At 64.3% G+C, this 57,671-nt stretch carries 50 protein-coding genes and 2 pseudogenes (2 of these 52 only partly in view); 20 read left to right on the top strand and 32 right to left on the bottom strand.

The window, feature by feature from the left end; translation table 11 throughout:
• Both gatA and gatC read right to left on the bottom strand, forming a co-directional pair.
• Positions 1 to 1,446, bottom strand: partial view of an Asp-tRNA(Asn)/Glu-tRNA(Gln) amidotransferase subunit GatA gene (gene gatA / locus D106_RS0105555; RefSeq protein WP_018877269.1) — the 5' portion only. 9 nt of this gene lie to the left of the window's left edge; only the first 1,446 of its 1,455 coding nucleotides appear in the window; its start codon is at positions 1,444 to 1,446; its stop codon lies beyond the left edge, outside the window.
• Between the two features lie 76 nt (positions 1,447 to 1,522).
• On the bottom strand, positions 1,523 to 1,810 hold the full coding sequence (gene gatC / locus D106_RS0105550) for an Asp-tRNA(Asn)/Glu-tRNA(Gln) amidotransferase subunit GatC (protein WP_018865860.1): 288 nt from the start codon (positions 1,808 to 1,810) through the stop codon (positions 1,523 to 1,525).
• 140 nt (positions 1,811 to 1,950) lie between these two features.
• Between gatC and D106_RS0105545 the strand changes: the two genes are divergently transcribed.
• The 5 genes from D106_RS0105545 (at position 1,951) to rnd (ending at position 6,100) form a co-directional block, all read left to right on the top strand.
• The gene (locus D106_RS0105545) at positions 1,951 to 2,997 is read left to right on the top strand and encodes a rod shape-determining protein (protein ID WP_018865861.1); all 1,047 of its coding nucleotides are present in this window, start codon (positions 1,951 to 1,953) and stop codon (positions 2,995 to 2,997) included.
• A 221-nt stretch (positions 2,998 to 3,218) separates the two neighbouring features.
• Positions 3,219 to 4,070: a rod shape-determining protein MreC gene (gene mreC, locus D106_RS0105540; protein ID WP_018865862.1), complete on the top strand. Its 852-nt coding sequence runs from the start codon at positions 3,219 to 3,221 to the stop codon at positions 4,068 to 4,070.
• Positions 4,067 to 4,558 carry a rod shape-determining protein MreD gene (mreD, locus tag D106_RS0105535; protein ID WP_018865863.1) on the top strand — a complete coding sequence of 164 codons (492 nt, stop codon included), beginning with the start codon at positions 4,067 to 4,069 and terminating at the stop codon, positions 4,556 to 4,558. The genes mreC and mreD overlap by 4 nt, the downstream gene beginning before the upstream one ends.
• A 98-nt stretch (positions 4,559 to 4,656) precedes the next feature.
• Positions 4,657 to 4,959 (top strand): DUF1244 domain-containing protein, encoded by a 303-nt coding sequence (locus D106_RS0105530; protein WP_018877268.1) that lies wholly within the window; start codon positions 4,657 to 4,659, stop codon positions 4,957 to 4,959.
• Positions 4,952 to 6,100: a ribonuclease D gene (gene rnd, locus D106_RS0105525; RefSeq protein WP_018865865.1), complete on the top strand. Its 1,149-nt coding sequence runs from the start codon at positions 4,952 to 4,954 to the stop codon at positions 6,098 to 6,100. Before D106_RS0105530 ends, rnd begins: the two co-directional genes overlap by 8 nt.
• Positions 6,101 to 6,128: 28 nt before the next feature.
• On the opposite strand, the gene D106_RS0105520 is transcribed toward rnd, so the two are convergent.
• The gene (locus tag D106_RS0105520; RefSeq protein WP_018876027.1) at positions 6,129 to 6,575 is read right to left on the bottom strand and encodes a hypothetical protein; all 447 of its coding nucleotides are present in this window, start codon (positions 6,573 to 6,575) and stop codon (positions 6,129 to 6,131) included.
• Between the two features lie 380 nt (positions 6,576 to 6,955).
• Here D106_RS0105520 and D106_RS0105515 point away from each other — a divergent pair, with 380 nt between their 5' ends.
• Positions 6,956 to 7,519: a SprT-like domain-containing protein gene (locus D106_RS0105515; protein ID WP_155986322.1), complete on the top strand. Its 564-nt coding sequence runs from the start codon at positions 6,956 to 6,958 to the stop codon at positions 7,517 to 7,519.
• A gap of 76 nt (positions 7,520 to 7,595) precedes the next feature.
• On the opposite strand, the gene D106_RS0105510 is transcribed toward D106_RS0105515, so the two are convergent.
• Positions 7,596 to 8,855: a 3-deoxy-D-manno-octulosonic acid transferase gene (locus D106_RS0105510; RefSeq protein ID WP_018879463.1), complete on the bottom strand. Its 1,260-nt coding sequence runs from the start codon at positions 8,853 to 8,855 to the stop codon at positions 7,596 to 7,598.
• Between the two features lie 20 nt (positions 8,856 to 8,875).
• On the opposite strand from D106_RS0105510, the gene lpxL reads away from it, so the two are divergent.
• Entirely contained in the window at positions 8,876 to 9,805 is a 930-nt protein-coding gene (gene lpxL, locus D106_RS0105505) for an LpxL/LpxP family Kdo(2)-lipid IV(A) lauroyl/palmitoleoyl acyltransferase (RefSeq protein WP_255349354.1), read from the top strand.
• A 13-nt stretch (positions 9,806 to 9,818) separates the two neighbouring features.
• On the opposite strand, the gene D106_RS0105500 is transcribed toward lpxL, so the two are convergent.
• From D106_RS0105500 to D106_RS0105485, 4 genes are all read right to left on the bottom strand, one after another.
• Positions 9,819 to 10,781, bottom strand: a complete 963-nt coding sequence (locus D106_RS0105500; RefSeq protein WP_026280586.1) for a mitochondrial fission ELM1 family protein — start codon at positions 10,779 to 10,781, stop codon at positions 9,819 to 9,821.
• A gap of 144 nt (positions 10,782 to 10,925) precedes the next feature.
• Entirely contained in the window at positions 10,926 to 12,008 is a 1,083-nt protein-coding gene (locus tag D106_RS0105495) for a glycosyltransferase (protein ID WP_231372858.1), read from the bottom strand.
• Positions 12,009 to 12,079: 71 nt separating this feature from the next.
• The gene (locus D106_RS0105490; protein ID WP_026280585.1) at positions 12,080 to 12,751 is read right to left on the bottom strand and encodes a 2OG-Fe(II) oxygenase; all 672 of its coding nucleotides are present in this window, start codon (positions 12,749 to 12,751) and stop codon (positions 12,080 to 12,082) included.
• 107 nt (positions 12,752 to 12,858) lie between these two features.
• Positions 12,859 to 13,596: a glycosyltransferase family 25 protein gene (locus D106_RS0105485; protein ID WP_231372857.1), complete on the bottom strand. Its 738-nt coding sequence runs from the start codon at positions 13,594 to 13,596 to the stop codon at positions 12,859 to 12,861.
• Positions 13,597 to 13,789: 193 nt separating this feature from the next.
• On the opposite strand from D106_RS0105485, the gene D106_RS0105480 reads away from it, so the two are divergent.
• The 3 genes from D106_RS0105480 to D106_RS0105475 all read left to right on the top strand — a co-directional run bounded on the left by D106_RS0105480 (position 13,790) and on the right by D106_RS0105475 (position 16,711).
• Complete coding sequence (locus tag D106_RS0105480; protein ID WP_231372856.1) at positions 13,790 to 14,971, top strand: O-antigen ligase; 1,182 nt, start codon at positions 13,790 to 13,792, stop codon at positions 14,969 to 14,971.
• A complete protein-coding gene (locus D106_RS14665; RefSeq protein ID WP_081618651.1) occupies positions 14,972 to 16,093 on the top strand; it encodes a glycosyltransferase in 1,122 nt (373 codons plus the stop codon).
• Positions 16,094 to 16,300: 207 nt separating this feature from the next.
• Positions 16,301 to 16,711, top strand: coding sequence for a DUF6165 family protein (locus D106_RS0105475; RefSeq protein WP_018879457.1), 411 nt, complete (start codon positions 16,301 to 16,303; stop codon positions 16,709 to 16,711).
• Here D106_RS0105475 and D106_RS0105470 read toward each other — a convergent pair.
• The 4 genes from D106_RS0105470 to glnE all read right to left on the bottom strand — a co-directional run bounded on the left by D106_RS0105470 (position 16,708) and on the right by glnE (position 21,811).
• Positions 16,708 to 17,619, bottom strand: a complete 912-nt coding sequence (locus tag D106_RS0105470) for a glycosyltransferase family 9 protein (RefSeq protein WP_018879456.1) — start codon at positions 17,617 to 17,619, stop codon at positions 16,708 to 16,710. The genes D106_RS0105475 and D106_RS0105470 overlap by 4 nt on opposite strands.
• A 67-nt stretch (positions 17,620 to 17,686) precedes the next feature.
• Complete coding sequence (locus D106_RS0105465) at positions 17,687 to 17,911, bottom strand: zinc-finger domain-containing protein (protein ID WP_018877255.1); 225 nt, start codon at positions 17,909 to 17,911, stop codon at positions 17,687 to 17,689.
• Positions 17,912 to 17,950: 39 nt separating this feature from the next.
• A complete protein-coding gene (locus D106_RS0105460; RefSeq protein WP_018865877.1) occupies positions 17,951 to 18,871 on the bottom strand; it encodes a branched-chain amino acid transaminase in 921 nt (306 codons plus the stop codon).
• Positions 18,872 to 18,883: 12 nt separating this feature from the next.
• Positions 18,884 to 21,811, bottom strand: coding sequence for a bifunctional [glutamate--ammonia ligase]-adenylyl-L-tyrosine phosphorylase/[glutamate--ammonia-ligase] adenylyltransferase (gene glnE / locus D106_RS0105455; RefSeq protein WP_018879455.1), 2,928 nt, complete (start codon positions 21,809 to 21,811; stop codon positions 18,884 to 18,886).
• 152 nt (positions 21,812 to 21,963) lie between these two features.
• Here glnE and D106_RS0105450 point away from each other — a divergent pair, with 152 nt between their 5' ends.
• The 5 genes from D106_RS0105450 to D106_RS0105425 all read left to right on the top strand — a co-directional run bounded on the left by D106_RS0105450 (position 21,964) and on the right by D106_RS0105425 (position 32,103).
• The gene (locus D106_RS0105450; protein ID WP_018879454.1) at positions 21,964 to 23,001 is read left to right on the top strand and encodes a Fe(3+) ABC transporter substrate-binding protein; all 1,038 of its coding nucleotides are present in this window, start codon (positions 21,964 to 21,966) and stop codon (positions 22,999 to 23,001) included.
• A 180-nt stretch (positions 23,002 to 23,181) separates the two neighbouring features.
• On the top strand, positions 23,182 to 24,948 hold the full coding sequence (locus tag D106_RS0105440) for an iron ABC transporter permease (protein ID WP_038036949.1): 1,767 nt from the start codon (positions 23,182 to 23,184) through the stop codon (positions 24,946 to 24,948).
• 11 nt (positions 24,949 to 24,959) lie between these two features.
• The gene (locus tag D106_RS0105435) at positions 24,960 to 26,069 is read left to right on the top strand and encodes an ABC transporter ATP-binding protein (protein ID WP_038045631.1); all 1,110 of its coding nucleotides are present in this window, start codon (positions 24,960 to 24,962) and stop codon (positions 26,067 to 26,069) included.
• A 62-nt stretch (positions 26,070 to 26,131) separates the two neighbouring features.
• The gene (locus D106_RS0105430) at positions 26,132 to 27,955 is read left to right on the top strand and encodes an autotransporter assembly complex family protein (RefSeq protein WP_038045628.1); all 1,824 of its coding nucleotides are present in this window, start codon (positions 26,132 to 26,134) and stop codon (positions 27,953 to 27,955) included.
• Between the two features lie 8 nt (positions 27,956 to 27,963).
• Positions 27,964 to 32,103 carry a translocation/assembly module TamB domain-containing protein gene (locus D106_RS0105425; protein ID WP_026280584.1) on the top strand — a complete coding sequence of 1,380 codons (4,140 nt, stop codon included), beginning with the start codon at positions 27,964 to 27,966 and terminating at the stop codon, positions 32,101 to 32,103.
• A 672-nt stretch (positions 32,104 to 32,775) separates the two neighbouring features.
• Here the strand turns inward: D106_RS0105425 and D106_RS0105420 are convergent.
• From D106_RS0105420 to D106_RS0105400, 5 genes are all read right to left on the bottom strand, one after another.
• Positions 32,776 to 33,639, bottom strand: coding sequence for an NAD(P)-dependent oxidoreductase (locus tag D106_RS0105420; RefSeq protein ID WP_018879449.1), 864 nt, complete (start codon positions 33,637 to 33,639; stop codon positions 32,776 to 32,778).
• Positions 33,640 to 33,828: 189 nt separating this feature from the next.
• Positions 33,829 to 35,196 (bottom strand): alkaline phosphatase family protein, encoded by a 1,368-nt coding sequence (locus D106_RS0105415; RefSeq protein ID WP_018879448.1) that lies wholly within the window; start codon positions 35,194 to 35,196, stop codon positions 33,829 to 33,831.
• 80 nt (positions 35,197 to 35,276) lie between these two features.
• Positions 35,277 to 36,269 (bottom strand): glycosyltransferase, encoded by a 993-nt coding sequence (locus tag D106_RS0105410; RefSeq protein ID WP_026280583.1) that lies wholly within the window; start codon positions 36,267 to 36,269, stop codon positions 35,277 to 35,279.
• Positions 36,269 to 36,967 (bottom strand): sulfotransferase, encoded by a 699-nt coding sequence (locus D106_RS0105405; protein WP_026280582.1) that lies wholly within the window; start codon positions 36,965 to 36,967, stop codon positions 36,269 to 36,271. Before D106_RS0105405 ends, D106_RS0105410 begins: the two co-directional genes overlap by 1 nt.
• Positions 36,960 to 37,166: an acyl carrier protein gene (locus D106_RS0105400; protein WP_018879445.1), complete on the bottom strand. Its 207-nt coding sequence runs from the start codon at positions 37,164 to 37,166 to the stop codon at positions 36,960 to 36,962. The genes D106_RS0105405 and D106_RS0105400 overlap by 8 nt, the downstream gene beginning before the upstream one ends.
• A 134-nt stretch (positions 37,167 to 37,300) precedes the next feature.
• Here D106_RS0105400 and D106_RS0105395 point away from each other — a divergent pair, with 134 nt between their 5' ends.
• Together D106_RS0105395 and D106_RS0105390 are read left to right on the top strand one after the other, a co-directional pair.
• Positions 37,301 to 38,275 (top strand): sulfotransferase, encoded by a 975-nt coding sequence (locus D106_RS0105395; RefSeq protein ID WP_018879444.1) that lies wholly within the window; start codon positions 37,301 to 37,303, stop codon positions 38,273 to 38,275.
• A 2-nt stretch (positions 38,276 to 38,277) separates the two neighbouring features.
• The gene (locus D106_RS0105390; protein ID WP_018879443.1) at positions 38,278 to 39,420 is read left to right on the top strand and encodes a hypothetical protein; all 1,143 of its coding nucleotides are present in this window, start codon (positions 38,278 to 38,280) and stop codon (positions 39,418 to 39,420) included.
• 9 nt (positions 39,421 to 39,429) lie between these two features.
• On the opposite strand, the gene D106_RS0105385 is transcribed toward D106_RS0105390, so the two are convergent.
• Together D106_RS0105385 and D106_RS14225 are read right to left on the bottom strand one after the other, a co-directional pair.
• Entirely contained in the window at positions 39,430 to 40,548 is a 1,119-nt protein-coding gene (locus D106_RS0105385; protein WP_018879442.1) for a DegT/DnrJ/EryC1/StrS aminotransferase family protein, read from the bottom strand.
• Between the two features lie 164 nt (positions 40,549 to 40,712).
• A pseudogene (locus tag D106_RS14225) lies at positions 40,713 to 41,153 on the bottom strand (transposase); the annotation flags it as partial.
• A 135-nt stretch (positions 41,154 to 41,288) separates the two neighbouring features.
• On the opposite strand from D106_RS14225, the gene D106_RS14655 reads away from it, so the two are divergent.
• The 3 genes from D106_RS14655 (at position 41,289) to D106_RS14220 (ending at position 44,715) form a co-directional block, all read left to right on the top strand.
• Positions 41,289 to 42,140 carry an alpha-1,2-fucosyltransferase gene (locus tag D106_RS14655; protein ID WP_196994410.1) on the top strand — a complete coding sequence of 284 codons (852 nt, stop codon included), beginning with the start codon at positions 41,289 to 41,291 and terminating at the stop codon, positions 42,138 to 42,140.
• 387 nt (positions 42,141 to 42,527) lie between these two features.
• Positions 42,528 to 43,490 carry a UDP-glucuronic acid decarboxylase family protein gene (locus D106_RS0105370; RefSeq protein ID WP_018879439.1) on the top strand — a complete coding sequence of 321 codons (963 nt, stop codon included), beginning with the start codon at positions 42,528 to 42,530 and terminating at the stop codon, positions 43,488 to 43,490.
• Between the two features lie 31 nt (positions 43,491 to 43,521).
• Positions 43,522 to 44,715, top strand: coding sequence for a DUF563 domain-containing protein (locus D106_RS14220; RefSeq protein ID WP_231372855.1), 1,194 nt, complete (start codon positions 43,522 to 43,524; stop codon positions 44,713 to 44,715).
• Positions 44,716 to 44,840: 125 nt separating this feature from the next.
• On the opposite strand, the gene D106_RS0105360 is transcribed toward D106_RS14220, so the two are convergent.
• From D106_RS0105360 to D106_RS0105300, 13 genes and pseudogenes are all read right to left on the bottom strand, one after another.
• Positions 44,841 to 45,977 (bottom strand): glycosyltransferase family 4 protein, encoded by a 1,137-nt coding sequence (locus tag D106_RS0105360; RefSeq protein WP_018879437.1) that lies wholly within the window; start codon positions 45,975 to 45,977, stop codon positions 44,841 to 44,843.
• Between the two features lie 17 nt (positions 45,978 to 45,994).
• Entirely contained in the window at positions 45,995 to 46,237 is a 243-nt protein-coding gene (locus D106_RS15370; RefSeq protein ID WP_369773049.1) for a transposase, read from the bottom strand.
• Between the two features lie 137 nt (positions 46,238 to 46,374).
• Positions 46,375 to 47,484 carry a hypothetical protein gene (locus tag D106_RS0105350; protein ID WP_018879435.1) on the bottom strand — a complete coding sequence of 370 codons (1,110 nt, stop codon included), beginning with the start codon at positions 47,482 to 47,484 and terminating at the stop codon, positions 46,375 to 46,377.
• The gene (locus D106_RS15260) at positions 47,471 to 48,421 is read right to left on the bottom strand and encodes a glycosyltransferase family 2 protein (RefSeq protein WP_018879434.1); all 951 of its coding nucleotides are present in this window, start codon (positions 48,419 to 48,421) and stop codon (positions 47,471 to 47,473) included. The genes D106_RS0105350 and D106_RS15260 overlap by 14 nt, the downstream gene beginning before the upstream one ends.
• Positions 48,411 to 49,922, bottom strand: coding sequence for a hypothetical protein (locus D106_RS15255; RefSeq protein ID WP_018879433.1), 1,512 nt, complete (start codon positions 49,920 to 49,922; stop codon positions 48,411 to 48,413). The genes D106_RS15260 and D106_RS15255 overlap by 11 nt, the downstream gene beginning before the upstream one ends.
• Complete coding sequence (locus D106_RS0105335) at positions 49,919 to 51,373, bottom strand: hypothetical protein (RefSeq protein WP_018879432.1); 1,455 nt, start codon at positions 51,371 to 51,373, stop codon at positions 49,919 to 49,921. The genes D106_RS15255 and D106_RS0105335 overlap by 4 nt, the downstream gene beginning before the upstream one ends.
• A gap of 164 nt (positions 51,374 to 51,537) precedes the next feature.
• The gene (locus D106_RS14210) at positions 51,538 to 52,197 is read right to left on the bottom strand and encodes an HAD family hydrolase (protein ID WP_038045581.1); all 660 of its coding nucleotides are present in this window, start codon (positions 52,195 to 52,197) and stop codon (positions 51,538 to 51,540) included.
• Position 52,198: 1 nt separating this feature from the next.
• Entirely contained in the window at positions 52,199 to 52,930 is a 732-nt protein-coding gene (locus D106_RS0105320) for a 3-deoxy-manno-octulosonate cytidylyltransferase (protein ID WP_018879430.1), read from the bottom strand.
• Between the two features lie 2 nt (positions 52,931 to 52,932).
• Positions 52,933 to 54,018, bottom strand: a complete 1,086-nt coding sequence (locus D106_RS15075; RefSeq protein WP_155986316.1) for a hypothetical protein — start codon at positions 54,016 to 54,018, stop codon at positions 52,933 to 52,935.
• A gap of 102 nt (positions 54,019 to 54,120) precedes the next feature.
• Entirely contained in the window at positions 54,121 to 55,806 is a 1,686-nt protein-coding gene (locus D106_RS0105310) for an aldolase catalytic domain-containing protein (protein ID WP_018879428.1), read from the bottom strand.
• A gap of 752 nt (positions 55,807 to 56,558) precedes the next feature.
• Positions 56,559 to 56,930: pseudogene (locus D106_RS14640) on the bottom strand (type II toxin-antitoxin system VapC family toxin); the annotation flags it as partial.
• Positions 56,927 to 57,133, bottom strand: coding sequence for an AbrB/MazE/SpoVT family DNA-binding domain-containing protein (locus tag D106_RS0105305; protein ID WP_018879427.1), 207 nt, complete (start codon positions 57,131 to 57,133; stop codon positions 56,927 to 56,929). The pseudogene D106_RS14640 and the gene D106_RS0105305, both read right to left, overlap by 4 nt.
• 161 nt (positions 57,134 to 57,294) lie before the next feature.
• Positions 57,295 to 57,671: the final stretch of a hypothetical protein gene (locus D106_RS0105300; RefSeq protein ID WP_018879426.1), read on the bottom strand. 1,351 nt of this gene lie beyond the right edge of the window; 377 of the gene's 1,728 nt are visible here — the last part of the coding sequence; the start codon falls outside the window, past its right edge — the gene reads right to left on this strand; its stop codon occupies positions 57,295 to 57,297.

Genomic DNA, 57,671 nt, shown 5'->3' with positions numbered 1-57,671 from the left:
GGCCGCCGGCACACGCGTGTGCCAGTCGGTCTCTTGCTGATACTGATGAGCGACGCCCAGCAGGCGCGCCTCGTCGAAGTAGTTGCCGATCAGCTGCAGCCCCACCGGCAGGCCGTCGATCTCGCCGGCCGGCAGCGACATCGCCGGCAGCCCGGCGAGGTTCGCGGCGATGGTGTAGATGTCGGACAGGTACATGCTGACCGGGTCGGCCTTGGCACCGAGTGCGAACGGCAGCTCCGGGGTGGTCGGGGCCAGCAGCACGTCCACGTCCGCAAACGCGCGGCGGAAGTCATCGGCGATGATACGGCGGACCTTCTGTGCCTTCAGGTAGTAGGCGTCGTAATAGCCGGCGGACAGCACGTAGGTGCCGACCATGATGCGCCGCTTCACCTCGTCGCCGAAGCCCTCCCCGCGCGAGCGGGTGTAGAGGTCCATCAGGTCCTCGGGGTTCTCGCAGCGATAGCCATAGCGCACGCCGTCGAAACGCGCGAGGTTGGAGGAACACTCCGCCGGGGCGACCACGTAGTAGGCCGGCACCGACAGGTGGCTGTTGGGCAGACCGACCTCGCGCACCTCGGCGCCGCGGCCCTTGAGCACCTCGATGGCCGCGTCGATCACGCCGCGCACGCGCTCGTCGAGGCCCGCCTCGCCGAAGAACTCGGTCGGCAGCCCGATGCGCAGGCCCTTGAGGTCCTGGTTCAGACCGGCGGTGAAGTCCTCGGCGGGGCGTTCGACGCTGGTGGAGTCGCGCTCGTCGAAGCCCGCCATCGCGTTCAGCATCCGGCCGCAGTCCTCGGCGGTCGCGGCCATCGGCCCGCCCTGGTCGAGACTGGAGGCGAAGGCGATCATCCCGTAGCGCGAGACGCGGCCGTAGGTCGGCTTGAGCCCGGTAATGCCGCAGAACGCGGCCGGCTGGCGGATCGAGCCGCCGGTGTCGGTGCCGGTGGCCCCCGGCACCAGGCGCGCGCCCACCGCGGCGGCGGAGCCCCCGGAGGAACCACCCGGGACACGCTCGGTATCCCAGGGATTGCGCACGGGCCCGTAGAAACTGGTCTCGTTGGAGGAGCCCATCGCGAACTCGTCCATGTTGGTCTTGCCCAGCATCACCGCCCCGGCGGCGTTCATGCGCTCGACCACGGTGGCGTTATAGGGCGAGACGAACGGATCCAGCATGCGCGAGCCGCAGGAGGTGCGCACGCCCTCGGTGCAGAAGATGTCCTTCTGCGCGATCGGCACACCCAGCAACGGCGCTTGCTCGCCCTGGGCCAGACGCGCATCGGCGGCGTCGGCCTGCGCCAGCGCCTGCTCGGCGGTCACGGTGATAAAGCTGTTCAGTTGCGGATCGAGGCGCTCGATCCGGTCCAGATACAGCTGGGTCAGTTCGCGCGAACTGATCTCGCGGGCCTGGAGCTTGCGCACCCAGCCGGACAGGGTTTCCTGGGCCATGGTTTCGGGGACTCTTGCTGGCTAGAAGCGTGACGGATTCAACAGAACGGCGACAACGTGGATCACGCGCGGGGGATCACTCGATCACGCGCGGGACAAGGTACAGCCCGCCCTCGACGGCCGGGGCGATCGCCTGGTAGGCCTCGCGCCGGTCCGGCTCGGTGACCGCGTCCGGGCGCAGGCGCTGCTCGGCGTCCAGCGGGTGGGCCATCGGCTCGACACCCTCGATGGCCGCCCCATCCAGTTGTTCGACAAAGGCAAAGATATCGCTCAGCCCTCCCGCGAAATCCCGGGCCTGATCGTCGTTCATGGCCAGACGGGAGAGATGGGCGATGCGCCGGACTTCGGAGGTATCGACGGACATGGCGGGAAGGGTCCTGTTGCGTTCAGTTCAACGGGCAAAACGGAGCGCAAACTTACCACAAAGCCGTTGTTGCCCAAACCCCGGGCGCTTGCTAGAGTCGACGGCTTTCCCGCCCGCCCACTCAAGCAGGTTTCTTCTTCATGTTCAAACGCCTTCTGGGGTTGTTCTCCAACGACATCTCCATCGATCTCGGCACCGCCAACACCCTTATCTATATGCGCGGCCAGGGCATCGTCCTGAACGAACCCTCCGTGGTCGCCATTCGTCAGGACCGCGGCCCGGGCGGCCCGCGCTCCATCGAGGCCGTGGGGATCGAGGCGAAGAAGATGCTCGGCCGCACGCCGGAGCACGTGGTCACGGTGCGCCCGATGAAGGACGGCGTGATCGCCGACTTCACCACCACCGAGAAGATGCTGCAGTACTTCATCAAGAAGGTGCACGAACGCCGGATCTTCCGGCCCAGCCCGCGCGTGCTGGTCTGCGTGCCCTGCGGGGCCACCCAGGTGGAACGCCGCGCGATCCGCGAATCGGCCTTCGGCGCCGGGGCGCGCAAGGTTTACCTGTTGCAGGAACCGGTGGCCGCGGCCATTGGCGCCGGCATCCCGCTGGACGAAGCGGTCGGTTCGATGGTGCTGGACATCGGCGGCGGCACCTCCGAAGTCGCGGTGCTGTCGATGAACGGCATCGTCTACTCCGAATCCGTGCGCATCGGCGGTGACACCTTCGACGAGGCCATCATGGCCTATGTGCGCCGCAACTACGGCGTGCTGATCGGCGAGGCCACGGCCGAACGCATCAAGCACGCGGTGGGCTCCGCCTACCCGGGCAAGGAACTGCTGGAGATCGAGGTCAAGGGCCGCAACCTGGCCGAGGGCGTGCCGCGTTCCTTCACGCTGAACTCCAACGAGATCCTCGAGGCCCTGCAGGACCCGCTGTACGGCATCGTCTCCGCCGTGCGTACCGCGCTGGAGCAGACCCCGCCGGAACTGGGCGCGGACGTTGCCGAGCGCGGCATCGTGCTGACCGGCGGCTCCGCCCTGCTGCAGCAGCTGGACCGCCTGCTGATGGAGGAAACCGGCATTCCGGTGGTCATCGCCGACGACCCGCTGACCTGCGTCGCCCGCGGCGGCGGCCGCGTGCTCGAGATGCTCGACGAAAAGCGGGTCGACTTCCTGGCAATGGAATAACCCCCACTCCGGCCACGGGGCCCCGGCTCTCCCGCGGCCGGTGACTCGGGTTACACTCCGGACCGCAACTGGTCGGCAGGATCGCGGGTACAACACTCCGCAACCCTGCCTCGTCGACGCGATCCGCAACCGGAGGTCACGCCATCAGCAAGCCGCTGTTCAGACTGGGTGTCTCGCCCACTCTGCGCCTGCTCGCGGTCATCCTGCTGGGCCTGGCGCTGATGGCGCTGGACCACCGCGTCAATGAACTGCAGTTTGTCCGCAGCACCCTGGCCACCGTGACCTACCCGCTGCAAGTCGCAGTGGACACACCGGTCCGTGCGGTCAGCCGGGTGTTCGAGTCGTTCACCCGCCGCGAGGACCTGATCACCGAGAACCGCATCCTGCGCAGCGAGAACGCGGAACTGCGCGCCCGCCAGCTGCGTTTCGAGGCCCTACAGCAGGAGAACGACCGCCTGCGGGCCCTGCTCAATACCGCGCAGCAGGCCGAGGAACGCGTCGAGATCGCCAAGCTGCTGGCCGTGGACCTGGACCCCTTCCGCCAGCAGATCGTGCTCAACAAGGGGCGCGCGGACGACGTCTACGCGGGCCAGCCGGTCATCAATGCCGACGGCGTGATCGGGCAGGTCCTGTCCACCCGCCTGACCAGTTCCGTGGCCCTGCTGATCTCCGATCCCAGCCATGCCCTGCCGGTGCTCAGCGCGCGCACGGGCCTGCGGGGGCTGGTGGTCGGGACCGGCAACCCGCAGCGCCTCGAGATGCGCCACGTCCCGCTGCAGGAAGACGTCGAACCCGGCGACCTGCTGCTGACCTCCGGGCTGGGCGGCCGTTTCCCGGCCGACTATCCAGTCGCCCGGGTCACCTCCGTCGAGCGCCCGCAGGGCCAGCCCTTTCTGAGCATCCAGGCCGAGCCGCTGGCGGCGCTGGACCGTTCCCGCGAGGTCCTGCTGCTGTGGACCGAGGGCATCATGCCGGGCATCGCCCCCCTTGAACTGGATGAGGATGCGGAGGCAAGGCCGGGCGCATTCACGCCGGAACCCGAGCCGGACGACAACGCGCCGGCAACGCCATGACCCGCGCCATCGGCATCCCCTGGCCGGTGGCGCTGACCCTGCTGGCGGCCCTGGCCCTGGCCATCGTGCCAATCCCCGAGACCCTGCGCCCCGCGCGGCCGGAGTGGCTGGCACTGGTCCTGATCTACTGGGCCATGGCGTTTCCGACCCGCGTGGGCATCCTGACCGCCTTTGTCGCCGGCTTGCTGCTGGATACCCTGATGGGGCAACTGCTGGGGCAGAATGCCATCGCCCTGGCGGTGATCATCTACATCGTGCTACAGATCCATCCGCGCCTGCGGGTGTACCCGGTCTGGCAGCAGATGATGGTGGTCGCGATCCTGATCGCCCTGTACAAGCTGCTGGCCCTGTGGCCCCAGGGGATTACCGGTTTTCCACCGGACCGGATTACGTACTGGGCCCCGGTGATCACCAGCGCCTTGCTCTGGCCGCTGATCTTTTTCCTGCTGCGCGACGTGCGCCGGCGCTGGCTCCTGCACCTGACCTGAGGGAGACGCCGATTCGTGCACATACCCGCGCCCGGCTCGAAGCAGCGTGAACGGTCACGCATACTGTGCCCCGCCAACCCGAAACAAGGAGCCCTGCCATGGACACGAACAAGCAAACCGAGATCGAGGCCGCCGTATTCCGCCGCCTGCTGCAGCATCTGGACGAGCGCAAGGACGTGCAGAACATCGACTTGATGAACCTGGCCGGCTTCTGCCGCAACTGCCTGTCCAAATGGTACGTGGCCGCCGCCGAGGAACGCGGCGAGTCGATCGACTACGAAGGGGCGCGCGAGATCGTCTACGGCATGCCCTACAGCGAATGGAAGGCGCGCTACCAGAAAGAAGCGACCCCCGAACAGAAGGCGGCATTCGAGGCCAGCCAGAAATCGCACGATGCATGATCATGGCCTGATCGAGACCCCGGAGGCCCTGCAGGGCTTTCTCGACACCATTGCCGGGACCGACTGGATCGCGCTGGACACCGAGTTCATGCGCGAGAAGACCTACTACCCGCGCCTGTGCCTGATCCAGCTGGCCACCCTCGACCAGATCGCCTGTGTCGACCCGCTGCGGCTGGATATGGGCCTGCTTGAGCCCCTGCTGTTCGATGCCGGCGTGACCAAGGTCTTCCATTCGGCATCACAGGATCTCGAGGTCCTGTATCGCGAGCTCGGGCGCGTCCCCGCCCCGGTATTCGATACCCAGATCGCCGCCAGCATGCTCGGCTACGGCGAGCAGATCGGCTATGCCAACCTGGTCAAGGCGATCCTCGACCGCGACCTCGACAAGAGCCAGACCCGCACGGACTGGTCACGCCGCCCGCTGAGCGAACAGCAGATCCACTACGCCGCGGACGACGTGCGCTTTCTGGCCACGGTGTTCATGCGCCTGCTGCATGAACTGGAGAGCCACGACCGCATGCACTGGCTGCGCCCGGAGATGGAGGCGCTGAGCAACCCCGCCCTGTACGAACCGGATCCCGACGGTGCCTGGCAGCGCGTCTCTGGCGTCAAGCGGCTCAAGCCGCGCGAGCGCGGCGTGCTGAAGGCCGTGGCGGCCTGGCGCGAACGCGCCGCACAGGCGAGTGATCGCCCGCGACGCTGGATCCTGGCCGACGATATCCTGATCGACATCGCCCGGCGCACCCCTCAGGACACCGCGGCCCTGCACCAGCTGCGGGGCTTTCCCGACGGCATGAAGCCGCCGCGTCAGGAAGAACTGCTGGAGGCGATCCGCGAGGGCCAGGCCCTGCCGCGTGAGGAATGGCCACAGCTCCCGGAGAAGGCGAAGCTCACCGAGGCCGAGGAGGTCCTGGCCGACATCGGCATGGCCCTGCTGCGCGAATGCGCGCGACGCAACCAGATCACCGCCGCCGCGATCGCCCAGCGCAAGGATGTCATCGAGTTGCTGAAGGGGGACGGCACAACCGGCCGCCTGGGCAGCGGCTGGCGCCACGAGATCGCCGGAAAGACCATCGCCCGCTGGTTTGCGGGCGATGGCGAACTGGCACGTACGGAGGAGGGCTTGCAGATCCGCCCGTGAGCATCGAACGGGCGGATCTGCGGGGCGGTCAGGCCGCCTTGTAGATCCCGCGACGCGGCGAGCTCAGCCGGCCCTGGCGCTTCAGGTAGGCCAGGGTCTGGCTGATGTTCTTGGTATCCAGGCCGATCTTCTCGGCCTCGGCCTTGATCTCCTTGATACCCATCTCCGGCTTTTTCGCGACAATCTCGCACAGCTTCTGGCTGATCGACTCGCCTCCGGCGCGCCGCCCGCGACGACCACCGCCGGTGCTGGCGGCTCGGCCCACACGGCCGCCCAGTTCGCGGATCTGGCGCTCCAGCTCGTTGAGCTCCTTGCGGTGGCGCGCCAGCATCTCCTTGCGCTTTTCCATCAGCTTCTCGCGCTTCTGGCGGCGCTCGGCCTCCTTGCGCTCGGCCTCTTCCTTTTCCCGCTGGCGCGCGAGGGCGTAGAGTTCTTCGGCTGAAAGATCGGAGGCCTTCTTGTTATCCATGCTCATGCAACACTCCCGGATTCTGAAAATCGATTCAATGACAGGTCTGGGCCACAGGGGGTTCATAACCCCGCCCCATTCTCTAAAACTAGGGAAACACTGGTTAATGTACACGCTCACGTTGGCTCCCCAGGTTTTCCGAGCCAAGGCGCGGTGTGCAGCCGGTAGTGGTTCTACCGGCAAGGGCGGCAACGCAGGATTGGGGAACCTGGGGTGCCAACCCCGAAGGGGCTCGGCCGCTTTTGTGCGTGAACGGCGTTGCGGCTCCCTTGTGCAGAATGACTGCACGGCAGTCACCGCGCCTTGTTCGCACACAAAAGCGACTCGAGCGTGAGCGTGTACATTAACCAGTGTTTCCCTTGGCCACGGCAGAATAATACGAACCCATGGAACGATGCCAGAAAGATTATAAGAATGCGCAGGAAATACAAGCGTCCGCTCGCACTCTTTCTCCTGAAAAGAGAAAGCAGATATGTGACGAGGTGGCACGGCTGTATCATTTGATCGAAGGCACACCGGACAAAGACCTCCCGGCCATTCGATTTGATCTGAAAGGCCGGGCAGCCGGGCAATGGCGCCTGAGAAAGAATGCGGAAACCCTGCGCTTCAATCCGGAAGCCTTCAGCCTGGAATGGGATCAGCATTTTCCCGAAACGGTGGCGCACGAGGTGGCCCACTCGCTGGTCTACCGCGCCCACGGCATGCGAAGGGTTCGACCCCATGGCCCGGAATGGAAGGGGCTGATGCGGGCGCTGGGCTTCTCCAACCCGAATGTCACGCATGCAACGGCGCTGACCACCCGCAAGATGCGCCAGTACGACTATGTATGCGGATGCGGCCCCCAGCCCCTGAGCGCCCGCCGACACTTTCTTATTAACAAGCGTGGCTATCGGTACCAGTGCCGCCAGTGCGGCCAGTGGCTGCGACGCTCCCGCAGCAGTTGCAGCTGATACCGCGCGCACCCCCGATCAAGCACACGCATCCGGGCGCGCCGGGATCATATGAAAACCCGGCACCCCGCCGTCATCATCCCGGGAAGGAATGTCGGTTCAGATAATCCAGCAAACGCGCCGTTGCGCCCTGATTCTCTGCAATAAAAGCGGTTGCGCGCTGCCGCATGATCTCGCGTCGGGACTCATCCTCCCCCAGCCACGCAGCCATCCGCGCGACCGCCTCCTCGGCATTCCTTGAACGCCATAGCAGATCCGCGGCCTCCATGCGTTCCACCAGAAGTTCAAAATTGTCGACATGCGGCCCCATGACGACCGGACAATTCCACAATGCGGCCTCCAGCGGGTTGTGGCCGCCAACGGAGACCAGTGAACCCCCAACAAAGGCGACATCGGCCAGGCCAAAGAAACGTTTCAACTCCCCCAGCGTGTCCAGCAGCCAGTAATGCGTGGCGGCGTCCGGCACCCCTTCGCTGCGGCGAACGAAGCTTTGCCCGGAACGTTCCAGCAGGTCCGCCACTTCGGGAAACCGCTGCGGATGGCGCGGCGCCACGATCACCAGAAGTCGTGGATACTCGTCGCGCAAGGCGTTCAGCCCCGGCAGCAATTGGGCCTCTTCGTCGGCATGGGTACTGGCGAGAATCACCACCGGGCGCCCGTCAACCACCGGACGCAGAGACCGGACCTCCTGGCGATCGTCCTCCTCGATGTGGATGTCGAACTTGATATCGCCATTGACCGTCACGCGATCGGGCACGGCCCCAAGGGCGACGAAGCGCTCCCGGTCCAGCGCATTGCGACAGGCAATCCAGTCAAATCCGCTCATGGCCGGCGCGATCAGCCGCGGGAGCCGGGCATAGCGTCGGGCCGAACGTCCGGACATCCGGGCGTTCGCCAGCACGACCGGCACCGCGGCACGCCGCGCCTCCGCCAGCATGTTCGGCCAGATCTCGGTCTCCATGACCACGATGGCGCGCGGGCGCACGGCACGCAGGAATCGGCGCTGCAGCCACGGCAGGTCCAGTGGCAGGAAACGATGCATGACCTGACCGCCGAGCCGCTCCGTCAGCATGGCGGCACCGGTCGGCGTCGTGGTCGTCACCAGAATGCGCCGCGGGCCGGCGTCCAGCAGCCGGCGAATCAGGGCTTCCGCCGCCAGCACCTCGCCGACCGATACCGCATGAATCCAGATCTCGGCCGGCTCCGGCGCGCGCGCCCAGCCCATGACCTCGCCCAGCCGGACACGCACCGAAGCCCGACGGCTGCGCAAGCCGTGGCGGATCAGCAACAAGGGGGTCAGCAACGCAAGCAGCGCCGTGTAGACTACGCGGGTCATTCGCAGGGAGACTCCGATCCGTGACGGCACGGCCCGAACCATCGAGCGCGACCGAACGCCCACCCCGCGGTCCCACCACCTGGCCCATGTGGGCGGTCATCGGCCTGGCACGGCTGGTCATCCAGCTGCCCATCCGCTGGCAGCAGGCGCTCGGCCGCGGCATCGGGCGACTGTTCTACCGTTTCGGCCGCGAGCGTCGTGCGATCGCCCGCACCAACCTCGAACTGTGCTTTCCCGACCAGTCCACCGAGCAGCGCGAACAGTGGCTGCACGAGCACTTCGAGGCGGCCGGAATGGGGGTCCTCGAGATGGCCATGGCCTGGTGGGGACGCGACACGCAACTCAAGGGACATTACACAATCCACGGGCTGGAACATCTGGACAGGGCACTGGAGCAGGGCAAAGGGGCCCTGCTGGTCAGCGCCCATTTCACCACACTCGAGCTCTGCGGGCGCCTGCTGGGCCTGCACCGGGACTTTGCCGCGATGTACCGGCCCAGCGAGCGCCCGCTGATCAATTACCTGTTCAAGGTCAACCGCGACCGGCACACGGCGGGCGTGATCGCCCGCGACGACGTGAAGGGCCTGCTGCGCACCCTGCGCAACAACATGCCCGTGTGGTACGCGCCCGACCAGGCCACCAGCGGGCGCCAGACCGAACTGGTCCCGTTCTTCGGCGAACCCGCGAACACGCAAACGGCCACCCATCGCATCGCCCGGGTCAGCGGCGCCCCGGTCCTGCCCTTCTTCGGCTACCGCCGGGACGACGGCCACTACGTCGTGACCATCCACCCCCCGGTGGAAGACTTCCCTACCGAGGACGCCTACGCCGACACCCTGCGCATCAACCACATCATCGAAGAAGCCGTGATGGACGCCCCGGGCCAGTACTTCTGGACCCACAAGCGCTTCAAGAAGCGCGCGGGCATGCCCGATCCTTACGCGGGCTGAGGCTCGCGCGCGATCAGTCTTCCAGACCCAATTCGCGGCGGATATGCGCAGCCACCTTCGGCGTATCGTTGACCGGCGCGTAGGACCACTGATCGAGCGCCCCGCTAAACGGTCGGGTCACGCCTTCCGCCTCCAGGGCAGAGTGAAAGGCCTGCAGGCGACGGCCGAGCGGCCCCAGGGCCACCGTGTATACGGGGACACCGGTCGCCGCCGCCTCCGAGACCATGGACACGGAATCGGCACTGACCACGATATGGTCGGCTGTTGCCAGCATCGCCATAAAGGGGTTCTCGCCCTGCCCGTCCCAGACAAACCCGGGAACATCCGCCAGCCCCTCGACCAGTCGTCGCGTGCTGGCCGCGCCCGTCCGCCGCGAGGGCGTGACCAGCACACTTCCCCAGGAGGCTTCTGCGGCCGAACGCAGGTCACGGATCAGGGCATCTAGTCGCTCCTGCCCCAGATCACCGCGCTGCGTAGCACCCCCGATCAGCACCGCGATCCAGGGACGGGGAAACGCCGCCCAGGCGTCACCCAGCCCCCTGCGCGCAGCCTCCAGCCGCTCGGCTGTCACCCGGTGCAGGGCGCCACGCGTCGCAATCACGTTGGGGCCGGCCAACCCGTCGTGACGCGGCGGCACCACCCAGTCGAAATGGCGCGGAGAGATCTGCGGGTCCTGCACATGCACGGTCATGATGGCGCCACCACTGGCGCGCTTGAGAGCGACCGCGACCATGGCGCTCCGCCGCCCGCAAGAGATCAGCAGGCGTGGCCAGGGTGGCGCCAGGGAATCGCTATCGGCAGTCAATCCTCGCAACACGCCGGGGGCAAAGGAGCCGCGCATCCAGCGCCAGGGCGCGCGCAGCCCCACCGTCTTGTGTTCATAGGGCAGCCCAACAGCCTCGGCCAGCCCACGGACCTGACTGGTCATCCCGGCCTCGCCGGTCGTCAGAGTCCAGCAATGCGGCACGTCAGTCATAGCGTAAGGCTCTGAAGCGAATCAGGCAGCATCGATCCCTCTTTTGGCACTCATCCCTTGATCCCGCCTTCGGCTTTCCCAAGTCAGCCTCCCAACGCGGGCAAGAACCGCTATCGCCGCGCGACCCCGCAAGCCGAATACGCTTCAAGGACTCGAGAGCTCTTCGCCACCATCCTGCCCAACACTCGCAGCCGCCAGCATATCGGCGTACAGATCGACAACTCGCGGCAGCACGGCCCCCTCGAAATAGCTCTCGCGGTACCGGACCAGTGCAGACTGGGCACGTTCCCTGGAGTCAGCCGGCGACCCAGCTGCACTACGCATTGCCCGCAACAGATCTTCCATGCTGTCGACTTCACACATAAAGGCATACGGTTCACCGAGAATCTCGAGCGGCCCCTTCGTTTTCGTCGAGACGATCGGGACACCGCATGCCATAGCCTCCAGGATGGCAATGCCGAATGGCTCATCACGAGATGGCAGTACGAAGACATCCGCCTGTTCAAGAAAGCCCCTGATGTCTGTCACCCACCCCGGGAACTCGACAGACCCTTCGATACCCAGATCCAGAGCCAGCGCTTTGAGCCGTTCTGCCTCTTCGCCGTCTCCAGCCAGCACTAATCGTGCGTCGGGATATTCGGTGAGCAAACAGGTAAAGGCCCGCAAAAGCAGGTCAAACCCCTTTTTGTGTACAAAACGCCCAAAACTTGCCCAAACCTTTAGCCGAGAATCCGTCTTACCTTCTACACAATCCTTTGGTGGAAACGACGAGAAGTTCGGAATCACCCGAATGCGGTCCGGTTCGATCCCATGGCTCAGGAGGTAGTCACGCTGGCTGCAGGTGGTCACGTTGAACCAGTCGATGTGTCGGTAATACTTGAGTTTTACATAGTTGTGAAGCTTCGTGACGACAGGAAGGCCCAGCTCCCGTGCCGCATTTCCGCCCAGCCAGGCACCCCGAGCCATATGGGTATGCACCAGATCCGGCCCAAAGCGGCCGACCGCACGCCGAATCACTCGCCGGGCCAGTGGGTCCCAGGCCCCCAGAACACGAACGGGTTCGAGGGCGATAGCCGCGTGCTTCGCCAGTTCGCCATGGGCGACCGATCCGTGCCTGCAGACAGCCAGCACGGAATAGCCGCGATCGGCGAGAGCTCGGCAAAGGTCCACGTAGTAGCGTTCCGCTCCACCGAACCCCTGACTCAGCATAATCTGGGCGATCTTCATCGGCGCCCCCAACAAGACAGGCGTCGACGTAGAAGAATCGCCGCCTTGAGCCATCCAGCCTTAAAAAGCGATCAAGCTGGTACACTCCGCTGAACGGGAGTATCCGGCGAAGCCAGTTCGTGGCGGTTGCGCCACTCTGCGGTCACGTAGTTGATGATCAGAGAGCGGCGCACGCCTTTCAGGGGACGAAGGTGGTAGCCGTGCCAGGTGTTGTCCGCCGGCACGAATACCAATGCACTGTTGTACGTGCCGGGCGCCGTCTCGTAGTGCGTGTCCGCGTCCACATAAACGTCCGTGCCCCAGGCCTCGTAACCGGGGTCGGTGGACAGGTACAGCAGCATGGTGAATTTCTTTACACCCAGGTCCGTGTGCGGTGCCAGCCAGAAACCCTCGGTATCCAGACAGTGCTCGATGCGCAGGTAATTGCCGCTCACGTCCACACCGCACACATCAAAGATCGCATCCAGCACTTGCGGACTCTCGAAGGCCGCCGCAACGCTCTCGCAGACCTCGAAGGCCTTCCGATTCTCGGCGTCGAAGAAGCGCCGAGAACTGTTGTGCGTCTCGCGCTTGCCCTCGGTATCGCCGATCGCCGGCGGCTTGAACGGCAGTGCCTCAACTGCACGCGCCGCCGCCTCGGGCAGCACCGCCTGCGGATACCACCGCCGATACGGATACACCTCGGACGGGGCCCCGCGCAACGAAGCCTCGACCTGTTGTGCCACTGCAACGGCTGTACCCATCAACGACCGCCTTGTTTAACGACAATCTCTAAACGAGCCACAATAACAGCCCCATCGTACTGAAAACCAATCGGCCACCTACCAAACAGTGCGTCGCGAACAAGGCCTCAAGGCCGGTAGGCCGGAAGCACGTGAACTTTCCATCGACTTACTAGCCAGGCGTGGATTCGTTTACCCAGGGAGTCGGTCAAGCGATCTACTCCACGCACCAACCCGGCAAGCCCCGGCGGCCCCGAAGAGCGCGGTACACGACCGGCCATCATCGACTCACCACCGTCCTCCCATACCAGAGCGGGGAACACCTGAAGGATGCACATACGCTGTCTCCAAGCCTTCGACAACAAGGTATCGTATGGTCTCGAAAAAGCAGCACCCCAGGAGTCCAGAACCTTTCTGGCGCCAAGCCGCGAGTAAACGAAGCCCGTCGCACCAAAGCCCGGGCGCAGGGACACGAAGACATCCATACCCTCAACGCGCGCGACCACCGGTCCCTTCACAGCACTTGGGCGGTTCTCCAGCTTGATCAGGTCCCAGCCACTGATGCTGCTTTCCAGCATTCGAACCTGATCGATGAAATTCGGCGATACCTCGGCATCATCTTCCAGAATCACGCACGACGCTTCGCCTGTTTCCAGAAACAACTTCAGAGCCTGAAAATGGCTGAGGGCGCAGCCGATTTCGGATGCCTGAAGCGGCTGATGGAATCGACTCGTCCGGTAACCCCGCTGGCGAGCCTCGGAGTCGGACAAGCATCGCCCGTCGACCGCACGAACAAACTCCGGCACGACGCCGCAGTTCCCGAGCCTTCGCTTGACCGCCGCACGACGCTCAACGGCGCGGTCCATGCTGATAACGAAAACCCTCACGTCATCCTGACCCTGCGGACTCAGACTCTATTTCGGCCTAGCGAATCGTCTAGAATACACAAGCTGCTATTGCCGAGGCCGCTTTGTGCCCCTTCCTCGCTTTTCCGAAACGCTCCGCCTCGGAGCCGATTCGCTGAGAAAACAGCCTCTTTGCTTCGCGAACTCTTTGCTCGTGTTCGCCATCCTGGCAGGGATCATCACCTACGAACATGGCCCATTTACGGGATCGCTTCTGCTCTTGGCACTAGCGACCCTATACCCCCTCGCCAAAGAGTTCCCCGAAGCCTTCAAGCTACACTGGCCCTGGATACTCGGCCTGATCGCATATGGAGGCTCCAGCATCGCCCTCGGGCTATTGCACGGCACACCGATTGACGAATTCGGCAAGCCTCTGCGTTTTATTCTCGGAATTCTCGTATTCCTCCACTTGGCCCGCACCGGGTTCAGCACCACCGCGTTCTGGTGGGGGGCCGGCTTAGGAGCAGCGATCGCGGGCGCCCTGGCCATTCACGAGGTCGCCATAGAAGGCGCGGAACGGGCCTCACTCGGATTCAACCCGGTGCCATTCGGCATACTACTAAGCACGCTTGGCACCCTCGCACTGTATCGCGCCTCTACGCACCCCCGGCTACCGGGAGTCATGGTCTTTTTCATGTTTTCCGGCCTCGCCTACGCCGGGACCATAGCCTCCGGTACTCGAGGAGCTTGGCTGATCTGGATTGTGGGGGCAACGCTGATCGTCCTATTCCGGCTGCGCCATTCGCCCATGCTCACTTCGCAAAAGTGGCTCCTACTAGCTGCCGTACTTGTCGGTGCTGCTGGGTTAACCTGGTCAACCGGTCATGACCGCATCGACCACTCGCTGAAAGAAACCCGGAACCTCCAGTCCGGAGAACTCGCATCCAGCCTGGGCACACGCTTACAGCAGTGGCATATCGGGGCCGAGCTGGGGATGCGCAACCCGCTAACAGGCCTTGGAACAGACCGAACCGAAATCCATCACGCCGCCAAGGAAACGCTCGACGCGCATGGCTACGAATCCCGGGTCATCACCGAGTTTACTCACTTCCACAACCAGTACATCGAAAATTTCGTGACATTCGGCTTACCTGGCCTGATCGCATGGCTGGCCTTGCTAGCCGCATTGGTCTACAAGACTTCTCCGTCTGCCCGAGAGCCAGCGACCCTATTGCTTAGCGCATTCGCAATCGGCTCCCTGTTCGAATCGACGATGGAGGCTGGCCGACTGATCTTCATGATCATACTGGTGGGCAGTATGGTGCGCTTGCTGCACGACCCGCTACGCGAGAAAGAGTCGACACGTACCAACGGTCAACTCAGGCCCAAGACATAGATGATACGCGTACTGCAAATGGTCCCCGCGCTGGAATCGGGCGGAGTTGAACGCGGAACCCTGGAGATCGGGCAATCCTTGGTCGCCGCCGGCCATCGCTCCCTGGTGATGTCTGCGGGCGGACGGATGGTGCCAGAGCTCGAGGCGCAAGGGAGCGAACACTTTGCCTGGCCCATCGGGAAGAAGTCGCCCTGGACATTTCGCCTGGTTCGACCACTACGCCAGTTCCTCCGCGAACAGCGGGTAGACGTAATCGACGTTCGATCGCGTATGCCGGCCTGGATAGCCTGGAAGGCTTGGTCAGGCCTGCTCCCCAGCGAACGACCGCGACTGGTCACTTCGGTACACGGTTTCAACTCGGTCAACCGTTACAGTGCGATCCTCACGCGTGGTGAGCGGGTAGTCACGGTATCCGAAAGCCTCCGCTCGTTTCTACTGAACCAATACGCGAATCTTGACCCCCGGCGCATCGAGGTAATCCATCGCGGAATTGATACCGGCGAATACTACCCCGGGTTTCGGCCCTCATCGGACTGGATGGCCCTGTGGGAGAAAACGTTCCCCCAGCTTCAGGGACGCTACACGATCGTACTGCCGGGACGCATCACTCGACTAAAAGGACACTTCGACGCGCTGGACATTCTGCAGGGCCTGCAAGATCGGTACATCCCTGCGCACCTACTGTTCGTCGGTGGTACCGACCCGCGCAAAGAAGGCTACCGCAGAGAACTGCAAACCAGAATTTCAGCGAAGAGGCTAACCCCCCATGTGACCTTCACGGGGCCACGAAGCGACCTCCGCGAAATCCTGGCCGTCTCAGATGCCGTTTTATCCATCTCCACACAACCGGAGTCCTTTGGCCGCACCACCCTTGAGGCCCTGAGTCTCGGGCGCCCCGTGCTCGGATACAATCATGGCGGCGTAGGCGAGCAGCTAGGCGAGCTATTCCCAGAAGGAAGAATACCGGCAGGAGGAATCCAACATGCTGCTGAAAGACTCGCCCAATGGGCGGCAGGGAATGCTCCAGCCCCGTATTGGCCTCATGCGTGGACTCTGGAGACAATGTGCCAGCGCACAATTGATGTGTACGAAAGACTATCTGGAGGGTTACTCCCTCGTTAAACCTTGGCGCCGCCCCGGAAGTGGGCCCTAATCGAACGTTGAACTGGTGAGAACCACCAGCCGGGTACCTCGTTCATGCTCACAAGCATGTTCGAGTGTATAGCCCGATGCGACTTATGGACTTGTAATAGTCGCACCACAGTATCCAGAACCCACCCCAACAACCACACCCTGCGGCAAACAAGCCAAGGGCGAGGAGTCCGATTCATGGAAACCAAGATCCCCGGCACCATCACTGTCGAGGTCGGTGCCGGCGAGCTGCTGGACAAGATCACGATCCTGAAGATCAAGAACGAGCGCATCAGCGACACTGAGAAGCTCCGGAACATTCGCCATGAGCTGAATGTACTTCAGGAAACGTGGATTCAGGCCGGTCTGGACAGCCCCGAGGTTGAAGGTCTGGAGCGGGACCTGCGCGAAGTGAACTCGAAGCTCTGGGAGATCGAGGACGAGATCCGCGAGTGCGAAGCGGAGAAGGAGTTCGGCGCGCGTTTCGTGGAATTGGCGCGTTCGGTCTATATCACCAATGACGAGCGCGCCCGCATCAAAAAGGCCGTCAACACACTGTGCAACTCGGCGATCGTCGAGGAAAAGTCGTATTCAGACTACAAGAACTAGCCAGGCCGAAGATCCGCAATCACCTCCCGCAACACAGTCTCCACCGGGAGATCCTTCAGATCGTCCGCCTCGATCGCCCGAAATTCGGCGCGGGACAGCCCGGTTCGAACGGGCGAGGCATGCGGCCCGAACAGGGCCAGTCCCGGCTTGCCGAGGCAGGCCGCAACATGCGTCGGCCCCGTGTCGTTTCCGACCACGTATGAGGCGCCCCGGATCGCCCCCGCTAACCCGAACCAGTCGAGCACCTCGTCATGGGCGCCAAACAGGGGCGTCGCAGGGATTGCCCGACAGAGCTCGATCTCGTCGGGCCCCGGGACGGTGACCACTTGATACTCCGTCTGGTTAGCGATTGCTGAAGTAAGGGCCGCGTAATGGGGCCAGCGCTTCTCGGGGTGACGGGCCGAGGACCCCGGAATCAAGACGATGTACTTTCCGGTCACACCGCGGGCCTGAAGGATGGGCGCGACATCCTCCGCCATCCATCCCACATCAGGATCCAGGGTGTGCGTGGTTTCCAGTCCGGCAGCCGCCAACTGCCTCTGGAATGCCGAAAGGGGGGACTCCTCGCCTCGCCTGCGCTCGCCACAGATCCAGGTCGGTTGCCTCAGGATACGGCGCCGATAGAACGATGTTCGGCTCGAATTCTGCAGATCGTAGACACGATCGAACCGTTCGGACCGAAGCACCCGCGCCAGACGCCACCAGAGTACTAGCTTCCAAGCCTTCGGACGTGTCTCCGTCAGGACGCGATCCACATGCGGGCAACGCTCGAAGATCGACCGGTATGGGGGCGTTGTAAGAATCACCAGTTCATCATCCGGGTGGTGCCGGCGGATATCGCGTAACGCACCATCCGTTTGCACGACATCGCCGAAAGCGCCGTGCTTGATTACCAGAATCTTGCCCATCCCGCTCCCTCGTGGAAGGCGGCGGCTTCTCGCTAGGCGGCCACCTTCGGCGTCGCCGAAGCCAGGTTCAGCCGTCGTCCTTCAGGATGAACTGGGTGCCGCAGTAGGGGCACTGGTAGCGGCCATCCGGGGTCTCGTCGATCGGGAGGAAGACGCGCGGGTGCGAGGCCCACAGGGCCATCTTGGGCGTAGGGCAGTGCAGCGGCAGGTCCTTGCGCGTGACCGTGATCTCGGTCTGGGCGTTCGGCGTCTGGTACTGGTCCTGATGGTGGGCGGTATCGGGATTCACCATGATTCTTCTCGCATCCGGTTGACGGAAAATTCGGGCACCTCAGACGAAGGTCAGCCAGCCCTCGTGGCGGCTGTCGCGCCCCTGCACCACGTCGAAGTAGCGTGACTGCAGGCGCTCGGTAATCGGGCCGCGGGTGCCGGTGCCGATCGGGCGATCGTCGACCTCGCGGATCGGGGTCACCTCGGCGGCGGTGCCGGTGAAGAAGGCCTCGTCGGCAATGTACACCTCGTCGCGGGTGATGCGCTTCTCAATGACCTCCAGCCCCTCCTCACGCGCCAGCTCGATCACCGTGCGGCGGGTGATGCCGTCCAGCGCGGAGGTCAGGTCCGGGGTAAACAGCACGCCGTCGTGCACGATGAAGATGTTCTCGCCACTGCCCTCGGCCACGAAGCCCTCGGTATCCAGCAGCATGGCCTCGTCGTAGCCGCAGCGGGTGGCCTCCTGCAGGGCCATCATGGAGTTCATGTAGTTGCCGTTGGCCTTGGCCTTGCACATGGTCACGTTCACGTGGTGGCGGCTGTAGGAAGAGGTGCGGATGCGGATTCCCTTCTCGATCCCCTCGTCGCCCAGGTAGCTGCCCCAGTGCCAGGCCGCGACCATCGCGTGCACCAGCAGGTTGTCGGCGCGCAGCCCCATGCCCTCGGAGCCGAGAAAACACATCGGCCGCAGGTAGGCGCTTTCCAGCCCGTTGTCGCGCACGGACGCGATCTGCGCCTCGTTCAGCGCCTCGGCGGTGTAGGGGATGGTCATCCCGACGATCTTGGCCGAGTTGAACAGCCGTCGGGTGTGATCCTGCAGCCGGAAGATCGCCGGGCCCCGCGCGGTCTTGTAGGCGCGCACGCCCTCGAACACCCCCATGCCGTAGTGCAGGGTGTGGGTCAGTACGTGGGTCTGCGCCTCGCGCCAGGGCACCATCTGCCCGTCCAGCCAGATCACCCCGTCGCGGTCGGCCATCGACATTATCTTGTTCCTCTATGCGTTCTGGTTCGCGGCCGCTTGCGGCTCGCCGAACAGGTCATTCCAGGCTTCGATCACGCGATCGCGCACCGCGCACAGCGCGTCGTCGGGCGCCTCGACTCGGGCATCCGACCCCGCCAGCGTGAGGCGGTGGATGCGATTGCGCAGATCCCGGTAGGCATCCGCCAGCGCCTCGCTCAGGCTCGCGTCGATCACACCCTCGCGCCCGAGCGCCTCCAGCGTGCGGATCTTGTCCGGCCAGTCGCAGACGGCGGGGTGCTCGTGCGCGGATACCAAAACCCAGTATTGAACCATGAATTCAATATCAGTGATACCGCCACGGTCGCGCTTGAGATGGAAGCCCTGGCCCTTCTTCGAGGCGTGTTCCGCCAGCATGCGATCGCGCATCTCGACGACCTCGGCCCGCAGCGCCCCGGCGTCGCGCTCGCGGGTCAGGACCTCGCGGCGCAGGGCGTGAAAGCGCTCGCCCAGCTCGGCATCCCCGGTCACGAAGCGGGCCCGCACCAGCGCCTGGTGTTCCCAGGTCCAGGCGGACTCGTCCTGGTAGCGCCGGAACGCCTGCAGGCCGCTGACCAGCAACCCCGCCGTGCCACTGGGCCGCAGCCGGGTATCCACCTCGTACAGGCGGCCCGCCGGGGTAAAGGCCCCCAGCAGGTGCACCACCCGCTGGGCCACCCGCGCGAAGAACTCGGTGTTGTCGATCACCTTCGGGCCCGCCGTCTGCGCTTCGTCCCCTTCACTGTCGTGCAGGAACACCACGTCCAGATCCGAACCATAGCCCAGCTCGAAGCCGCCCAGCTTGCCGTAGCCGATCACCGCGAAGCGCGCCACCCGCCGCGCGTCCGACGCCCCGCACTGCGGCTCGCCGTGGCGCTCGACCATCTTCTCCCACGCCAGTTGCAGCACCCGCTCCAGCAGGACCTCGGCAAGCCAGGTCAGGTGATCGGAGACCTTCATCAGCGGCAGGAAGCCCATGATATCGGCGGCCGCCACGCGCAGCGTCTGCACCTGCTTGAACTGCCGCAGGCGGTCCAGCATCTGTTCGTGGTCCTGCTCGGGAAACTGCGCCAGTTCAGCCTCCAGCTCCTGGCGCAGCCCGTCGCGATCCGGCGGTGCGTAGAGCGCACGCGGGTCCAGCAGCTCGTCCAGCAGCACCGGATGCCGGGTCAGCTGTTCGTTGATCCACGGGCTGGCGGCCACCAGCTTCACCAACTGGGACAGCGCCAGCGGGTTTTCCACCAGCAGCGACAGGTAGACCGAACGCCGGGCAATGGTGCGCACCATCTGCAGGGCCCGGGGCAGCACCGCATCCGGGGCCTCCATCTCCGCGATGGCCCCGATCAGCAGCGGCATCAGGCGGTCCAGCCGCTGGCGCCCGGTCACGCTCATCGCACGCACGCCCGGGCTCTCGCGTAGATCGGCGATGCCGCGCAGGGCCTCGTCCGCATGCTGGAAGTCCATCGCCTCCAGTACCGCGCGGGCGTCATCCTCCGGGAGCGCGCCCTGCCAGAGACGATTCAGCTGCTGCTCGCGATCCGCCTCCGGCGAGGCCTCCATGGCCGCCCCGTCCGCGCGCTGCGGGGCGCTGAAGACCTGCTCGAAGTGGGCATGCACCCGCCGCTGCTCGCGCAGCAGCGCCATCTCGAACGCGGCCTCGTCGTCGAAACCCAGCGACAGCGCCAGGCGGTGGCGGTCATCCCCGTTGGAGGGCAGGCGGTGCGTCTGCTGATCATTCAGCATCTGCAGGCGATTCTCCACGCGGCGCAGGAAGCGATAGGAACGCTCCAGCTGCTCGACCGCGTAGGCCGGCAGGAGCTCGCGCTCGCGCAGCACCCCCATCACGCCCAGCAGGTCGCGACGCTGCAGCGCCTGGTCGCGTCCGCCCCGGATCAGCTGGAACGACTGCGCGATGAACTCGACCTCACGGATCCCGCCCTCGCCGTGCTTCACGTCCTCGAACCGGCCGCGCCGCGCCGACTCGTCGTTGATCATCTGCTTCAGCTCGCGCAGGTTGGCGAGGGTGCCGTAGTCCAGGTAACGCCGATAGATGAACGGGCGCAGCCGCCGCATCAGCCGCGCGCCGGCCTCGGGGTCGCCCGCCAGCGGGCTGGCCTTGATCAGGGCGTAGCGCTCCCACTCGCGCCCGTGTGCCTGGTAGTAGTCCTCCATGGCGTCGAAGTGCATCACCAGCGGGCCGGAATCGCCGAAGGGACGCAGGCGCATGTCCACGCGATAGCAGAAGCCATCCGCGGTCACATCCGACAGCACCGCGATCAACTGCCGCCCCAGGCGCTGGAAAAACGCCTGGTTCTCGATCACCCGTTCGCCATCGGTCTCGCCCGCCTCCTCGAAGGCGAAGATCAGATCGATGTCGGAGGAGAAATTGAGCTCGCCGCCCCCCAGCTTGCCCAGCCCCAGGACCACCATGGACTGGGCCTCGCCCGCCGGTCCGCGGGGCTGGCCGTAACGCTCCTGCAAGTGCCGGTCCAGCCACTGCAGCCCGCCCTCGATCAGGGATCGGGCCAGCCGGCTCAGGTCGTGCATCACCTCGTCGAGGTCTGCCTGGCCCGACAGATCGCGCCAGGCCACGCGGATCATCTCGCGATGCCGGGTCTCGCGCAGCACATGCCGCAGCGCGGCCTCGTCGGCGGCACCCTCCAGTCGCGCCTGGAGGGTGCGTTCGAAAGCGGCATCGTCACAGGCCGCCACCCGGCCCTCCGGGTCCAGGGCCTCGAGCAGGTATTCCGGGTGCTGGCGCACCGTCTGCGCCAGGTAATGGCTGAAGGCCAGCGCCACGGGCGTCGCCGCGAGGAAGGTATCCGGCCAGGCGCATTTCTCATCCAGCTCGGCCAGCAGGTCGCGAACCTCCTGCTGCAACGACGCGGGCAGGGACGCGGGGGATTCGGGCAGAGGCTTGTCCATGTGCCAAGCCTATCAGCGTTGCACCCGATTGGGTGCCCGGCCCAGCGCGCCGCCGACCCAATGGGTATTGACACGGGATGAGAACACAAATAACAATCGTTCTCGTCTATCGAGTACCAACACCTGACCATTCTTCAATGAGGAACCGCACCATGATGCTTCGTCCACTTGCCTGGCTGATCGGCACCGCCGCGGCCATCGCCGTCAGCATGCCGCTGGTCGGCTGCAGCCCCGCCGATCAGGACGAGGTCAACCTCTATTCGGCGCGCCAGGAAAACCTGATCAAGCCGCTGCTCGACGACTTCACCGATCAGACCGGCATTCAGGTCAACCTGGTGACCGGCGGTGCGGACAGCCTGCTCCAGCGCCTGCGCCACGAGGGCCGCAACTCCCCGGCCGATGTCTTCATCACCGTGGATGCGGCGCGCCTGCATCAGGCCCGCGAGGCCGGCGTGCTGCAGGGAATCGAGTCCGAGGTGCTGCACGAGAACATCCCCGAACGTTATCGCGACCCCGACGGGCTGTGGTTCGGCCTGTCCTCGCGGGCCCGCCCGATCCTTTATCACAAGGATCGCGTCGACCCCTCCGAGCTGTCGACCTACGAGGCCCTGACCGATAGCCAATGGGAAGGCCGCATCTGCATCCGTTCCTCCAGCAACGTCTACAACCAGTCGCTGGTGGCCGCGATGATCGCGACCGAGGGCACCGACGCCGCCCAGGAGTGGGCCAACGGAATCGTCGCCAACATGGCGCGCCAGCCGCAGGGCGGGGATCGCGACCAGATCCGCGCGGTGGCCGACGGGGTCTGCGACATCGCGATCGCCAACACCTACTACCTGGGCCTGATGCTGGACGGCGAAGGGCGTGACCGCGAAGTCGCCGAACAGATCGGCGTCTTCTGGCCCAACCAGGACGGCCGCGGCACGCACGTCAACATCAGCGGCGCCGGTGTCACCGCGCACGCCCCGAACCAGGACAACGCGATCCGCCTGCTGGAGTTCCTCTCCGCCACCGAGGCCCAGGAGTGGTACGCCGAGGTCAACCAGGAGTACCCGATCCGCGACGACGTCCCGGCGAGCGAGATCCTTCAGGGATTCGGCGACTTCAAGGCCGACGACATCGAGCTCTACCGGCTGGGCAACCACAACGCCGAGGCCGTGCGCGTGATGGATCGGGCCCGCTGGCGCTGAGCCTGAACCATCACACCATGCACCCCACTCGCCCCCGGCCCTCCGGGGGCGTTTTGTTTGCACTCCGGAAGACATCGGAGATTCGGATGCAAAGAAGCCGCCATCGCGCCGGCGTCAATCCGCCAGTCCTGAAGCGGCCATAGTGGTATTCGAAACAAGAACCTTTACTATTCGCACTCCATGAGCGCACAGACGACCAGCACGGCCGCCCCAGCGGCACCCCACGCGACCCGCCGGCGCCTGCCGTCGAGTCCGTGGACGGCGATCGCCCTCGTCGTGGCGCTGACCCTCGCCCTGCCGATCCTGGTCATCTTCGGGCACGTATTCATCCCCGCCGGGGAGGTCTGGACCCATCTGCGCGAGACCGTCCTCGCGGATTACGTGTTCAATTCCCTGGCGCTGCTGATCGGGGTTGGTATCGGGGTCCTGCTGATCGGGGTGCCGGTGGCCTGGCTGGTCAGCGTCTGCGACTTCCCCGGGCGCGGCATCTTCCAGTGGGCGCTGATGCTGCCGCTGGCCATGCCGGCCTACATCATTGCCTATACCTACACCGGCATGCTGGATTTCAGCGGCCCGGTACAGGTGCTGATCCGCGACCTGACCGGCCTGGGCTACGGCGAATACTGGTTCCCCGAGATCCGCTCGCTCGGCGGCGCCATGGCCATGCTCACACTGGTGCTGTACCCCTATGTCTACCTGCTCAGCCGGGCCGCCTTCCTGGAACAGTCGGTGTGCGTTCTGGAGGTCTCCCGCACCCTGGGCGCCGGCCCGTTCGGCGGTTTTCGCCGGGTCGCCCTGCCGCTCGCGCGCCCGGCCATCATCGCCGGACTGACCCTCGCCCTGATGGAGGTCCTGGCCGACTACGGCACGGTCGCCTACTTCGGCGTCAGCACCTTCACCACCGGGATCTTCCGCACCTGGTACGGCCTGGGCGACCCGGCCGCCGCCGCCCAGCTGTCGGCCGTACTGCTGACCTTCGTCTTCGTGCTGATCGTGCTGGAACGCTGGTCCCGGGCCCGGGCGCGCTTCCATCACACCAGCCGCCGCTACTCCACCCTTCCGCGCTATCAACTGCGCGGCTGGAAGGGCGCCGCGGCCTTCGTCGGCTGCCTGCTGCCGGTGCTGCTGGGCTTCCTGCTGCCGGCCCTCCAGCTCGGCCTGTGGACCATGCAGACCACCGACCACTGGATGAACCCGGCCTTCGGGCGCCTGGTCTTCAACAGCTTCTGGCTGGCGATCGCGGCTGCCGTGATCGCCGTCGCCCTGGCCCTGCTCCTTGCCTATGCCCGGCGCATGGAAGGCGGGCGTTTCACGAACGCCGCCGTGCGCGTCGCCGGGATGGGCTATGCGGTGCCCGGCATCGTGATCGCGATCGGGGTGATGATCCCGTTCGCCGCGTTCGACAATGCCCTGGACGGCTTCATGCGCGACACCTTCGGGCTGTCCACCGGGTTGCTGCTGTCGGGTACCGTCTTCGCCCTGCTGTTCGCCTATACCGTGCGCTTTCTGGCGGTCTCGCTGCAGACGGTCGAGGCGGGGCTGGGCAAGATCCAGCCGAGCATGGATGACGCCGCCCGCTCGCTCGGGATGCGCCCCCTGCAGACCCTGACGCGGGTGCACCTGCCGATCATGCGCGGCACCCTGCTGACCGCGCTGCTGCTGGTGTTCGTCGACGTGCTCAAGGAGCTGCCCGCCACGCTGATCCTGCGCCCGTTCGACTTCAACACCCTCGCGGTGCGCGCCTTCGAGCTGGCCGGCGACGAACGCCTGGCCGAATCCTCCTCCGCCGCACTGGCGATCGTGCTGGTGGGCCTGGTTCCCGTTATCCTGCTGTCCGTGACCATCGGCCGCTCGCGCCCCGGCCAGCAGGGCCCGACCCGCGCGGCGGACGAAGAACCGCCGCAGAAACCCCTCGCCATGCCCGCAGGCACGACGAACTCCCCATGACCCAGCCCGCCATGACCCAGCCCATCGACACCAGCCTGCAGGTGCCTCACACGCCGCTGATCGCCCTCGATCAGGTCGACATCGGCTACGACGGCACCGCCGTGGTCCACCAGGTATCGCTGGCCCTGTCCAAGGGCCAGATCGGGTGCCTGCTGGGCCCCTCCGGCTGCGGCAAGACCACGCTCCTGCGCGCCATCGCCGGCTTCGAGCCGCTGATGGCCGGCAGCATCCAGCTGGACGGGCGCAGCGTCAGCGACGCCCGGGGCACGGTGCCGCCGGAGAAGCGCGGGGTCGGCATGGTGTTCCAGGACTTCGCCCTGTTCCCGCACTTGAGCGTGGCCGACAACATCGCCTTCGGCATTCGCCACTGGGGCCGCGAGGATCGCGACGAGCGCATCCGCTCGCTGCTCAAGCTGGTGGGCCTGTCGGGCTATGGCGAGTCCTTCCCGCATGCCCTGTCCGGCGGCCAGCAGCAGCGCATCGCGCTGGCCCGGGCGCTGGCCCCGCGGCCCAAACTGCTGTTGCTGGACGAGCCCTTCTCCAGCATGGACGTGGAGCTGCGCGGCGAGCTCGCACGCGAAGTGCGGCGGATCCTGCGCGCGGAGAACACCACCGCCATTCTGGTGACCCACGACCAGCACGAGGCCTTCGCCTTCGCCGACCGCATCGCGGTCATCCACCAGGGCCGCGTGGCCCAGTGGGATACCGCCTACAACCTCTACCACCGCCCGGCGGATCGCTTCGTCGCCGACTTCGTCGGCGAGGGCACGCTGATCCCCGGCATGGTCTGCGCCGAGCATGTGGTGGATACCGCCTTCGGCGAGATCGAGGGCACTCTGTCGGAGCAGCTGCTGCCCGGCACGGCCGTGGATGTCCTGGTCCGCCCGGACGACATCGCGATCGACAACGAGGCCGGCACCATCCGCACCGAGATCCTCGACAAGGCCTTCCGCGGAGCGGACTTCCTCTACACCCTGCGTCTGCCGGACGGGCTCAGCGTGCTGTGCATGGCCCCGTCCCACGACAACTTCGTGATCGGCGAACACGTACGCCTGCGTCTCGATTTCACCCACCTGGTGGTGTTCTCGCGGGGCAGCGGGGTGGACTGCCCGGCGACCTGATCCGCCGCCGGCGTAACGCAACGGCCGGTCGGGCGGGAACTCGCGTGAGTTGGCGCGTTCCGATCCTCACACGCGCCCCGCTTCGCAACCGCTATCATCGTTCCATGACCCGTCTCCGCGCCCTGTTCATTCGCCGGTTAGCCCTGTCGCGCGTCGGCGTGGTCGCACTGGTAATGCTGGCGCTCGCGGGCCTGGCAAGCCCGGCCGCCGCCGAGAATGGCGCCACCCCGGGTCTGCAGATCGAGGGCGGAACCGACGCCCAGCGCGAGAACATCCGCAACAGCATCAACCTGGCGCGGCACCCCTGCGACCTGCCGGGGTTTCGCGAACGCCGGGTCCTGCGCGACACCGAGGAACGCGCCCGCAACGCCCTGCGCGCCATCGGCTTCTACGACGCCGAGCTGGAGCTGGACTTCGAGCGCGGCGAGGACTGCTGGGACGTCCGTATCACCCTGGACCCCGGGCCACCCACCACGGTCGAGCGGATCGATATCCAGATCACTGGCGAGGGGGCCGACGACCTGGGCTTCGAGGCCGTGCGCAGCCAGACCGAGATCCGCGTGGGTGACACCCTGCGCCACGACCGCTACGAGGCCCTGCGTAACCGCATGACGCGGATCGCCGCCGATCGCGGCTACTTCGACGCCGATCTCCACACCCGGCGCCTCGAGGTAGACCGCGACGCGCGCGCCGCCACCATCCGCCTGCACATGGAGACCGGGGATCGCTACCGCATGGGCCAGGTCCGTATCGACCAGGACATCCTCGCCGACGACTTCGTCCAGCGCATGGTGCCCTTCGAGGCCGGCGACCCGTACAGCTCGGCGCAGATCATCGCACTGCAACGCAACCTGAACGACAGCGGCTACTTCGGCGGCGTCCGCGTGCGCCCGCAGCGCGATGCGGCGGACGGGCTGGAAGTCCCGATCCTCGCGGAGCTGGAACCACGCAAACGCCACAGCTACGAGGCCGGCATCGGCTACTCCACCGATATCGGACCGCGCATCCGCCTGCGCTACGAACATCGCTACGCCAACACCCGGGGCCACCGCTACCAGGCCGAGATCGAGGCGTCCCCGGTGCGATCCGGCATCGGCTACAACTACGAGATCCCGCTGCGCGATCCGCTGCGTGAACGCCTGAACCTGTTCACCACCTACCGCACGGAAAAGACGGACACCCAGGAATCCGACCGCTTCCAGATCGGGGCCAACCGTATCCTGCAGCGCCGCAGTGGCTGGCAGACCACCGAGGGGCTGCGCTACGAATACGAGGACTACACCGCCGGCGAGGACGACAGCGGCCGCAGCCAGCTGCTGATCCCGTCCTACCGCATCAGCCGCATGGATGCGGACGATCCGATGACCCCGCGGCGCGGCTACCGCTTCGAGGCCACCGTGCAGGGCGCGCGCGAGGAGATCCTGTCCAGTACCTCGTTTGCGCAGGTACTGGCCAGCGGCAAGATCGTGCGCGGCCTCGGCCCCGGACGGGTACTGGCGCGCGCGGACGCCGGTTTCACCGAGGTCGACGCGGTGCAGGAGCTCCCCAGCTCCCTGCGCTTCTACGCCGGCGGTGACGCCAGTATCCGCGGCTACGGCTATCAGCGGGTCGGCCCGCGCAACGAGGACGGCGATGTGATCGGCGGGCGCCACAAGGTGGTTGGAAGCCTGGAGTACGACTACCCGGTCGTCGGCAACTGGAGCGCCGCGGCCTTCGTGGACGCCGGCAACGTGGTCAACGAGTGGGACGAATTCGACCCGGTCTACGGGGTCGGGATCGGCGTGCGCTGGCGCTCCCCGGTCGGTCCCATCCGCGTGGACCTGGCCCACGGCCCGGATTCGGAAGACGACTTCCGCATCCACTTCTCCATGGGGCCGGACCTGTGAAGTCCGTTTTGCGCGCCAGCCTGTGGGGGCTGTCCACGCTCCTGACCCTGGTGATCGTCCTGCTGGGGACCCTCGGCGCCCTGCTCGCCACCGAGTCCGGTACCCGCTGGCTGGCCGCCCAGGGCGAGCGCCTGGCCCCGGTCGAGTTGCGCATCGACCGGGTCGAGGGAACGCTGTTTACCGAACTGCGGCTGCACGGCCTGTACCTGGCGCTCCCCGACGGGCCGGAGATCGATCTGCCCGCGGGCCGCATCGGCGTCAGTGCCCGCAGCCTGCTGCGCGGGGAACTGAACATCCGGCTGCTGGCCGCCACGGGCATGCGCGTCGATCTACCGTCGCCCGACCCGGAGGCGGCCTCCGACGATGAACCCTTCGCACTGCCCGAATCCATCCAGCTACCGCTGGCAGTGCGCCTGGGCCAGCTACTCGTCGAGGATCTGGAGATCCTTCAGACCGGCGAGCCACTGGCTACCATCACCCGCCTGACGGCCGGCGCCCGGGCGCGCGGTTCGCGGGTCGAGCTGCAGGCGCTGGAACTGGATATGCCGGAGATCCGCGCCCGACTGACCGGGGAGATCGAGACCGACGGGGACTATCCGCTCGAGCTGCGCGGCCAGTGGCAGGCCCCCCTGCCCGAGACGGCTGCCGAGGGCCTGGGAACCGACGAGGCAGACGGCGAGCTGCGGGTCACCGGGGCCCTGCGGGAACGCGTACAGGTGGACCATGACCTGCGCGCCGGCATCGAGCTGAGCCTGCATGCCAGCGCCCGCGAACTGTTCGCCACGCCAGAGCTGGAACTGACCGCGCAGTGGCAGCCCTTCGCCTACCACCTCGATCCGGAACAGCACGTCGACATAGAGGCCGGGCGCCTTGAGGTGCACGGCACACCGGAGGCCTGGGCCCTGGAGATCGACACGGCCGCCACCCTCGCACCCTGGCCGCGCATCGCCGTGAGCACCCGTGCACGGGGAGACCTCGAATCGCTGCAGCTTGAAGGCCTCGAGATCGCTTCCGAAGCCGGTCGGATCGCCCTGTCCGGCCCGGTCCGCTTCGACGACGCCCTGGACTGGGACCTGGCCCTGGAGGCCCATCAGCTGACGCCGACGCCGCTGGGTCTGGACGTGGATGCCGGGATCGAGCATCTCAAGGCGGAGCTGCAGGGTCACCTGCCGCTGGGGACCGACGCCCCGCCCCTGGCCGCCCTGGAGGCACGCGCGAGCGTCACCGAACTGGAAGGACATTTCGAGGATCAGCCGCTCAGCGGGAGCCTGAACGCATGGGTGGCCGATGGCGAGGCCGGCATCGAGGACACCCGCCTGGCCATCCGCGACCTCGCGCGGCTGAATCTGGCGGGTGCGGCCACGGGCCTGGCCGGCGACCTGACCGATCCCGATCACCGCATCGCCTTCGACCTCGGGCTGGACCTCGCGGCCCCGGAACTGGCACGCCTGCACCCGGAGCTGGACGGCCGCATCGAACAACTGCGCGTGGCACTGGACGGCGACTACGCACCCGCCAGCGGTGGCCTCGCCGCGCAGCTCGAGCTGGCCCCGCTGCAGGCCCGCCTGCGCGGGATCGACATCACGGGTGACGCCCGGGTCGCGCTGAGCGAGACCGGTGGCCAGATCGAACGGCTGCAGCTCGCTACCGACACGGGTGCCCGGCTGGCCCTGAGCGGCGACCTCGACTGGACCGAAGGCCTGGCGTGGGATCTCGCGCTGGACGGCGAGAGGCTGGACCCGTCACTGGTGGCCGCCGAGCTCCCCGGCCAGCTCACGCTGGCCCTGACCAGCGAGGGACACCTGGACGCCGACGGCCGCCCGCGCCTCCAGGCCCGACTACAGCGCTTGGAGGGCCGCCTGCGCGAACAGCCCGTTTCCGGTCAGGCGGAACTCGCGCTGGAGGGCGAACACCTGCGCGTGGACCGCCTGGACCTGGCGCTGGGTCGGAACACGCTGAGCGCCCGCGGCGAGTGGACCGACGCCCTCGACTTCGAACTGCAACTGGATGCACCGGAGCTGGACCGGGCCTGGCCCGACCTTGGCGGCCGGCTGGAACTGGATGCGCGTATCACGGGGGACCCCGAGCGTCCGCGCGTCGCGGCGCGCGGCAGCGGCGCCGGCCTGCGACTGGCGGACATCACCCTGGAACGGCTGGAATTGCAGGCCGATGCGGGCCTCGAAGTAGCCGCACCCGCCGAGATCGAGCTGCGCCTGGCCGGGCTCGAACCGGGCGACGGTACGCGGGTGGAGTCTTTGCGGCTGGACGCCTCTGGCCGCGTGGATGAACACCGCGCCACCCTCGGCGCAGATGCGACAGACCTGGGTTCACTGGAACTGGCGCTGCGCGGCGGCCTGGACCCCGAGACCCTGCACTGGCGCGGACAGCTCGCACGACTGGACCTGGACCAGCCCGCCGCCGGGGCCTGGCACCTGGCCGAGCCGGTCGCGCTGGAGGGCGGGCCCGAGCAGGCGCGGCTGGAGCGCCTGTGCCTGGCGCGGGACGACGCGCGCCTGTGTACCGAGGCCCGCTGGAGCGGCACCGCAGGGGCGGAATTCGATGCCGACATCCGGGCCCTGGACCTGGCGTGGCTGGAACCCTTCCTGCCGCCGGAACTGGCCATCGCCGGCGAGCTGAACGCCGACGCCAGCGGCCGCCTCGAGCCCGACGGCACCCTGGCGGCCGACCTGGCCGTGACGCCGACCGACGGCCACCTGATCGTGCGGGACGAGGACGGGGATCTCGAGGAAGTCCCCTACCGCGACGTACGCCTGAGCGCCCGGGTACGCGACCGCGACGTGGACGCCGCCCTGCGCCTCGACTTCCTGGAGGGCGGAACCGCCCGCAGCGACATCCGCCTGCGCCCAGACGGCGAGGACCTGCGCCTGGACGGTGACTTTGTCGCGCGCCTCGAGGACCTGGCGTGGCTGGCCGCCCTGAGCCCCGAGATCCAGCGCCTGAGAGGGTCGCTGGACGCCCGCCTGGACTTTGGTGGCCGCCTCGACGCACCGCTGGTGGAGGGTGAGGTGGCCTTCCGCGACGGGGGCGTGCTGATCCCGGAAGCGGGTATCGACGTGGTGATCCCCGAGATCACGGCCCGCGTGGTGTCGGCCGAGGAGCTGACGCTCGCCGGGCGGCTGGAGTCGGGCGATGGCGACATCGACCTCGACGGCCGGGTCGATCTCGGGAGCGACGGCCCGCGCGCCGAACTGAATCTGGCCGGCACGGACTTCCTGGTGGTCAACCGGGTGGACGCGGAGGCCCGCATCACACCGGACCTGCAGCTGGTCTTCACCCCCGCCGACGGCATTCGCGTGCGCGGCGAGGTATTCCTGCCCTGGGCGCGCATCCGCCCGCCGGACCTGCCGCCGGGCGCGATCCGGGTCTCCGGCGACGAGATCATCCTCGGCGAGGAGATCCAGGAGGCCCAGGGGCTGAAGACCGACATCCGGATGCGGATCCGGCTGGGCGACGACGTGCGCTTCGACGGCTTCGGCCTGACCGCGCGCTTCGCCGGCGAGGTGGATGTCGAGGAGATCACCGGGCAGCCCACCCAGCTCTTTGGCGAGATCACCATCCCCGAGGGGCAATACAGCGACTACGGCCAGGATCTGCGGGTGGAACGCGGCAGCCTTGTCTTCCAGGGGCCGGCGGAAACCCCGGAACTGGACCTGCGCGCGGTGCGCACCGTGCGCGAGTACAACGTGACGGTCGGCCTGGAGATCCGCGGCACGCCGGACAACCTGCGCTCGCGGGTGATCTCCGACCCGCCGATGGACGAGACCGAGGCGATGTCGTTCCTGCTGACCGGGCGGCCCCTGTCGGGCGCGTCACAATCGGACGGCAACATGATCGCCGCCGCCGCGGCGGCCTACGGCCTGGAACAGGGCGCGGTGATCACCGAGCGCATCGGCCGCGAACTGGGCCTGGACGAGGTGGAACTGGATACAGAGGGCGGGCTGGACGAGAGCGCGCTGACGCTGGGTCTGTACCTCTCGCCAAGGCTCCTGCTGCGCTACTCCATCGGGTTGTTCGACAACACCTCGAAGGTTTTGCTGCGCTATGAACTGACGCGCAACCTGAGCGTGGAAACCGCCTCCGGCACCACGGAACAGTCCGTCGACCTGATCTACCGCATCGAACGCTAGGGAGACGCTGCGGCCTGTAAACCCGTTTTTTCACCACGAAGCGCACGAAGGCACGAAGAAGACCGTTTTCCGGTTGTAACACGCGGCCAATGAGGGCTTCCGGGGGATGGACCTCGCGCGGGGATGATCGAGGCCAGAATATAACGCCACCCTGATGGATCGTCCCGAGCGACGGCACCATCTCAACCGCCGGTCATCGCGAGGAGCGCAGCGACGTGGCGATCGGTCCGGCTTTACCTGAGCGCGGCCAACGCGGCTATATCGATCGGTACGTTCGGTGGGCGACTTTCGTAGCGGGCATAACAGCCGCGCGCTGCTAGGGAGACGCTGATTCAATCGCGCGTCCGCGCTCGAGTCGCTTTTGCGTGCGAACAAGGCGCGGTGACTGCCCTACAGTCATTCTGCACAAGGGAACCGCAACGCCGTGCGCGCGCCCGTTTTTGATAACATCGGGCGGCCGAGCCCCCGCTTTCGATAGCTTGTGGGGTTTGTGCCCCCTGTTCCCCGATCCTGCGTTGCGCCGCTTGCCAGTAGAACCACTACCCGCTGCACGACGCGCCTTGTCTCGGAACGTTTTGTCTCGAACAACTGGGGGGCACCAACGCGGACGCGCGATTCAATCAGCGTCTCCCTAGGAAAGCGTGATGAATTCACGCTTTCGAAGTGACAGGTCTATTCGAGGGCGAGGTCTTCTCGTGAGGGAACGAAGGCGCGCGGCTCGTGCCCCAGGATCGCGCGCGCATGTAGCGAAGGGAACTGCATGTCCAGGTTCATGCGCGCCACCATGGCCGGCGTCCACCCGCGAAACCGGGGCAAGACCCTCGCCGCACTTACCGCCCACTGCAGCGCTGGACGCGGCAAAGTCACAATGCGAGGCGGGCGCCCCAGCGCCTCGAAGACCCGTTCCACCATCTCTCGGTAGGACAACACTTCGCCCCCGGCAAACTCGAATACCCCCGTTCCCCGGTCAGCGAATTCCAGCAAGGCCAGACATGCTGCAGCGAGATCATCGGCATGCACCGGCTGGCGCATCCCGGATGCAGCCCCTTCGACTGGAAAAAAACCGAAACGCTCGATAAAGCGCGCGATCGACGAGATGCTTTGATCGCGACCACCACCCCAGATCAGCGTGGGTCGCAGAATGGTGGCCCGCGCGAACAGCGCGCCCTGCATCACTCGGCCTTCGCTGTCTGCCAGACGACGCGCCAAAGCCCGTTCCGACGGCACCTGCGAATCACGCTTCGTTTGCACGCTGGTAGAACTGAACGCCACCAGGCGGCGCACTCCGCGCTCACGCAGGACCGGCAGCAGCCCCGGCAACAGCCAGATCGGCGCGACATGCACAAGGGCAGCGGCCTCGGGCAAGCGCGCCAACTGCGCTGGATCCGCCAGATCGATTTCGCACCGCTCGACCGTCCCGCCGAACCCCGGCGGATTCCGCCCGACCACAACCGGCTCGAACCCGCCAGCCTGCAAGCGCGGCACAAGGTAATACGCGACCGCCGAACTCGCGCCGGTTATCAGGACCCTGTTCACACCCCCCCTAAGGCCGCCAGTGGTTTGTCGGGTGTAGTCGTCCGTCGCGAACGTCCTGTGAGTGCGGGTCCATGCTTTCGGTCTCTCAAGAGGCATATTTGGAAACTGGGTACCGAGCGAGGGGGAGCGTTCGCCTTCCCGCGCTCGCAGCAGATCAAGCTCAGATCCGGTCGGCGGTCAGCGCGATGATCATACGCTTTCGGCGACATCGGGTGCAGATGCCCGCGTCCGGTCACTCCCGCGTAGTGAGTCACCCCCTGGCCCCTGAACCGCGCGCATCACTCGTTCGTGCAGCGAGGCCAGCGGCACCTTCCGTGCCTCCGCCGACTGTTCCGCCGTGTCGATCAAGTAGCCGGTGGTGTCGTGGTGACCGTTCTTGATCGCTACCAGAGCCACGTGAGCGGCGAGGTCGGAAATCACTCGGCCCGTTGCGCTCACGGCTCGCGTACCGGGGCGGACTTCGTGCGGATATGTCAGGCTCACGAACAGTTCCGCACCGCGGTTGTCGACCTCCTCGAACAATGCTCGCCCCTCTTCGTCACAAGCGCCCCGCAGCACGCGCTCGCCAGCCCACGCCGCCTCGGCATCCGCAAACCGCACCAGGAAATCGCGCGACATCCGCGGCTCCACCGCCACGACTCCGTCGATACCGAGCTGTCGCAGGAACTCGGCATGGTCCGTCAGTCGGTAATAGAAGGTCACCTCCGGATAAGGCACCTGCTGCAGCCCCGTAGCCAGAATCAGGCGCGCCTGCGGAAAACGGGCGCGCAAGTCACGCAGCATGCGGTCGTACAGGGCATACACCTCCAGCACCGGATCCGCTTCTGCCGCCACATACCAATCCGGGTTGCGACGCCCGGTCTCTCCCACCGAGGAATTGAAAAAGTAGTGATGCTGAATATGCGCGCCGGCATTCAGAAACAGAACCGAAAGATCCGGCTGATGCTTTCGGTATAGCACTGTATGGAGGTCATACAGCAGCAAATCCAGCAGCATCGCCCGCGGCCACTGCCGGCGGAGACCGCAGGCGATCAGGTGCGCATAAGCCGGATAATGACGTGGCCGCGCATAGCGCAACAGGCCAACGAGCACATCCAGCAGAGTCCGCGTCCCCGCTCCACCGGTTGCATTAGTGTTTACGGCCTTTGCCACTGCCCCCGCCAAGCGCCGCACCAGCGGCGCCCCGGATGCGGGCGTGCCCGTCCAGGGGTCGGGGACAAAATACGGAGAACTACGCAACCGGTTTTCCGCGTTCATGGGCGAGATCGCCCCCACCTGAAAACCTTGTTGCTCCAGGTCTTCGAAAAACTGCGGCACCGGTTGCCCGACGATATCGCCAAGGCGGAACACTCCGTGATCCTCGTACGGGCGGCCGGTATGCACCGTGACCCACTGAATCCAGGGCTCCAGCCGCTCGTAACGGTCCTCCGCCTGCGTTCGAATCAACCCATGCTCGCCCATCAGGTCGCGAAACCCGGGCAGATGCCCGCGCTCCACGTACCGCCGCACATAGTCAAAATTGATCTCGTTCAACCCCAGCAGAATCGTCCGGCCCATGCCTCGCCCCCGTCATCCGCAACCCGCACCTTAGCAGGCCGGCGCAAAGTCGGCAGGCCCCACGCCGCCACTCGCGGCACTCAGGGCCGCGGTGGCCGGAACGGTGCGAAGCCCCGCCACCACCGCCGCACCCATTCCCAATCCGCCAAGCGAAATACCAGTACACGAAGCAACCTGGAGAAAGGGATGGTCAGCGCGTAGTTGTCGCGGCAGCGATCGAGAAAATGCCGAGCCAGGTCCTCGCGCCCGATACGCCGGAAGTAACGATGAATCATGCAGCGTGTATGGGCATATTCGACGTGCTGCTGTCTACGTGAAAGGCCGGACCAGACCCCGCCCTGATGCAGCCGATACACGGCAGGCCGGACATCCAGGTGATGATGGCTGCCGCCATGCGCGCCGAGCAACACTAGCAGGAAACGATCGCCATTGCGGACCAGGCTGCGCTCGGGACACCAGGGCAGTGGTACGTTGCGATAGACCAGACTCAGCGTCAGCAAGGGCCCATCGCCGTGTTCCAGTTCGACCGCCGAGAAGTCACGCCGCGCGTACTTCGGCAACTTCAAGGGCGTCAGCACACGCCCCTGCGCATCCACTATCACCGCGTCGTGGCCGGAGACCACGACCTTCGGATGCCGCTCGAGGAAGTCCACCTGGATCTGAAGCTTGTCGGGATCGATCCAGTAGTCATCCCCCTCACACACAGCGATGTATCGACCCCGGGTTACGGGGTCCATCGCCTGCCAGGGCTTGCGCCCCAGGGCATACTGGTTCTCGGTCTGCAGGATCGGACGGATCAGATTCGGATAGCACGCCTGGTAGCGACGGATAACCTCCTGCGTGCCATCGGTGGATGCATCGTCGTGGACGATGATCTCGAACGGGAAATCGGTGCGCTGCATCAGGAACCCTTTCAGCGCATCCTCGATAAACGGCGCATGATTGTAGGTCAGGCACCGGATGCTGACCACGGGCTCGGTGGATCCGCCCCAGCGCGCCAGCAATGCCTGTTCCGACAACGGCTCCACCGCTCTTGCCGGGGCCCGGTTCCGATCCGTAAGCGGGGAGGTCATCAGCTGCGATTCTCCCAGGGGAAATCCCCCGCCGGATCATCGGGCAGGCCAAGGAAAGCCAAAAAACGCTGATAGGCCCCAGGCTCGGCGAGATTCAGGACCAGCAGGTCCTCGGGCCGCTCCCGGAAATACTCCGTCACATCGCGGTTATGCCGCCGATAATGGGCCATCATGATCTCCGGGTTATAGGGGTCATGATCCGGCGTGCCATGCAGCCGCACCGTGTTGTACACAAATCCCGTCCGGGAGTATCGCGCCCGGCGCAGATCATCGGCGGTAGGCACCTGGCCGGACCGGCCAAACTTGCGGGAATGAAAGTGTACCAGCGACTGGTGCCACTGCTCCGGGCTGTCGCGAACGGTCAGAATAAAGAGGCTACCCGGAAAGGCCACGTCGAGATGCCGGAACGTGCCGGGACAACTGAAGGGGACATCCTGAAACACCTGCGCCGAATGGCAATAGTCCACGATGGCCTCGAACCGCCCCTCGAAATAATCCCGATCATAGAGCCGCTCGGCCATACGCTGATCGCCCACCGGAAAACCGAGACCTTCGAAGGTCCGGCGCACTGACGTAGTTCCGGTCTTGTTGCGGCCAATCACGAATATCTTGCGCCGATCACGTGCGCGCCACCGGTTACGCAGCATCTTCGGCCCGACCCGCAGCCGATGCGCCAGAAATCTCAGTTCGTCACGCAACGCCTTCCCCACAATGCCCCTGCTCCTTCCGACAACGCTGAATCTCGACCGGCGCCTCCTCCAGCCGCAATCGGTCGGTCCGATGCTCGATCGCCAGTTTCGCCCGGAAATCCGCTTCCAGACCCATCATCAAGTCCACTCGCTTCAGCGAGTCGAGATCCAGGTCCTCGATCCGCATGGTTCGGCGCACGGCCTCCACGCCATCACACCTTCCACTGTTCGCGCCCCCCGACCGCCCCCCGCCTCCGGGGCCCGCGCATTCGCGGTGGCCATTGGCTATGCTGTGTACGGACCGTTGCAACCGCCCGAGCACAGGAAACGCTTACCCCAGCCATGCCCGTCCCACTGCTGATACACATCGGTATGCACAAGACCGGCTCGAGCTATCTGCAGAGACTCATCTTCGATGACGTCGACGCCGGGTTCCGGAGCCCAATACCGCGCCCCTTGCTGAGGCGGACGTTCCTCGCACCCGACGCATTCGCATTTTGCCCCCGCTCTGCCCGCAACCACCTGACCCGTTTCCTGGCGCGCGATCACCGCGGCGACACCGTCGCCGTACTGAGCCACGAGCAGTTTTCGGGCCAGCCGGCCGGGGGCGGCTACGGGTTGCGGCGCCGCGAGCGCGAAGTCGGTCGCGGGGAGCTCGCCGAGCGCCTGCACACCACCTTCCCCGAGGCTCGCATCCTCCTCGTCATCCGCGAACAGCGCGACATGCTGCGCTCGATCTACAAATGGATGGTCTGTGGCTGGCAAGGTCGGCTTTCGGCCAGCCCGCGCCAGTTCCTGGATCAATCTTCCCTGCTCGATGACTACAGCCCGCTGTTCCATTGCGGGTATCTCGAATACCACTCGCTCGTGGCGCATTATCAGCAAAGCTTCGGGGCATCGAACGTGCTGGTGCTCCCTTACGAATGGCTGAAAACCGACCCGCTGGCCTTCGTCAATCATATCCGGTCCTTCGTCGACCTGAATCCCGCCGTGCGCGTGCGCGAATCACGGGTCAATCCGGGGCAACACGCCACCCTCTGCCTGCTCCAGCGTCCCTTGAACCGGCTGCTGGCATCGCCAAACCGTCCCGGGCGGCGCTCCGAGCCGGAACGCTACGGAGCCGCCCTCGCCCGGCGCATCAGCGGCCTGCTGCCCGAGCGCCTGCACGCCGCGACCGAACGCAGGCTCGCACGCCAGATCGACACATGGGTCCACGATCGCTATACACACAGTAACCAGAAGACCGCCCGCCTGACCGGGCTGGACCTGCGTGCACTCGGATACACCCTTCCCGACGAACCTGTGGAGACACCCTGACCTTGGCAGATCTTCACGACATCCGCCTGCTCATCGTCAGCGTTGGCAGCCTGGTGGGCCAGAACGTTCTGGACAGCCTGGAGTACAACCAGTGCTACCGGCGCGACCGGGTACACGTTGCGGGCACCAACAGCATTGCAGCCAGCGCAAACAACTTCCGCTGCGACGAATGCCACCTGGTCCCGCCGACCGCCGCCCCGGACTATCCCGACGCCATGGCCCGCATCCTGCGCCAGACCAGACCCGACCTGATCCTGAGCGCCCGTGACGCGGATACCGCCGCGTTATGGAAGCTGCTCGACGCCCATCCCGATCTGCCCGGAAAAATACCCTACGGCAACCTCGAGACCGTCCTGTGTGCGCTGGACAAGGGCAGGAGCGCCACCTTCTGCGCGACCCACGGACTGCCATTCGCCGACACGCTGGTCCTGCAGTCACCCGACGACCTTGACGCGCTGTACGCCTTTGCGGAGCGGGTCGGATATCCGATGGTCGCCAAGCCCATCGAGGGTTTCGCATCGCAAGGCGTCTATTTCGTACGGGACGCCCGCGAGGCCGCGTACTTTGCGCACCACACCGGGTATCTGTTTCAGGAATTCCTCGGCCCCGGCGATGCCCTGGAGCCGTACTTCGAGCTGCTGGACGGCCCCAAACCCCTGTTTGCGGAGGTGCCGGGCGTCAACCACTACACCTGCCACATCCCCATTGCCCCGGATGGCCGGATCGGAGAGATCTTCGTGCTGCACAACCACCACCACTTCGGCGCCGTCACGCGCATGCAGCGGGTTTCCCATCCCGAACTGGAAGCCCTCGCCCGACGCTTTGCCCTGGCCTTCGTGGCCGATGGCGGGGCCGGCCCCCTCTCGGTGCAGTTTCGCGCGGACCGGAACGGACAGTTCAAGGCCCAGGAAATGAACCTGCGCACCACCGGCAGCACCTTCGCTCGGCTGATGATGGGGCAGGACGAGCTTGGATTTTTGCTGAACGAATGGCTGCCCGAACACGACTTCCCGCAGTTTTCGCGGCCCGAGCCCGCCTACGACCTGGTGGTCAGCAAATCCCTGTACAGCTATGCCACCTGGATGAACCCGGTCGAAACCCTCGAGCGGACCGGCGTCTGGCGGCAAGCGGCGCCACCGCAATAACCCGGAACGTCACCCGTCACCGGCGGCCTTCCCCAGCCCCGGAAGCACCGCGCGCAGAGTCTTCAGCACCCGCTCAGTCGCGTCCCGCCCCGAGCCCAGCGGCAGACACAGCAGCCGCGCCGCCAGATCCCCGGCCGTGCGGCTCGCCGGCCGCTCGGGGTTCAGCTCCGGAATCCGATCCAGCGCCGGGAAGAAATACCGCCGCGCCCCCACCCCTGCTGCCAGCAAGGCATCCTTGACCCGCTGCATCTGGGCCTCGTCCGCGAACGCCACCGGAAAATACACGTAACTGTGGTGCTCCAGGCCACCGTTCATGCGCTGCAGGCATGCCCGCGTCTGCAATTCCTCCACGTAGGCATGCCATGCCTCGCGGCGGGGCTCCAGGCAGGCCTCGATCTCGTCCAGCACACATAGCCCCATCGCGGCCTGCAGCTCGCTCATCTTGGCGTTGATGCCGACCCCCTCGATCTGGTCGGGCCCGGCCTGCCCAAAATTGATCAGCGTGCGCGCCCGCGCCAGGTCCGCTTCACGCCGGAACACGATCGCACCGCCCTCCACGGTATGAAAGGCCTTGGTCGCATGAAAACTGACCGTAGTCGCGTCCCCGCGCGCCAACAGACTCGCCCCCCGGTAGCGCGCCCCGAATGCGTGCGCACCATCGTAGATCACCGGCAGCCCGTGTGCCGCGGCCACCGCCTCGATCGCCTCCGTATCACAGGCATTACCGAACAGATGCACCGGCACCACAGCCCGAGTGCGCCCCCCCACCAGAGGCGGAATACTGTCCGGATCCAGGCACCAGGTCTCGGTATCGATATCGGCAAAAACCGGCTCTACCCCCTCCCACTTCAGCGAACTGGCCGTAGCCACGAAACTCAGCGGGGTCGTGATCGCCTGCGGGCGATCATCCCTCCCCGAAACCCCCAGCGCGCGATACGCCACCTGCAGCGCTAACGTACCGCTGCCCACCAGCAACAAGTGCTCGACATCCAGATAGTCGCGCAGCCGACGTGTCAATTCCTGCACCAGTGGCCCGTTGTTCGTGAGCACATTGCACTCGTAGATGCCATCCAGATAGGCATCAAGCTTCTCGCGACGAGGAAGATAAGGACGTGCAACCGGGATCATTTTCGAACCGCACTCCGGCCAGAGACAGGGATGCAGATTACCACTGCACTCCAGCCCGGAGGCATGCGCCTACGGGATCCCTGAACCCGCCGGAACAGGACATAGTCGGTCCGCTTACACAGCAATGCCGCCAGAGTCCCGGCGACAACCTATTGACAGCTCACGCCCAGGCGCTGGCAATGGCTGGACCACGGGTATTCCTCAGCGGACGACAACATGCGCGCCCGCACCGGGTTCAGCTCGATATACCGCGCACAGGCCAGCAGATAGGCCTCCGTCTGAGCCAGACTCGACTTGTCGCGCCCCTCCCACAACGTTCCGGAACGACTCTCCAGGCGATTGCGGTACCGAGTCGCCCGCGACGCCAGCACCGTCCTCCACCGACCCATTGCCGCGACCTCCTCGCCTGGCCCCAGCAACAGATGCCCATGGTTTATCATCAGGCTGTACGCATACACCCGAACACCCCCCGCACTGCTCAGTCAGACCGCCCCTCCCAATACCGCACGCAATCCTTCCCCCAGCAAACAGGACCTGACGTTTGCGCCCGCGCTGACCACATGGTGCGGAATAGGCCGCAACACCACTCGCGCCATCCTTGGCATACCCCCCTCCGATCCCTGCGGCGGAAGTGCATCTGTCCCCGTTTCTCCACCCGACACCTCTATTTGCCCCGCGGCTCAAGAGCCCAATACACTACCCACCGAAGTTCCCAATTCCTAAAGATCTGGGGGGGTCCCGTGATCTTATTTTTTGAAAATGGACGCCTCGGGAATCAGCTTTTCCAGTATTGCGGATTCAAGAAATACTTTCCTGATGATCGATTGATCCTGTTTGGCTTCGATGATATCCACAACTATTTCGATCATGTTGAGGCACATTGTATACCCAAGAGCAAGATGCCGCGCTGGATGGGCTTTCGGCGCCTAAAGCGAATCGCAAGATTCCTCGCCGAAATCCGCATCCTTGGGCTACTCACAGAAGACCCAAATCCAGAACATTTCAATATCACCTCCCGAAAAGGCCTGCTCTGGATGGTTTTTGTTTCACGCGATGCATACTTCCAACATCGTGATGTCGTAAACAATCTAGAATATGCGCCCAATCTAAAACCTGATCTGCGAGAACGTGCAACTCGTTGGCTGCACGCTAGAGACATCAGGATTGACCGCGATCTCATTGTCTTTATCCATGTCCGAAGGGGCGACTACCTGCATTGGCCATCGAAAGACTATCCCGCTGTGATGGACCTGGCTTGGTACAGGCGCGCCATGGGAATGATAAAAGACAAAGTACGCAACCCCGTCTTTATCTTGATGAGCGATGACCAGAACTACCTGCACGATGTCTTTGAAGAATCGGAAACGCTATTCATTTCTAACAACACTGCAGAACTGGACCTTGCGATCATGGCAGAATGCAAAGGTGGAATCTTGTCTGCAAGTTCGTTTGCATGGTGGGGTGCGTTTTATGCGCAACCCACTAGGAAAAGAGATGCTTACTTCATTGCCCCAAAGTATTGGTGTGGCTATCGAGCCAAGGAGTGGTACCCTGCGGGTTTCCGAACAGACTGGATCACTTATATTGAGTAGAGTGCCACTTGCCAGCTCTCGACGGGGTTCGGGTTATCGTGCTTGGGTTCCATTAGATCGCACTGACCATTCGGCCATCCAGCGCGAGCCTGGCGAACGCCACACCCTGCCACTCCAGACGTCAGTGATCGGGTTCGCCCGCGCGCGCTGTCACGCCTACTCGGGCGCTAGCGGAGCCAAAAGAGCGCTCTAGCAACCCCCGGAAACGGCTTTCCTGGAAGCCATCGCCGTGCTGTCCAGCCGTAATGAAGTCGTCATGATGGCCCACCCTCGGATGGAGCAAACCCGCTAGAACTGTCGCACAAAAAGCGCAGTCATTTGAATCACGTTCCGGGGCGGAGGTAGCGCCCCCTTTGACGAGGGGCTCACAAGAAAAGGATTACCGCTATGCACTACAGTCTCCGAAAGAAAGTACTGGTAACGGGGGGCGCCGGGTTCCTGGGATCGCGATTGTGTGAGCGCCTCTTGCAGGAAGGCCACGAAGTATTGTGCGTGGATAATTTTTTCACAGGGTCCCGCGACAACATCCGAGACCTTGTGCAAAACCCATTCTTCGAAGTGATGCGGCATGACATTACCCAGCCACTTTATGTGGAAACGGACGAGATCTACAACCTGGCGTGTCCGGCCTCACCGGTGCACTACCAGTTTGACCCCGTGCAGACCACCAAGGTTTGCGTGCATGGCGCGATCAATATGCTGGGTCTGGCCCGGAGAACGGGAGCCCGAATCCTCCAGGCATCGACCAGCGAGGTGTACGGCGACCCGGAGGTTCATCCCCAGAAGGAAGACTACTGGGGCCGCGTGAACCCCATTGGTCCGCGTGGATGCTACGACGAAGCCAAGCGCTGCGCCGAAACGCTTTTCTTCGACTATCGGCGTCAGCACGCGATGCCGATCAAGGTCGCTCGCATCTTCAACACCTATGGGCCAAGGATGCAACCACGCGATGGTCGTGTCATTTCGAACTTTGTAGTGCAGGCTTTGCAGGAACGGCCAATCACGATATACGGAAACGGCGAACAGACTCGCTCATTCTGTTACGTCGACGACATGGTCAAAGGCTTAATAGATTTGATGCAAACGGACGACGACTTCACCGGCCCCGTCAACTTGGGGAACCCGCGAGAAATATCCATGCTGGAATTGGCCCACCAGGTCCTCAAGCAGACAGGGTCAAAATCCCCCTTGGTGCACCACGCTTCACCTGAGAACGACCCACGGCAACGCCAACCGGACATCACTCTGGCGAGAAATCAACTCGGGTGGCAGCCCACCGTTCCACTAGAGACAGGCCTCGAGCAGACCATTGCGTGGTTCCGGAAGCTGCGCGCTTCAGGGCTCGCTTGATCAAAAAAATGATCGCCAAGGAAAGCGCCCGATGACAAAGATACTCAACCCCGCTCGGTTGGCAAAACTTTCAGCGCGCAAAGTGCTGGATACGCTTGAGGACATCACGTCAGTTGGGCCCGGAAAGACGGGCGCAGTACGCTGGATCAATGTGGAAACAAGCAGTTGGGTATCAGGCAGGGACTCGTGTGCCGCAACCCGTGGCGGGGACGCTCTTCGATGGTATGAGGAGGATTCGATTGGGCTCGCGGGTGTCTGCCACGTCGAAAAAGCACATGTCTGCATGCTCAAGCTGAACACCGCGAGCCAGCGTCCATTGACTCGGCGCGCTGCCGTGCGCGTACACTCATTTCGCCGTGTAGAGTACCCGGGTTCGCCTTATCTGTTTTCCCGGCGCATAAGGGCGATCTTCCACAAGGGCGGCCAACTTCAGAAAAATGGCGTTCACGTCAAGGGCCGGGTGGCCTTGCTGGGCAACGAAGTGAGCGATGCTTACAACTACTACCATTTCTGGATGGATACGGTAGGAGACTTGCTGATGCTTCGCGATACACTTCCTTCGCACCTCCAGCCTGATCGCTTTCTGATATCCCATGCGGGACAGACTTGGCAGGACGAGATACTGGAGCAGGTCGGCATCGCCCCGGCGCAAGTCATTCGATACGCCGACCATGAACGTTTAACGGCGGATGAACTCATTGTGCCGGTCCGCGACAAGGGGGAGGCACGTGTTAGCCCCGGGCTTGTTGACAGGATCCGACGCTCAGTCAATTTGCCTCCTGTCGCGCAAGGCGCAGGCCGCTTGCTGTATATCTCCAGGGGCGACAGCGCTCGTCGCACGGTCAGAAACGAGGCTGATGTTCGCGATTTGGTCCAGCATTATGGAATAGAGGTGCTCGAGCTGTCCGGGATGAGCGTATCCGAACAGATCGACCTGTTCGCCTCGGCAAGGCTGGTGGTTGGCACGCACGGCGCAGGGCTAACCAACCTGATGTGGTGCCAACCCGGCACTACCGTTGTCGAACTCCTCCCGGACCGACACCGGGTTCCCTGCTTCTACAGGATTTGCGAGCAACGCAACCTGAACCATCACGTTATTCCCTGCTCTCAGCCGGGAACGGAAAAAGGCCTCACTGCCCCCATGTTGGTACCGCTGGAACCACTGGCCGCGGCCCTTGAGCGCGAGCTCTTGGCGCGCAAGGCGCCCCCCCACCACGGCACCTGAGCTCACCACACCAGAGACACAGCCCCCCGAGGGAGCTATCCCCACGACCGAACCAGCCTGGTCCTTGGCGGAGCCGGCAAGCGCCCGACAGTGGCACAACGGCACGTCCGCCTCAGGATCGCGCCCTACAATGAACACGTGTATAACGCAAAATACCTGCGGCAGCAGTTTTCGAGTGAATAATAGGCCCGTACCCGCGCCTGATTACGCGCTGCCACTTCCAGAAGCCCGACCGGGTCCGAAAGGAAATGGACCAGCGCAGCGGCAAACCCGGAAGCGTCATGGTGGATAAATCGGTCATCGCCGATCACCTCCCGGGGACCCCCACTGTCGGTGCTCAACACGGCACATCCCGCACTCATCGCTTCGACCAAAACCCGCCCGAACGACTCGCAACCCGGCTTGGTCGTCAACACAAAAACATCCAGTTCCTCGTAAAAGCCAACCATGGTCGCGGGCGACCGGTTAACTTCTCCGGAAAAGCGTCTGCCCAGCTCCTCCTCCAGTTCCCGGAACATCCCGTCCACCGCCCGCAACTCCGAAGCCTCCGAACACCCCACGGCCATGCGCCACTCGACCACGCCGGGAACGCGCTGCTCGACCCGCCGAACAATCTCGACCGCCAGCGGCCAGTCCTTCCAGTCCGCATACCGTCCGGAAAACCCGACCACGAGCCTACCTCCTGCCGCATGCCGTCGTGCCCCCCGGGGCTCGAGCCCCTCATAGGCCGGTCCGGCCGAGTTCCCGATCACCTCCATACGCAGGCCGCTGGCGGCCTGCCGCACAACCGGCTCCCAATAACGCCGATTCAGCTCTGTCGTACATACCATCGCATTCAGGTCGCGCAGGGCCCATCGCAACAGCCCACGCACCACAGGGCCGTACTTGGTAAAAATGCCCCGCTCGGTATGCACCAGGGCAGCCCCCCCAGGCAGAAACCCGGACCGCCGCAGCAGGACGACCGCCAGCAAACTCGCCTGCCCCTGGGTATGGATCAGATCCGGGCGCTCCTCGTAAATCAGCCGTCGCAGGCGCAACACAAACGCCAGGGCCGCGAAGGGATTTCGAAACACCTTCTTCAGGCGATCACGAGGCGCCACCGACCGATACTCGACTCGATTGCGACCGTCAGGCGCCCTCCCCGGCTGCACCACCACCATCCGAAACCGATGCTGCAGACACTCGGCGATGATCCGGGTGGACTCCTGCTCCCCGCCCACCGTCTCCAGTCCGTTGTCAGTGCACAGCATCACGGTCTTCATATGTGTCGTCCCCCGGGTTAGGTCCACGTATAACTGGAGGTTTCCGGGAGGTGTCGCTCTCGGCCTTCAACCAGCGTGAGACCCTCCAGTGACCCATGCGGTATGGCTTCGTTGTAGTCCCGCAGCCACTGCTCGGTGTGTTCTCGGACGTCGGCCAGCATTCGAAAGGCGTAGAGGTCCCGCACCCTGCGGCGAGAGCTGCCATAGAACCGTTCGATTAAGCCGTTCTGCATCTGTTTCCCCGGCTGGGTGAAGCTCAGCCCCAGGCCCCGCGATGCGAGGCCCAGTCAGTGATCACGGCCAAGAGGAACTGGGGGCGATTGCCGAGCCGCCGCCAGCCTCAGCTTCCCCTCTTGTGAACCGCGAGCACCATAAGCCAAGCGTTACACGATCTTGCTCAAGTCAGATCCTTGACGAGAATGCGAGACTCGGAACTGGTGTTCCGCTCATAAAACCCCTGCGCTGCAAGACGAAGTGTCGAACTCGACAGAGCCCCATCAGGGATCCGGTACGCCCACAGTTCACTATCGATTTCCAGCATCTGCAGGTTCTCCAGCGCACTGCTGAACCAGCTCGCGATCACCGCGGGCGGCCAAGCCTCCTCAAACAGGCTCAACTCGTAAGGGCCATTCATACGCTTGCATTCCACACCCGTTTCTCGACTGACTTGTTCAAGCCAGCTCCCGCTTTCTGCGGGGTGCGGAATGTAGATCCAGTTCAACTCGGGATGATGTGCCATGGCCTCACGCAACCATCGGAGATACTCCTGACTGGAAACCTCTCCGCGCTCAACGAACGGCGCACCCAGAAAATGGCCGGACGAATCCGCCCCCTTCCGCACCACCCCGAACATCGAACGAACCCAGCGGTACTCGTTGGCCACCACGGGGAATCCAGCCTCTTCCGCTAGCGCCGAGTAGCACGTGAACATCAGATCCGGCCGACTCCGCAACATGAACCTGCCATACATCAGCCGATACAGAAGGGCCGCCGCCAGATTCACCAACCTGCCTCGACTTGCAAAACCAAGCCACCAATCCGCACCTGCCCCCCATTCAGCACAGGCCTTGAGATACGACGCGGTGCTCGTGCCATCGTCGGCGAAAACGACCTCCGCCCGCGCTTTCGCCGCCAGGTAACGCATGTCGCGATTCCACTGGTTCGTTACCACGACCCTGTCAATCAGGAACTCGGAAAGGCGTGCCAGTACCCCCAGGACTGATCGCCGGTTGCGCGACAATGCGGCAACGGCTGTCCAAGGATTTCCATCCGATGCCGGGAGATCGAGGTGCAAAGGGAGCACCTCGTCAAACGCTGCAATTAATGGGTCGGGAAGCGTCGCGGCGGCGGTGTAGTGCTCCCACCGCCGCTGGAACAGGATCAGGACCGCCCTGGTGCCGGCATCGCCAAGCGCATACCTCGCTTCCACCGCGTTCAGGATCTGGAGCGGCGTGGAGGCGAGATACAGCTCGACGCTCGGGGACGTGTTGGATTCAGCTCGCCCCATGGGCCCCCTTCTCATGCTGATGCACGGCATCAAGCAGTGAATCTCTAGCTCGCGCCGAGACAAATGTCATGGCCAGATTCTTCGCACCGTCCGATGCATCAACTCGACCGGGCTGTTCCCTGAACAACTTGTCCAGCCAACGTTGGCTCCGGCGTGCCAGTTCCTTCTCTACAATCCGGAGCTCCGGTCGCTCCAGAAGCTGCGCGGCATCTGCGTGACACTTCATCAGGGAGCGCCACCAGCCATCTACTTTAGCTCCACCTTTCTCGCCAGTCGTAATCGAACCCGGCGTGCGCCGCCATCGATATACGCATCCACGAAAATGGCTCGTCCCGCGTGAGCGCAGATGGGCTTGCAACACGACCGGCATGTCCTCGTAGCAACCCCACTCGGGAAACCGCAACCGGGCATTCATCCAGAACGCACGGCGGTACACCTTGGCCGTCACCACGGTATCCACCAGCAGGGCCGGTTCCTCTCTCCAGTCCACAGGGCCCGGAGGAAGCGAGCTGAAACCGGGAAACACCCGACGCACGGGCTGATCCCCGCCGCACCGCAGCATCCGCCCCAGCACGACGTCGGCTCTGTCCCGGTCGGCCACCGCCAGCAAGCGCCCGAAAGCACCGCGGGGAATCACATCGTCCGCATCCACAAACGCGAGGAAATGACCCCGGGCCTGGTCCACGCCCGCATTCCGCGCGCACCCCGGGCCCTCGTGGCCCGTCTGAATCAGCTGGACACGGCCATGCGACCGCTGCCACGCCCGGGCTACTGCCGCCGTCCCATCAGTGCTGCCATCATCGACCACGATGATCTCCGGGCCCCGGACACCACACCGGTATAGTGAATCCAGGCACTCCGGCAGCCATCGTTCGGCCTGAAAGGCGGGAACGATTACCGATAGCAACGGCCGCTCGCCGTTGGCATCAACGGGCATCGGCGCTCACGGTACGACTCGGTGGTGGCACCGCTTCCTGCCCGGTCTCGGCGACAAGCGCTTGGTGCAACACGGGAACGGGCCGGACATCGATCCCGCTACCGCTCTCGTGCCGACGATAGAACGCGTCGGCTGCCCCGAAAATGGCCGCCTGGTTCGCCTTGCGCTTTTTCGACAACGTACTTTTGAAAGCGGGGATGCGATAGGCCACCAACTGGAGGTCCGGCAACCCCACCACCTCAAGATGCTCCAGTGCCGAACAGAACCAACTGGCCACGACAGCCGGCCGCCGTTGCATGATGGCCAGCGCGATCTTGTACGGGAGCCCCAGGCTGCGGATCTCGATATCGAGCTCTTTCGCGAGCCTGCCCAGGAATTCTTCGCTCTCGCGGGGATGCGGCACATACACCATCTCCCGGCCGTCGCTCGAATCCTGCTGCACGCGCCGCAGCCAATCGATGTAGTCCGCAAACGGCACGCCGTCTCGCTCGACCAGCGGTGCCCCCAGGAAGTGTAGCTCGCTGGCATCCGGGGATGACTCTTCAAGCCGATCCCGCAGCCAGCCCAACCGATTGGGCTCCCAGCGCCCCGGCGGTAAAGGCCAGGTCTCCGCAACGGTAAAGTAGGTCTGGGCTCGCGGATACGCCCGTTTGAGTGCGCCGGTATCGATCTCCATCAACGGTTCCGGTAGGTGAGACAGCCCCCTGTAATGCTGAAACCGCGCATCCACTGCCTGAATCAGGCCAGCCCCGCGCGGGCCAATGCGATCCCACAGCCTTGCTGCCCCCGGAATGGTTTTGATGAGCCGCCGAACCGGGCGCGGAATCAAGGGGCGTCTCCCGGCGCGCTTCCCGCCTGTTTTTCGCCGAGCCCGCTTACGCTTGGAAGATGCAGCCGATCCTCGACCCTGATCCTCGCGCGGAGTGGATTGGCGACTTGTGCCACCCTTCCCGACTTTATTGCTGCCCGCCTTGCGCTTCCCCGGCATCCCTGCCCCACGCACCGCATCCTTGCGCACCAGCGTCGGTGTCATGGTGCCATCGTCGAGCCAGATCAGTTCCTCGCCCCCAAGCCACGCTGCGACCTGACGATTGACCGGCAACCGGTTCAATGCCGCCATGACGAACCTTGGACCCCGAGCGCCGGCCAGATGGCGTTGCCAGTCCGCGCGATGCCGCTCGCGCCGAAGCACCGAGGCAAGGCCTGGGAACCCGGTCCGCAACGCCGGCGGCGTCGCCAGCCAGAACACGCGGCCCCAGTCGCCAATCTCGTCCAGCGTGCGCTCCAGCGTCTCTCCGTTCACACTTGACTGTTTGAATACGACGACCCAGACGTCCTGCGGTGACACACCCCAGTGGGCACAAGCCTCCCGTATCTGCCACACATGCATGGGGGAGTTGATCACCGCCACCGCGAGGGGCCCGACCTCCGCTGAACCCGCATCGCCGCGAGCCTGGCCCGGTGCAAAAGCGTCTTCTCGCGCAAAGCTGAACCCCTTCATGCCGTTTGCTCCGTGTGTTCGACACCTTCCGCGAATACCGAGGAACCACCCGCCTGATACTCCAGCGCTCGGGCAAGCCGTCGGCCGATCTCCCGATCGTTTTCCTCCGGATCCAGCTGCTCCGGTGACAGACACGGATTGATGTAGGCATCCAAATGCCCGGGAAAACTCAGGTGGGCCAGCCGTCCCAGATAGCTCCGGATTTCGGCCGGCGACGGTGCACGCCCCTGCCGAATCGCCCTCAGCGCCTTGTGCGCCTCCAGGCGGGTCCGCACCGGAAAGATAGCCGGGGCCGACTGGTACAGAATGTGGCCGAACACAATGGCCGGCTTGCCCGTCAGCCACGCCTCCCAGGCCGCCGCCCCTGTTACCGTCGCCACGGCTCGGCTCTCGCGCTGCAGCGCGAACGAGTCCCAGTCCATGGGCACCAACGTGACCCCCGGCGTACTGACAAGAGCGTCATACCAGCCCTCGGGGCGCAGGGCGAGCTGCTGGTTCGGATGTTCCTTCACCGCCAACCGCCACCCGGCCGGCAGGGCCTCCGCCAGCAACCGCACCGCACGCAGCTGGTCCGAGAAAAAGGCGCCCAGCGGATTCGTGCTGGCCTCTGGCTGCATGTGCAACGGGAAGTAGATGAAATTCTCCGGCAACCTCGCACCGTGGGTCAGTTCCCCCAGCCGTCGCTGATTCGCCCGCTCGGTTGCCAGCAGGTTCCGCATCACCCGCGCCTTGCGGCGCTGCGGTCCAACGACTGCCGCCAGCCACCCGAGGGGCCCTCGAACCCGCGAGTCGATAAATGGCCGCGCCCACTGTCCTGGCCGGACAATGCCACGCTCGCTCAGCCGCTGGGCGGAGAGCTCGCCCAGTGTCTTGCCACCCTCGACCACCTCGCGGTGAATATCTTCCAGATCGGCCGGCAAAGGGGCCAACGCCTCACTCTCGGGAATCTCCTCCGGCCGGATGAGACGGCCGTCAGCGCCGTGCACCGCGTGATGCTCGAACAAACCTGCGGGCAGGTAGAGCCGGGCGCTGACCCCCGGAACGATCGGAAGGCGGTAGGGAAACACGGCCGGCATCCCTTTCCCTTTCGCCAGCAGGTACACAATCAGGTCATCGACAAGGTGCGGGCAGTTCGAATTGATATATCCCGTCAACGCCCGTTCCTCCATCAGACGGGCCCAATGGGCGACCCGGTTCCGCAACTCCATCCGCCTTTGTTCGAAGATGTGGAAGCCGGGCGATGCAACATCCTTTTCAACCTGTAAAAATCGACGTCCCATCATTTCCATGAGCAACGTCTCATGGGGCGCAATAGTTTCGTAGACATCACAGCCCAACGCTTCGCAGCTAGACTGGACGCCAGTTTCATAAAAAAGCGAAAAATTCCAGTCCAGCGTATAAGTCCGCTCATCAGTGACGTAATACTTGGCAGAGCGGGACACGAGTGTCATCCGGGCGTTGAGTTCATCCAGAAGCGAACGCACAACGCCGGGACCATTGTCCAAACGCGTGAAAGGCGACGTTTTTATAGGAGAAAAAGGGAAACCGAAGGCGATAAGGTTGTCTACGCGAAGTCCCGCTCTATTGCGTGGCACACTGGGATGATCCACATCGCTCACGGGATCACCTCCGACAAATGCGCAACGCATGCCACATCGTGGCCATCGACATACTCCGGCCACTGCACAAACTCGGAGTATCCGGACACAAACAGGAAGTCCATGCCGTGACCTATCGCCACCTCATGGTCGTAGCGTGCATCTCCCACGAAAAGCGATGGCTCAGCCCAGCCATGTTCACCGGCCGCCCTCTCTACCAGGTCCGCCTTGTCCTGCGGATTGCCATAAATCCCGTGAAAGTGCCGGACGAGTCCCTTCTCCGCCAAGACCCAACGCACTTCGTCCTCTGCGCCCCCGGAGACTACGTAGCGCCACGCATCGCCCGGCAACCGCTCGAGTAGCTCCTCGGCACCTTCAGCCACCGCGCAGGACGCCAGACCCTCCCGCACGCACCGGGCGTATCGCTTCAGCAACTCGTCGTAAGCCTCTTCGGATCCTGGACACTCGCCCACGATACGCTCGAGGAAATAACCGAACTTCCGCTGACGGGAGACACCGCCATGTTCCCGGTGGTAACGCACTAGCTCGCGCGCCGCATCCTCCCCGTAGGGAAGCGCTGCCTCGTAAAAGGCGTCGGTTTTCACTCGATTCGAATCGAGAAGAACGCCATCACAGTCGAACACGAACGTCCTGTAGTCGCTCAACCGCCGTTGCATGCTAGCCACTCCGCGCCTCCAGTGCTTCCTCAACCCGGGCCACATCCTCGGGCACGTCCACGGCAATCGAACTCCCCGAAACCGGCACCATCTCCACTTCGTAGCCAAGCTCCAGGAATCGGAGGATCTCGATATCCTCTTCGGCCTCCAGCGGGGTCTTGCCCCCATGCGCCGCGAAGTCGCGCAGAGCCTCGGGCGGGAAGGCATAGATGCACACCTGCTTGTTCGCCCACCGAAATCCGCCTTCCTTGTTTCCGGGCAGGCCCGTTCGGCTCATGTACAGCAGGCGCCCATCCTGTCGTGCCACGACCTTGGGTACCGTCAAGCTGTGGTAGTCCCGCTCGTCCGCGATGGGGCAATACGCGTTGACCACGGCTCCAGGTCTCGCCCTGGCGGCATCAATCACCTTCTGGATATCCGCTGGCTCGATCAGCGGCTCGTCCCCCTGCACGTTGATGTACAGATCCGCCGGGCACGATGCGGCGGCGGCCGCCAGCCGATCGGTCCCGGTCGCGCAGCTGTCAGGCGTCATTACCCACTGCATGCCCCTGTCAGCACAGTGGTCCGCGATGCGCTGGTCATCCGTCGCCACCACGACACGTTCCTCGCCCAGAACCGGCACGCACCGTTTCCAGACCCGTTCAAGAAGCGTCGTGCCATTGATCTTCGTGAGCGGCTTGCCCGGAAAACGCGATGACGCATACCGCGCAGGAATTATGATGACAATATCCATCCTTAACCCTTTCCCCCTGACACTTTCCTGGGTTGACCATTTGCGCTGGACGTCTCTTGACCCACGTAGGCCTCAAGATACTCAACCAACCGCTTTTTTATAAGCTTTTCCGCCTTTTCTGTTGGCCTGCGAAGCCGGAGGTAAAACTTGGCCACATCCTTCGGCCGAAGCTCTCCAAGCGCACAGCGCACCGTCTCCATTATCCTGTTTGCGATCCCATAGAATGTTGGGCTCGGTTTAATATGAATCAGGGCTTCCTGCGCCGCATAGTGCGCGTACACTCGATACTCCTTTGATTCACTGCGATCCCCACGATGAGCAAGAACCGCCGACTTCAACAGAAGAAGCCGGGTACGGTTTTCCCCGTGATGGAATGGATTCGCCTTGGTCGATGGCCGGAAGCCGTTGAGTGCCCGATCGATGACAGGCTCGATCTCTGCATAGGCACGGCGCATCAGCAATACGTGAACTAACGCCATCGTTGCCGATAGACGAATCTGCTCCCTGTCTTTCCGATGCTCCTTATCGGGCTGAAGCAATTCAATATTCCCAATGACTTCTGATAGCACCTCTTGTGCTAGCACCATACTTGAATCCGGAGCATGACCTTCGACAGATTTATATGCGAGCATGACAGCCAGCGGCGCAGCTGTCTCACGCCGCCAGTCTGCGTACCGCAGGAGCTGATCCACTTGGAAGGCCAGGGTTTCGTCATCTTGCACGCGATCACCTGGACGGAAAAGCGAGGCCGCGACTTGCTCTTCAGACTCCAACCAAAGACCCGCCACCCGGTGACGCCCCAATTCGAAAGGAACAGCGAGCGAATTATGGTTTTCCACGCCGTGAACTTTCACTTCGCAAAGGGGCTCATCAAATTCCGGGATCGGGATGGCGCCCCATCCCGCAGGTTCCTGCGCATCCTCCTTATGGCCCCACTCCAGCTGAAATTCCTGTGTACCAGTCAGAAATTGAAACTGGCCCCGAAGCACCCCGAATACTGGCGCTTCGTTCGTCTCAGGGCTTAAACTCAGGGGGTGCAGAAGAAACTCTACACTCCCCTCCCGAATTCGGGTGTCAATGGTAAACATCTTTAAATTCCTGATTCCGTTATATTTGAGGCCACTCGGCGGGAAACCATCCCTAACCAAAAGGCTGGCCACTCCCACATGGGAGCGAATTCCTCACAACCTTTAGTTTGAAGAGCCGGACCCCATAGCCGGCGCCCGTGCATCCTCGTGCGGGGGCACCTGAATCGGCGCATAGACCGTAGATTGTCGGATGGAGTGCAAAGTAGTTGGTGTAATCGCCACAAGCGGACGATGCGCCGGCATTTCTGAGTACAGGCGGAGGGCACCTTCCAATTCCTGGTGCCTGGGGTCAGCAGGCGCATGCCCGTCCACACCCGCTAGAAGAATCGTAGTGGCTCCTGCTGCATTCGCATACGCTGCCGCATACAGCAACGTGAGCGCGGAGGGAACGGTGGCAGTTCGGCTGGTGATGGAGAACTGGTGCGGATCCACCTTCATCCCGAAATCCAGGTGAGACCAATGCTGAAGCGACGGACGCGCTTCAGCCGGAATAGCCGAACGCGGAGCAATCAGCGTCCCGCTGTTCGCCTCATAGAGATGCTTCTCCAGCAACAGGCGCTCTGGCGTGCAGGTGCTCCAGGCATCCACCAGATCCGCCGAAATCCAGGGATTCCAGTTCGTGCTGATCACATAGGGACGTTCACGGGAGATGAATTGCTCCAGCGCTGAGCAATGCTTGCTAACCTGATCCCCCGACCCGAGAATCAAAACGGTACGGCCCTCCAGGCGCCCGGTAACGTCCAGCGCACCTTCATTCTCTGAAACGTGCGACGAACTTGCGTGGCTCAAGAGGCGCGGGCAGAAACTGCGAGCGTCCAGGTTACCCAACCGCTTGAGCGCCGCGATTACATCGTGATGACTGTACCGTTCACTCGTCAGCATCTCCTGCACGTACGTTGGGTGCACGTTATACAGGGCCGACAGGTGGTAAAAGATACTGGGCCCCCACCCGTGCTCAGTCTGCAGATCACCAAACTCTCCCACCACCAGGTCCAACAGGGCGTCCATCTCCTGACCGGCACGAATGCCGCGGCGGTCCAGTTCGAGCAAGAGGGTCTCGGTCCTCAGGTTCCCGGCACCTCGGCCCATCCCGAGGACGGTGGCATCCAGCCAGGTACAACCCGACTCGCAGGCACGCATCGTATTGGCCAGCGCATTTCCCATGTTGTCATGGGTATGGACGCCCAGCGCACCGCTCCACTGGCTGCGGAGCGCATCCACCATCCCCTCGATATCGACGGGCTCCATGTTCCCGAATGAATCGGCAAAGTAGAGAACATCCAGGGGCAGCGTGGCGGCGAACGCCGCTTTCGCTTCGAGCTCTTCCCGCGGGCGCCCGGTGGCCTGCATCAGGTTAAGGCCCACTTGATACCCGAGGCGCGACAATGCACGAACCGCAGGGGCACAAGCTTCCACCTCATTAAAATGGGCGGCAATACGTACCAGGCTGACGGGTGACTCGTCCCTGGGTGCAAAGAGCTCATGCACAACCTGCTCTGGGTCTTCCGTTTCCAGAAGCTCCTTCGCGTTGCACATGACACCGAGAGTCACTCCCTCGGGCAACGGGAGGGATGACAACCATTGATCGCTGCTGAACGCATAGGGCCCGTAGAAGTCGTCCACTTTGCGGGATCGGAATCCGATCTCAACGATGTCGACACCTGCTTTTCCCATCACGGAAAGGTAGCGCTCAACGAGTGCATCGGAGAAACACCATCCGTTGTAATAGCCACCATCCCGCAATGTGCAGTCAAGAAGGGTAAGTTCCGGGGAACGGGTGTTTTCCATTGGCATTCGTTCCTGAATGACTTCACAAAGGGTCAACCAGGGGGGGGGTCCCTGACCAAGCGGTTGCGCGAGAGCCTGTGGCCAAGCCGGCGCCACCCCCTAGGGAGACGCTGATTGAATCGCACGTCCGCGCTCGAGTCGCTTTTGCGTGCGAACAAGGCGCGGTGACTGCTGTGCAGTCATTCTGCACAAGGGAGCCGCAACGCCGTGCGTGCGCCCGTTTTTGATCAACAACGGGCGGCCGAGCCCCTGATTTCGATGCCTTGTGGGGTTGGCGCCTCCTGTTCCCCGATCCTGCGTTGCGCCGCGTGCGGGTAGAACCACTACCCGCTGCACGACGCGCCTTGTCTCGGAACGCTTTGTCTCGAAGAACCGGGGGGCACCAACGCGGACGTGCGATTCAATCAGCGTCTCCCTAGCGTTCATGACCGTCCCGGGAAGATACCCCAGCGCCTCCAATAACGGAAACATTACGCCAACCCTTGACATCCCAGCGAGACTGCACGCCTCTCATCTATTCCACACCCCGGCGCAACACCAACCAGCGTGCCGCACGCATTGTGCGCCACAGCGGCGGCAGCAATACGGACGGGCGCTTCGCGCGCAAGGCAGGCCAGTGCAGCCCGTGGCCACGGAACCGCAGGAAGCAAGCCCCTCACCGGCCGGGCTTCACCCACGCCCCGTTGCCCAGAGGGCTTTGCTCGTACATGCCCGAGCCTCGGATTCATGCAGGAACCACGCCCTCTACGGCGAGGACTTCGGGAGTAGCGAACATGCGGCAAACCCTTGAAATCCGAGTGTTGAGTCCAGAGATCGGCTTGATCGGCGCGCGCGGTGGCGTAGATGATGCTGTCGGCGAGCGGGAGATCATGCTGGTTGCCAAGGCTGGCAGCGGACAGTGCCAAGGGCCCCGTGAGTTCGACCAGTTCGCCCGGCTGCATCAATGCGGCCGCCTGCAGGGCCGCCACCTCGCCTCGTTGCTGGAGTACCCGTTTGAAGACTTCGTGGAGGCTGATCGTGGGGACGATCAGTTCTGCCGTGGTCTCGATTGCGTCTGCAAACACATCGGCATTGGGACCGTCCGCAAAGTATTCCAGCCACGCGGACGAATCAACCACGTTCACACGCGATCGCCCTCGCGCGGGATGTCGGCGTCAACACCCTTGAGGAAACCCCGCATATCGCTCATACGCCGTTCGGGGATCAGCCCGATTCGGTCGTCGTACGCCACAATCTGCATTTTCTGACCTGCCCGCAGGTGCAACGCCTCGCGCACGGCCTTGGGAATGACGACCTGATATTTGGGGGAGATGGTCAGGGCTTCCATTTCAACACCACTATCGATAGGTGAATCGTTTTACTAAAGTAGCATCGAGACCATGGCCGAGCGAACGACCCTTCGCCCCAGCAAGAGCCCCATCGCCCGGAGGGTTGGGCTCCTGCGCGTTACAGAGCCCGGTACCCGCAGGAGGCGAGCGCCCTAGCCGATCAGGTGATCTCCGGGTCGGCTGGCGCCAGCCGTGCGAGCGTGTTGCGGATGGGCTTGAGCGGCTTGAGGGCTTTGCTGAAACGCTGGCCATTCAGCTCCTTTTCCAGTTGCGCGGTGAGTGCGGACAGGACCAGTTGCTGTTCGCTGGCTTCGGTCAGCGACGGGCGCTGATCGCGGGCGCCAGCCAGCGCTTCTCTCAGCGCCTCTATTGCCTTCGGGTTTGTCCGCCACCCGGCTCCGGCGGGCTCCAGTGACCAGCGCCCCCAGTGCAGCACCATGAGGCCCTCTGGGGCGGGCGCCTCCAACAGGTTTTCCGGGTTCAGGTCGGGGTTGAGAAAGGCCAGTGGCGTATCGCGCAAGTGCGCCCGCCACTCCG

Source organism: Thioalkalivibrio sp. ALE9 (assembly GCF_000377445.1).
In the GTDB taxonomy this organism is placed as follows: domain Bacteria; phylum Pseudomonadota; class Gammaproteobacteria; order Ectothiorhodospirales; family Ectothiorhodospiraceae; genus Thioalkalivibrio.
The sequence above is the reverse complement of the archived record's forward strand: the minus strand, read 5'-3'. Positions and strand labels throughout refer to the sequence as shown.

Coding starts and splice junctions, on each gene's coding strand:
- D106_RS0105395 (WP_018879444.1), top strand. CDS start 37,301: ATGCCCGTCCCACTGCTGATACACATCGGTATGCACAAGACCGGCTCG.
- D106_RS0105360 (WP_018879437.1), bottom strand. CDS start 45,977: ATGAAGACCGTGATGCTGTGCACTGACAACGGACTGGAGACGGTGGGC.
- D106_RS0105440 (WP_038036949.1), top strand. CDS start 23,182: ATGAGCGCACAGACGACCAGCACGGCCGCCCCAGCGGCACCCCACGCG.
- D106_RS0105335 (WP_018879432.1), bottom strand. CDS start 51,373: ATGACACTCGTGTCCCGCTCTGCCAAGTATTACGTCACTGATGAGCGG.
- D106_RS14665 (WP_081618651.1), top strand. CDS start 14,972: ATGATACGCGTACTGCAAATGGTCCCCGCGCTGGAATCGGGCGGAGTT.
- D106_RS0105435 (WP_038045631.1), top strand. CDS start 24,960: ATGACCCAGCCCATCGACACCAGCCTGCAGGTGCCTCACACGCCGCTG.
- D106_RS0105370 (WP_018879439.1), top strand. CDS start 42,528: ATGCACTACAGTCTCCGAAAGAAAGTACTGGTAACGGGGGGCGCCGGG.
- D106_RS0105485 (WP_231372857.1), bottom strand. CDS start 13,596: ATGGACCGCGCCGTTGAGCGTCGTGCGGCGGTCAAGCGAAGGCTCGGG.
- D106_RS0105465 (WP_018877255.1), bottom strand. CDS start 17,911: ATGGTGAATCCCGATACCGCCCACCATCAGGACCAGTACCAGACGCCG.
- rnd (WP_018865865.1), top strand. CDS start 4,952: ATGCATGATCATGGCCTGATCGAGACCCCGGAGGCCCTGCAGGGCTTT.
- gatC (WP_018865860.1), bottom strand. CDS start 1,810: ATGTCCGTCGATACCTCCGAAGTCCGGCGCATCGCCCATCTCTCCCGT.
- D106_RS0105450 (WP_018879454.1), top strand. CDS start 21,964: ATGATGCTTCGTCCACTTGCCTGGCTGATCGGCACCGCCGCGGCCATC.
- D106_RS0105415 (WP_018879448.1), bottom strand. CDS start 35,196: ATGGGCCGGACGATTCTGCTGGGGTTGAACGAGATCAATTTTGACTAT.
- D106_RS0105530 (WP_018877268.1), top strand. CDS start 4,657: ATGGACACGAACAAGCAAACCGAGATCGAGGCCGCCGTATTCCGCCGC.
- D106_RS0105470 (WP_018879456.1), bottom strand. CDS start 17,619: ATGGGCAAGATTCTGGTAATCAAGCACGGCGCTTTCGGCGATGTCGTG.
- D106_RS0105310 (WP_018879428.1), bottom strand. CDS start 55,806: ATGGAAAACACCCGTTCCCCGGAACTTACCCTTCTTGACTGCACATTG.
- mreD (WP_018865863.1), top strand. CDS start 4,067: ATGACCCGCGCCATCGGCATCCCCTGGCCGGTGGCGCTGACCCTGCTG.
- D106_RS0105545 (WP_018865861.1), top strand. CDS start 1,951: ATGTTCAAACGCCTTCTGGGGTTGTTCTCCAACGACATCTCCATCGAT.
- glnE (WP_018879455.1), bottom strand. CDS start 21,811: ATGGACAAGCCTCTGCCCGAATCCCCCGCGTCCCTGCCCGCGTCGTTG.
- D106_RS0105305 (WP_018879427.1), bottom strand. CDS start 57,133: ATGGAAGCCCTGACCATCTCCCCCAAATATCAGGTCGTCATTCCCAAG.
- D106_RS0105500 (WP_026280586.1), bottom strand. CDS start 10,781: ATGACTGACGTGCCGCATTGCTGGACTCTGACGACCGGCGAGGCCGGG.
- D106_RS0105385 (WP_018879442.1), bottom strand. CDS start 40,548: ATGATCCCGGTTGCACGTCCTTATCTTCCTCGTCGCGAGAAGCTTGAT.
- D106_RS0105515 (WP_155986322.1), top strand. CDS start 6,956: ATGGAACGATGCCAGAAAGATTATAAGAATGCGCAGGAAATACAAGCG.
- D106_RS0105510 (WP_018879463.1), bottom strand. CDS start 8,855: ATGACCCGCGTAGTCTACACGGCGCTGCTTGCGTTGCTGACCCCCTTG.
- D106_RS0105520 (WP_018876027.1), bottom strand. CDS start 6,575: ATGAGCATGGATAACAAGAAGGCCTCCGATCTTTCAGCCGAAGAACTC.
- D106_RS0105460 (WP_018865877.1), bottom strand. CDS start 18,871: ATGTCGATGGCCGACCGCGACGGGGTGATCTGGCTGGACGGGCAGATG.
- D106_RS0105490 (WP_026280585.1), bottom strand. CDS start 12,751: ATGGGTACAGCCGTTGCAGTGGCACAACAGGTCGAGGCTTCGTTGCGC.
- D106_RS15075 (WP_155986316.1), bottom strand. CDS start 54,018: ATGTTTACCATTGACACCCGAATTCGGGAGGGGAGTGTAGAGTTTCTT.
- D106_RS0105320 (WP_018879430.1), bottom strand. CDS start 52,930: ATGGATATTGTCATCATAATTCCTGCGCGGTATGCGTCATCGCGTTTT.
- D106_RS0105495 (WP_231372858.1), bottom strand. CDS start 12,008: ATGAAGATCGCCCAGATTATGCTGAGTCAGGGGTTCGGTGGAGCGGAA.
- D106_RS14220 (WP_231372855.1), top strand. CDS start 43,522: ATGACAAAGATACTCAACCCCGCTCGGTTGGCAAAACTTTCAGCGCGC.
- mreC (WP_018865862.1), top strand. CDS start 3,219: ATGGCGCTGGACCACCGCGTCAATGAACTGCAGTTTGTCCGCAGCACC.
- D106_RS15255 (WP_018879433.1), bottom strand. CDS start 49,922: ATGAAGGGGTTCAGCTTTGCGCGAGAAGACGCTTTTGCACCGGGCCAG.
- D106_RS0105350 (WP_018879435.1), bottom strand. CDS start 47,484: ATGGGGCGAGCTGAATCCAACACGTCCCCGAGCGTCGAGCTGTATCTC.
- D106_RS0105475 (WP_018879457.1), top strand. CDS start 16,301: ATGGAAACCAAGATCCCCGGCACCATCACTGTCGAGGTCGGTGCCGGC.
- D106_RS0105410 (WP_026280583.1), bottom strand. CDS start 36,269: ATGACCTCCCCGCTTACGGATCGGAACCGGGCCCCGGCAAGAGCGGTG.
- D106_RS14210 (WP_038045581.1), bottom strand. CDS start 52,197: ATGCAACGGCGGTTGAGCGACTACAGGACGTTCGTGTTCGACTGTGAT.
- D106_RS15260 (WP_018879434.1), bottom strand. CDS start 48,421: ATGCCCGTTGATGCCAACGGCGAGCGGCCGTTGCTATCGGTAATCGTT.